Origin of the sequence: Kitasatospora sp. NPDC058965 (assembly GCF_042741245.1) — a bacterium.
GTDB lineage: Bacteria > Actinomycetota > Actinomycetes > Streptomycetales > Streptomycetaceae > Kitasatospora.
The window spans coordinates 1-47,805 of record NZ_JBHYKG010000022.1 but is presented as its reverse complement, the minus strand read 5'-3'; the positions used below and the strand labels follow the sequence as shown (position 1 = coordinate 47,805).

The 47,805-nt window shown below is 74.3% G+C and carries 49 protein-coding genes and 1 riboswitch; of the genes, 21 read left to right on the top strand and 28 right to left on the bottom strand.

Features of this window, described 5'->3' with window-relative positions:
- Window positions 1-99 precede the first annotated feature (99 nt).
- The 4 genes from fxsA to ACFW1A_RS06445 all read right to left on the bottom strand — a co-directional run bounded on the left by fxsA (window position 100) and on the right by ACFW1A_RS06445 (window position 4,655).
- On the bottom strand, window positions 100-702 hold the full coding sequence (gene fxsA / locus ACFW1A_RS06460) for an FxsA family membrane protein (RefSeq protein WP_380405134.1): 603 nt from the start codon (window positions 700-702) through the stop codon (window positions 100-102).
- 58 nt (window positions 703-760) lie between these two features.
- On the bottom strand, window positions 761-2,425 hold the full coding sequence (lnt, locus tag ACFW1A_RS06455; RefSeq protein WP_380405131.1) for an apolipoprotein N-acyltransferase: 1,665 nt from the start codon (window positions 2,423-2,425) through the stop codon (window positions 761-763).
- A 113-nt stretch (window positions 2,426-2,538) separates the two neighbouring features.
- Entirely contained in the window at window positions 2,539-4,140 is a 1,602-nt protein-coding gene (locus tag ACFW1A_RS06450) for an amidohydrolase (RefSeq protein ID WP_380405128.1), read from the bottom strand.
- Between the two features lie 74 nt (window positions 4,141-4,214).
- Window positions 4,215-4,655, bottom strand: a complete 441-nt coding sequence (locus tag ACFW1A_RS06445; RefSeq protein ID WP_380405125.1) for an Lrp/AsnC family transcriptional regulator — start codon at window positions 4,653-4,655, stop codon at window positions 4,215-4,217.
- 130 nt (window positions 4,656-4,785) lie between these two features.
- On the opposite strand from ACFW1A_RS06445, the gene ACFW1A_RS06440 reads away from it, so the two are divergent.
- From ACFW1A_RS06440 to ACFW1A_RS06430, 3 genes are all read left to right on the top strand, one after another.
- Window positions 4,786-5,313: a hypothetical protein gene (locus tag ACFW1A_RS06440; protein WP_380405122.1), complete on the top strand. Its 528-nt coding sequence runs from the start codon at window positions 4,786-4,788 to the stop codon at window positions 5,311-5,313.
- 94 nt (window positions 5,314-5,407) lie between these two features.
- A complete protein-coding gene (locus tag ACFW1A_RS06435) occupies window positions 5,408-6,073 on the top strand; it encodes a uridine kinase (RefSeq protein WP_380405119.1) in 666 nt (221 codons plus the stop codon).
- Window positions 6,074-6,419: 346 nt separating this feature from the next.
- Window positions 6,420-8,297 carry an AAA family ATPase gene (locus tag ACFW1A_RS06430; protein WP_380405140.1) on the top strand — a complete coding sequence of 626 codons (1,878 nt, stop codon included), beginning with the start codon at window positions 6,420-6,422 and terminating at the stop codon, window positions 8,295-8,297.
- Window positions 8,298-8,325: 28 nt separating this feature from the next.
- Here the strand turns inward: ACFW1A_RS06430 and ACFW1A_RS06425 are convergent, their stop codons facing one another.
- The 9 genes from ACFW1A_RS06425 to ACFW1A_RS06385 form a co-directional block, all read right to left on the bottom strand.
- Window positions 8,326-9,369 carry a hemolysin family protein gene (locus ACFW1A_RS06425; protein ID WP_380405116.1) on the bottom strand — a complete coding sequence of 348 codons (1,044 nt, stop codon included), beginning with the start codon at window positions 9,367-9,369 and terminating at the stop codon, window positions 8,326-8,328.
- The gene (locus ACFW1A_RS06420; RefSeq protein ID WP_380405113.1) at window positions 9,366-10,679 is read right to left on the bottom strand and encodes a hemolysin family protein; all 1,314 of its coding nucleotides are present in this window, start codon (window positions 10,677-10,679) and stop codon (window positions 9,366-9,368) included. The genes ACFW1A_RS06425 and ACFW1A_RS06420 overlap by 4 nt, the downstream gene beginning before the upstream one ends.
- 214 nt (window positions 10,680-10,893) lie before the next feature.
- Window positions 10,894-11,358: a PH domain-containing protein gene (locus ACFW1A_RS06415; protein WP_380405110.1), complete on the bottom strand. Its 465-nt coding sequence runs from the start codon at window positions 11,356-11,358 to the stop codon at window positions 10,894-10,896.
- 32 nt (window positions 11,359-11,390) lie between these two features.
- A complete protein-coding gene (hisG, locus tag ACFW1A_RS06410) occupies window positions 11,391-12,236 on the bottom strand; it encodes an ATP phosphoribosyltransferase (protein ID WP_380405107.1) in 846 nt (281 codons plus the stop codon).
- A gap of 42 nt (window positions 12,237-12,278) precedes the next feature.
- On the bottom strand, window positions 12,279-12,551 hold the full coding sequence (locus tag ACFW1A_RS06405; protein WP_380405104.1) for a phosphoribosyl-ATP diphosphatase: 273 nt from the start codon (window positions 12,549-12,551) through the stop codon (window positions 12,279-12,281).
- Between the two features lie 135 nt (window positions 12,552-12,686).
- A complete protein-coding gene (gene ribH / locus ACFW1A_RS06400) occupies window positions 12,687-13,172 on the bottom strand; it encodes a 6,7-dimethyl-8-ribityllumazine synthase (RefSeq protein ID WP_380405101.1) in 486 nt (161 codons plus the stop codon).
- A gap of 84 nt (window positions 13,173-13,256) precedes the next feature.
- The gene (locus ACFW1A_RS06395) at window positions 13,257-14,513 is read right to left on the bottom strand and encodes a bifunctional 3,4-dihydroxy-2-butanone-4-phosphate synthase/GTP cyclohydrolase II (RefSeq protein ID WP_380405098.1); all 1,257 of its coding nucleotides are present in this window, start codon (window positions 14,511-14,513) and stop codon (window positions 13,257-13,259) included.
- Window positions 14,510-15,151, bottom strand: coding sequence for a nicotinamide riboside transporter PnuC (locus tag ACFW1A_RS06390; protein WP_380405095.1), 642 nt, complete (start codon window positions 15,149-15,151; stop codon window positions 14,510-14,512). The genes ACFW1A_RS06395 and ACFW1A_RS06390 overlap by 4 nt, the downstream gene beginning before the upstream one ends.
- Window positions 15,148-15,807: a riboflavin synthase gene (locus tag ACFW1A_RS06385; RefSeq protein ID WP_380405092.1), complete on the bottom strand. Its 660-nt coding sequence runs from the start codon at window positions 15,805-15,807 to the stop codon at window positions 15,148-15,150. The genes ACFW1A_RS06390 and ACFW1A_RS06385 overlap by 4 nt, the downstream gene beginning before the upstream one ends.
- A gap of 180 nt (window positions 15,808-15,987) precedes the next feature.
- Window positions 15,988-16,115: riboswitch (FMN riboswitch) on the bottom strand.
- Window positions 16,116-16,297: 182 nt separating this feature from the next.
- Between ACFW1A_RS06385 and ACFW1A_RS06380 the strand changes: the two genes are divergently transcribed.
- On the top strand, window positions 16,298-16,897 hold the full coding sequence (locus ACFW1A_RS06380; protein WP_380405089.1) for a dihydrofolate reductase family protein: 600 nt from the start codon (window positions 16,298-16,300) through the stop codon (window positions 16,895-16,897).
- Here ACFW1A_RS06380 and ACFW1A_RS06375 read toward each other — a convergent pair.
- Window positions 16,846-18,150, bottom strand: coding sequence for a cytochrome P450 (locus ACFW1A_RS06375; protein WP_380405086.1), 1,305 nt, complete (start codon window positions 18,148-18,150; stop codon window positions 16,846-16,848). The two genes, ACFW1A_RS06380 and ACFW1A_RS06375, sit on opposite strands and share 52 nt — an antisense overlap.
- Window positions 18,151-18,440: 290 nt before the next feature.
- Between ACFW1A_RS06375 and ACFW1A_RS06370 the strand changes: the two genes are divergently transcribed.
- Complete coding sequence (locus tag ACFW1A_RS06370; RefSeq protein ID WP_380405083.1) at window positions 18,441-18,935, top strand: hypothetical protein; 495 nt, start codon at window positions 18,441-18,443, stop codon at window positions 18,933-18,935.
- On the opposite strand, the gene ACFW1A_RS06365 is transcribed toward ACFW1A_RS06370, so the two are convergent.
- Complete coding sequence (locus ACFW1A_RS06365) at window positions 18,922-19,728, bottom strand: MOSC domain-containing protein (protein WP_380405080.1); 807 nt, start codon at window positions 19,726-19,728, stop codon at window positions 18,922-18,924. The two genes, ACFW1A_RS06370 and ACFW1A_RS06365, sit on opposite strands and share 14 nt — an antisense overlap.
- A 147-nt stretch (window positions 19,729-19,875) precedes the next feature.
- On the opposite strand from ACFW1A_RS06365, the gene ACFW1A_RS06360 reads away from it, so the two are divergent.
- Window positions 19,876-20,295: a hypothetical protein gene (locus ACFW1A_RS06360; RefSeq protein ID WP_380405077.1), complete on the top strand. Its 420-nt coding sequence runs from the start codon at window positions 19,876-19,878 to the stop codon at window positions 20,293-20,295.
- Between the two features lie 38 nt (window positions 20,296-20,333).
- Here ACFW1A_RS06360 and ACFW1A_RS06355 read toward each other — a convergent pair whose 3' ends face one another.
- Window positions 20,334-20,996 (bottom strand): hypothetical protein, encoded by a 663-nt coding sequence (locus ACFW1A_RS06355; RefSeq protein ID WP_380405074.1) that lies wholly within the window; start codon window positions 20,994-20,996, stop codon window positions 20,334-20,336.
- Window positions 20,997-21,338: 342 nt separating this feature from the next.
- Here ACFW1A_RS06355 and ACFW1A_RS06350 point away from each other — a divergent pair, with 342 nt between their 5' ends.
- A complete protein-coding gene (locus ACFW1A_RS06350; protein ID WP_380405071.1) occupies window positions 21,339-21,698 on the top strand; it encodes an SH3 domain-containing protein in 360 nt (119 codons plus the stop codon).
- A 130-nt stretch (window positions 21,699-21,828) separates the two neighbouring features.
- On the top strand, window positions 21,829-22,047 hold the full coding sequence (locus tag ACFW1A_RS06345; RefSeq protein ID WP_380405068.1) for a helix-turn-helix domain-containing protein: 219 nt from the start codon (window positions 21,829-21,831) through the stop codon (window positions 22,045-22,047).
- Between the two features lie 79 nt (window positions 22,048-22,126).
- Here the strand turns inward: ACFW1A_RS06345 and ACFW1A_RS06340 are convergent, their stop codons facing one another.
- The gene (locus tag ACFW1A_RS06340; RefSeq protein ID WP_380405065.1) at window positions 22,127-22,798 is read right to left on the bottom strand and encodes a carbohydrate binding domain-containing protein; all 672 of its coding nucleotides are present in this window, start codon (window positions 22,796-22,798) and stop codon (window positions 22,127-22,129) included.
- Between the two features lie 202 nt (window positions 22,799-23,000).
- On the opposite strand from ACFW1A_RS06340, the gene ACFW1A_RS06335 reads away from it, so the two are divergent.
- Both ACFW1A_RS06335 and ACFW1A_RS06330 read left to right on the top strand, forming a co-directional pair.
- Window positions 23,001-23,612, top strand: coding sequence for a MarR family winged helix-turn-helix transcriptional regulator (locus ACFW1A_RS06335; protein WP_380405062.1), 612 nt, complete (start codon window positions 23,001-23,003; stop codon window positions 23,610-23,612).
- Window positions 23,613-23,782: 170 nt separating this feature from the next.
- Window positions 23,783-24,370: a protoglobin domain-containing protein gene (locus tag ACFW1A_RS06330; protein WP_380405059.1), complete on the top strand. Its 588-nt coding sequence runs from the start codon at window positions 23,783-23,785 to the stop codon at window positions 24,368-24,370.
- A gap of 78 nt (window positions 24,371-24,448) precedes the next feature.
- Here ACFW1A_RS06330 and ACFW1A_RS06325 read toward each other — a convergent pair whose 3' ends face one another.
- From ACFW1A_RS06325 to ACFW1A_RS06315, 3 genes are all read right to left on the bottom strand, one after another.
- On the bottom strand, window positions 24,449-25,621 hold the full coding sequence (locus ACFW1A_RS06325) for a DUF6777 domain-containing protein (protein WP_380405056.1): 1,173 nt from the start codon (window positions 25,619-25,621) through the stop codon (window positions 24,449-24,451).
- A gap of 610 nt (window positions 25,622-26,231) precedes the next feature.
- Window positions 26,232-26,912, bottom strand: a complete 681-nt coding sequence (locus ACFW1A_RS06320; RefSeq protein WP_380405053.1) for a hypothetical protein — start codon at window positions 26,910-26,912, stop codon at window positions 26,232-26,234.
- Window positions 26,909-27,415 carry a sigma factor-like helix-turn-helix DNA-binding protein gene (locus ACFW1A_RS06315; RefSeq protein WP_380405050.1) on the bottom strand — a complete coding sequence of 169 codons (507 nt, stop codon included), beginning with the start codon at window positions 27,413-27,415 and terminating at the stop codon, window positions 26,909-26,911. The genes ACFW1A_RS06320 and ACFW1A_RS06315 overlap by 4 nt, the downstream gene beginning before the upstream one ends.
- A gap of 79 nt (window positions 27,416-27,494) precedes the next feature.
- Between ACFW1A_RS06315 and ACFW1A_RS06310 the strand changes: the two genes are divergently transcribed.
- Genes ACFW1A_RS06310 through ACFW1A_RS06300 form a run of 3 tightly spaced genes read left to right on the top strand, consistent with a single transcriptional unit; the run spans window position 27,495 to window position 29,478 of the window.
- Window positions 27,495-28,166: an HAD-IA family hydrolase gene (locus ACFW1A_RS06310; RefSeq protein WP_380405047.1), complete on the top strand. Its 672-nt coding sequence runs from the start codon at window positions 27,495-27,497 to the stop codon at window positions 28,164-28,166.
- 52 nt (window positions 28,167-28,218) lie between these two features.
- Window positions 28,219-28,971 carry a DUF6215 domain-containing protein gene (locus tag ACFW1A_RS06305; protein WP_380405044.1) on the top strand — a complete coding sequence of 251 codons (753 nt, stop codon included), beginning with the start codon at window positions 28,219-28,221 and terminating at the stop codon, window positions 28,969-28,971.
- A 9-nt stretch (window positions 28,972-28,980) separates the two neighbouring features.
- The gene (locus ACFW1A_RS06300; RefSeq protein ID WP_380405041.1) at window positions 28,981-29,478 is read left to right on the top strand and encodes an AAA family ATPase; all 498 of its coding nucleotides are present in this window, start codon (window positions 28,981-28,983) and stop codon (window positions 29,476-29,478) included.
- Here the strand turns inward: ACFW1A_RS06300 and ACFW1A_RS06295 are convergent.
- Window positions 29,418-29,978 carry an ATP-binding protein gene (locus ACFW1A_RS06295; protein WP_380405038.1) on the bottom strand — a complete coding sequence of 187 codons (561 nt, stop codon included), beginning with the start codon at window positions 29,976-29,978 and terminating at the stop codon, window positions 29,418-29,420. The genes ACFW1A_RS06300 and ACFW1A_RS06295 overlap by 61 nt on opposite strands.
- A gap of 166 nt (window positions 29,979-30,144) precedes the next feature.
- On the opposite strand from ACFW1A_RS06295, the gene ACFW1A_RS06290 reads away from it, so the two are divergent.
- Window positions 30,145-30,978, top strand: a complete 834-nt coding sequence (locus ACFW1A_RS06290) for a Scr1 family TA system antitoxin-like transcriptional regulator (RefSeq protein ID WP_380405137.1) — start codon at window positions 30,145-30,147, stop codon at window positions 30,976-30,978.
- Window positions 30,975-31,160 (top strand): DUF397 domain-containing protein, encoded by a 186-nt coding sequence (locus ACFW1A_RS06285; protein WP_380405035.1) that lies wholly within the window; start codon window positions 30,975-30,977, stop codon window positions 31,158-31,160. The genes ACFW1A_RS06290 and ACFW1A_RS06285 overlap by 4 nt, the downstream gene beginning before the upstream one ends.
- 20 nt (window positions 31,161-31,180) lie before the next feature.
- Here the strand turns inward: ACFW1A_RS06285 and ACFW1A_RS06280 are convergent, their stop codons facing one another.
- Together ACFW1A_RS06280 and ACFW1A_RS06275 are read right to left on the bottom strand one after the other, a co-directional pair.
- Window positions 31,181-31,594 carry a hypothetical protein gene (locus tag ACFW1A_RS06280; RefSeq protein ID WP_380405032.1) on the bottom strand — a complete coding sequence of 138 codons (414 nt, stop codon included), beginning with the start codon at window positions 31,592-31,594 and terminating at the stop codon, window positions 31,181-31,183.
- A gap of 29 nt (window positions 31,595-31,623) precedes the next feature.
- On the bottom strand, window positions 31,624-32,643 hold the full coding sequence (locus ACFW1A_RS06275; RefSeq protein ID WP_380405029.1) for a helix-turn-helix domain-containing protein: 1,020 nt from the start codon (window positions 32,641-32,643) through the stop codon (window positions 31,624-31,626).
- Between the two features lie 315 nt (window positions 32,644-32,958).
- Between ACFW1A_RS06275 and ACFW1A_RS06270 the strand changes: the two genes are divergently transcribed.
- A complete protein-coding gene (locus ACFW1A_RS06270) occupies window positions 32,959-34,188 on the top strand; it encodes a DUF4185 domain-containing protein (RefSeq protein ID WP_380405026.1) in 1,230 nt (409 codons plus the stop codon).
- 52 nt (window positions 34,189-34,240) lie between these two features.
- Here the strand turns inward: ACFW1A_RS06270 and ACFW1A_RS06265 are convergent, their stop codons facing one another.
- Entirely contained in the window at window positions 34,241-35,371 is a 1,131-nt protein-coding gene (locus ACFW1A_RS06265) for a GNAT family N-acetyltransferase (protein ID WP_380405023.1), read from the bottom strand.
- A gap of 247 nt (window positions 35,372-35,618) precedes the next feature.
- Here ACFW1A_RS06265 and ACFW1A_RS06260 point away from each other — a divergent pair, with 247 nt between their 5' ends.
- Window positions 35,619-36,014, top strand: a complete 396-nt coding sequence (locus tag ACFW1A_RS06260) for a VOC family protein (RefSeq protein WP_380405020.1) — start codon at window positions 35,619-35,621, stop codon at window positions 36,012-36,014.
- Window positions 36,015-36,021: 7 nt separating this feature from the next.
- Here ACFW1A_RS06260 and ACFW1A_RS06255 read toward each other — a convergent pair whose 3' ends face one another.
- From ACFW1A_RS06255 to ACFW1A_RS06245, 3 genes are read right to left on the bottom strand one after another with little or no spacing between them, the layout of a single operon-like run.
- Window positions 36,022-36,945 (bottom strand): serine/threonine-protein kinase, encoded by a 924-nt coding sequence (locus tag ACFW1A_RS06255; protein ID WP_380405017.1) that lies wholly within the window; start codon window positions 36,943-36,945, stop codon window positions 36,022-36,024.
- Entirely contained in the window at window positions 36,945-37,439 is a 495-nt protein-coding gene (locus tag ACFW1A_RS06250) for a hypothetical protein (protein ID WP_380405014.1), read from the bottom strand. The genes ACFW1A_RS06255 and ACFW1A_RS06250 overlap by 1 nt, the downstream gene beginning before the upstream one ends.
- 55 nt (window positions 37,440-37,494) lie before the next feature.
- Window positions 37,495-39,894 carry an FHA domain-containing protein gene (locus ACFW1A_RS06245; RefSeq protein ID WP_380405011.1) on the bottom strand — a complete coding sequence of 800 codons (2,400 nt, stop codon included), beginning with the start codon at window positions 39,892-39,894 and terminating at the stop codon, window positions 37,495-37,497.
- A gap of 178 nt (window positions 39,895-40,072) precedes the next feature.
- Here ACFW1A_RS06245 and ACFW1A_RS06240 point away from each other — a divergent pair, with 178 nt between their 5' ends.
- The gene (locus ACFW1A_RS06240; protein WP_380405008.1) at window positions 40,073-41,638 is read left to right on the top strand and encodes a CoA transferase; all 1,566 of its coding nucleotides are present in this window, start codon (window positions 40,073-40,075) and stop codon (window positions 41,636-41,638) included.
- Complete coding sequence (locus tag ACFW1A_RS06235; protein ID WP_380405004.1) at window positions 41,635-43,254, top strand: class I adenylate-forming enzyme family protein; 1,620 nt, start codon at window positions 41,635-41,637, stop codon at window positions 43,252-43,254. Before ACFW1A_RS06240 ends, ACFW1A_RS06235 begins: the two co-directional genes overlap by 4 nt.
- Here the strand turns inward: ACFW1A_RS06235 and ACFW1A_RS06230 are convergent.
- Window positions 43,241-45,079, bottom strand: coding sequence for a DUF4157 domain-containing protein (locus ACFW1A_RS06230; RefSeq protein ID WP_380404999.1), 1,839 nt, complete (start codon window positions 45,077-45,079; stop codon window positions 43,241-43,243). The genes ACFW1A_RS06235 and ACFW1A_RS06230 overlap by 14 nt on opposite strands.
- Window positions 45,080-45,306: 227 nt before the next feature.
- Here ACFW1A_RS06230 and ACFW1A_RS06225 point away from each other — a divergent pair, with 227 nt between their 5' ends.
- Window positions 45,307-45,978: a DUF5995 family protein gene (locus tag ACFW1A_RS06225; protein ID WP_380404996.1), complete on the top strand. Its 672-nt coding sequence runs from the start codon at window positions 45,307-45,309 to the stop codon at window positions 45,976-45,978.
- Between the two features lie 154 nt (window positions 45,979-46,132).
- Window positions 46,133-47,779, top strand: coding sequence for a cellulose binding domain-containing protein (locus ACFW1A_RS06220; protein ID WP_380404993.1), 1,647 nt, complete (start codon window positions 46,133-46,135; stop codon window positions 47,777-47,779).
- Window positions 47,780-47,805 lie beyond the last annotated feature (26 nt).

Here is a 47,805-nt window from a genome sequence, read left to right as displayed (position 1 = left end):
GGGGGGCCCGCGGGCCCCGCTTGGGGGGGCCCCGGGGGGGGGGGGGGGGGGGGGCGGGCGCCCGGGGGTGGCGGGCCCGGGCCGCCCCCCCCCGACCGGTCACGGACGCGGCGGCTGCTCCGGGTCGACCACCTCGCCCTGGATCACCTTGCCGTCCGGCCGGTGGATCCGGATCTGCTCCTGCAACCGCATCGCGTCGGCGAGGGGGTCGCCCGCCGGGGCGGCGCGCAGCACGCGCTGCGCGACCCGGCGCCCGGCACTGCGCCAGACCGCCCTGGTCGGCGGCAGCAGCAGGGTCAGGCCGAGCAGGTCGGACAGGAAGCCGGGCACCATCAGCAGCACGCCGGCCAGCACCGTCAGGCTGGTGTTGGTCTCGGCCGCGCCGGAGGGCGGCATCTGCCCCTGCTCGAAGGAGGCGGACGCGTTGCGCAGCGCCCGCAGTCCGGCCCGCTTGATCAGCCGACCGCCCAGCACCACGCCGAGCAGCAGGAGCAGCAGCACCAGGAACCAGCCGATCACCGAGGCGAGCTCGATCACCAGCCAGAGCTCCAGCACCAGCCAGGCGGCCGCCGCCAGTGGCAGCCAGCGGCGCAGCGGACTGCGCCGCCGGCCCGGCCGACCGGTCTGGGCGCCCCCGCTCGGACCGCCGGGGCCGGCGGTGTAGGGCCCGGGAACACGGGTCGGGTCAGCGTGCTGGGTCACGGTGCGCATCCACTTCCTCGCGGCGCCGAGCGGCACCGTCCGGACTGGTCCCGCACGGTCAGGGCGCCACCTTGGACAACGGCTCGCCCGCCGCCGGTGTTCCGGGCGCCGGGCTCCGCCGCCGGCCGAGCAGCACCGCGGCGCCGCAGGCCAGCAGGCCGATCACGGCCACGGTCCACTCCGGGGCCGCGCCCAGCCGGTCGGCGAGCGTCTTCCCGTCGCGCAGCGGCACCGTGGCGCTCAGCTCGGCGGCGGTCAGCTCCTGGGTCCGGCTCTCGATGCTGCCGTCCGGGCGGATCACCGCGCTGATCCCGCTGGTGGCGGCGATCAGCACGGCCCGGCCGTGCTCGACGGCGCGCAGCCGGGACATCGCCAGCTGCTGGTCCGGCTGGCCGCTGCGGGCGTAGGTGGCGTTGTTCGTCTGCACCACCAGCACCCGGCCGCCGTCGTTGACGGTGTCCCGGACGATCTCGTCGTAGGCGACCTCGAAGCAGATCACGTCGCCGATCCGGGCCGGGCCCAGCTGCATGACGCCGGTGCCCTTGCCCGGGTAGAAGTCGCGCGCGACCCGCTGCAGCCGGGTGATCACCTTCATCAGCACCGAGCGGAACGGCACGTACTCGCCGAACGGCACCGGGTGCTGCTTGGTGTAGTGCGCGCCGGGGCCGGTGGCCGGGTCCCAGACGATGCCCTCGTTCTGCACGTGCTGGGCGTCGGGGCCGTCCACCAGCGCGCCCACCAGGGTGGGCACGCCGATCGAGCGGACCGCCTGGTCGATCCGCTGGTAGGCCAGCGGATCGCTGTACGGGTCCAGGTCGGAGGAGTTCTCCGGCCAGATCACGACGTCGGGGCGGGGCACCTGACCGGCCTTGATCTGCGCGGCGAGCTGCTCGGTGGCGGCCGCGTGGTTGTCCAGCACCTGCATCGGGCGGCCCAGGAAGTCCATCCCGGGGCGCGGCACGTTGCCCTGGACCAGGGCGACCTTGACCGAGTCGTCGCCCTTGGTCGGCACCGGCACCAGCATCCCGCCGGTGGCCGCCACCGCCGCGCAGAGCACGGCCGCGGTGGCGCGCACCGCGGTGCGCGGGCCGCCCGCCCGCGCACGGACGGCCAGCAGCACCAGCGAGGCGACCAGGGTGCCGGTCAGCGCGACGGCGAAGGTGACCAGCGGCGCACCGCCGAGCGCGGCCAGCGGGGTGTACGGGCTGGCGGTGTTGGCGAAGGCCAGCCGGCCCCACGGGAAGCCGCCCAGCGGCAGCCGGTCGCGCGCCCACTCCTGGGTCACCCAGAGGCAGGCGGCCCACAGCGGCCAGCCGCGCAGCCGCGAGGTGAGCGCGAGCGCGCCGCCCAGGGCGGTCACGAAGAGCGCCTCGGCCAGCGAGAGCCCGATCCAGGCGTCCGAGCCGATCACCCGGATCCACACCAGCAGCCAGAGGAAGAACGGCAGCCCGAAGGCGAACCCGGTCCACAGGCCCTGGCGCACGGTGCGGCCGAAGGTCAGCAGCGACAGCGCGGCCACCGCGAGGATCGACAGCGGCCACAGGTCGTAGGGCGGGAAGGCCGCGGCCAGCAGCAGACCGGCACCGGCCGCCAGCGCGCTGCGCCGCCAGCCGGCGCGCACCCGGGCGCGCAACCGGGTCCAGCGGACCGGGCGGGCCGGCCCGGTCGGACCCTGCGGGGTCGGGTCGACGGCCGTGGACTCCACGTCGACGGGCACTGCCACCTGGGTACCTGGCTTTCTGGGGCTCGGCCTCGGGGAGACCTGCGGGGGTGCTCACGAAGGTACCTGGTCACCCGGACCGGCGACCAGACCGGTCCGGATGAGAACCGCGCAGGTCAGCGCGAGTAGACCTCGGTGCCGCGGACCACGGTCCGCAGACAGGTCGGCAGCTTGGTGCCGGGGGTGAGGTCGGGCAGGCCCGGGGTGCCCGAGCGCGGGTCGGTGGACCAGCCCGCCACCCGGGAGTCCGGGGCCTGGACCACCAGCTCACCGGTCTCCCAGACCGCGTAGCTGGCCGGGGCGCCCGGCACCAGCACGCCCTCGGTGTCCCGGCCGATCGCCCGCCAGCCGCCGCGGGTGTGCGCGGCGAACGCGGCGCGCACCGAGATCCGGTGCTCGGGGGTCTGGTGGAAGGCGGCGGCGCGCACCGTGCCCCACGGGTCGAGCGCGGTGACCGGCGCGTCCGAGCCGAAGGCCAGCGGCACCCCGGCGCGCAGCAGGGCGGCGAACGGGTTGAGCGCGGCCGCCCGCTCGGCGCCCAGGCGCTGCACGTACATGCCCTCGGGCCCGCCCCAGGCGGCGTCGAACGCGGGCTGCACCGAGGCGACCAGGCCGAGCTCGGCGAAGGCGGTGACGGCGTCCCCGTCCAGGGCCTCGGCGTGCTCCACCCGGTGCCGCAGCGCCTTGACCGCGGGCAGTCCGCACCGCTCGGCGGCGGTGCGCACGCCGGCCAGCACGGCGGTCAGTGCGGCGTCGCCGATCGCGTGGAAGCCGGCCTGCAGGCCCGCCCCGGTGCAGGCGGTGACGTGGTCGGCGACCTGATCGGCCGTCAGGTAGGCGGTGCCGGTGTGCGCGGCGTCCTGGTAGGGCGCGTGCAGGCAGGCGGTGTGCGAGCCGAGCGCGCCGTCCACGAAGAGGTCGCCGCCGGCGCCGACCGCGCCGAGTCGGCGGGCGGTGTCGACGCCGCCGAGCTCGCCCCAGTAGCCGTAGACCTCCGGGCCCGGGGTCTCGGCGGCCAGCGCCAGCAGGGCGGCCAGGTCCTGCTCGGAGGAGATCTCGGGGCCGGCGCACTCGTGCAGCGCGGCGATGCCGAGCGAGGCGGCGTGGCGCAGCGTGGCCAGCTGCGCGGCGCGGCGCTGGGCCGGCGTCAGGGCGGCCAGCGCGGTGCGGCGCACCGCGTGGTGGGCGTCGCGGGTGAGCGGCTCGGTGGGGTGGTACCCGGGCAGGTCGGCCAGGCCGGGGGTGAGCTCGCGCAGCGCGGTGCCGGCCAGCGCGGAGTGCACGTCGGTGCGGGAGAGGTAGAGGGGGGTGCCGCCGGCCGCCAGGTCGAGCTCGGCGAGCGTGGGCGGGCGCTGCTCGGGCCAGCGGGTCTGGTCCCAGCCGTGGCCGATCAGCACGCCCGCGTCCGCGCCGGCCCGGGCGAACCCGGCGATCCGGTGCAGCGCCTCGGCCAGCGTCGGGCAGTCGGTCAGGTCCAGGCCGGTCAGCGCCAGGCCGGCCGAGGTGGCGTGCACGTGGGCGTCCACGAAGGCGGGGGTGACCAGCGCACCGTCCAGCTCGACCACCTGGTCCGCGACGGCGGCGTACGCGTCGGCGGCGCCCTCGCTGCCCACCCAGGCCACCTGTTCGCCCTCGATCAGCATCGCGGTGGCGAAGGGGTCGGCCGGGCTGTAGACGGTGCCGCCGCGCAGCAGCACGGTGCGGGAGGTGCGTTCCATGAGGGACAGTCTGCACCCGAGTTGTCCGGGTATCTGCACCGGCCCGGCGGTCGCGGCCCGAGCGGTCGGCGCGGTCAGAGCTTGGGCGGGCGCGCCTCGTACGGGGTGGAGAGCACCACCGTGGTGCGGGTGGAGACGCCGGCGGCGCTGCGGATCCGGGCCAGCAGGTCCTCCAGGTCGCTCGGGGCGCCGACCCGGACCTTGAGGATGTAGTTCTCGTCCCCGGCCACGCTGTGGCAGGCCTCGATCTCCGGCAGCGGGGCGAGGCGGTCCGCCACGTCGTCCGGGGCGCTGGGGTCGAACGGCTTGACCGAGATGAACGCGGTGAGCGCCAGGTTGACCGCGTCCGGGTCGATGATCGCGGAGTAGCCGCGGATCACCCCGCGCTGCTCCAGCCGGCGCACCCGCTGGTGCACCGCCGAGGTGGACAGGCCGGTGGCCTTGCCGAGGTCGGTGTAGCTCATCCGCCCGTCCTGGACGAGCAGCTGAACGATGCGCTGGTCGAGATCCTCCACCCGCCCAACCTACCGGACCGCGGCGCCGCCGGGCCCCGCCGCGGCCCGGTTCGTGCGCCGGTGGCACATGCCGGGGGAATGTGGCGAAGACCACACGCCAGTGCATCACCGTGCGTCCGGGTGCAGGGTTATGACGCCCCACCAGCGGGCATGGCTGGTGGTGGCCCCGGCCGAGTTGGCCCGGCCCGATCCAAGGGGGATCAACATGCCTGCTACCGAGCAGCGCGCCCTGCGCGCCGACTCCACCCTGACCTCGCACGACGAACCGGAGGGCGAGGAACGCTCCCCGGGCCTCGACCTCGTCACCGGCACCGACCCGGGCGAGGCCGAGACCTGGGAGATCGTCCGCGTCATCTGCCCGGAGTGCCAGCGCGCCATCGCCCTGGTGGGCGACGAGGAGCAGCTGCCGCAGCACGCGGTGCTGCGCACCGCCTGGCACCCGTTCTCGCCCGCGCTCTGCCCGGGCTCCGGCCTGCCGGCCGACGACCTGGACGAGCTGGAGCCCGAGGCCGGCGTCGACCAGGCCGGCACGCTGGCCAAGCTGCTCAGCCTGCCCGCCGAGCTGGACTGGCGCACCCAGCCCTTCTCGCACGCCGCCGGACCGGGCACCGCGGCGGCGGCCGCGCTGCGCCTGATCCCGCCGCAGCGGGCGGCCTGACGCACCGCTGAGCGAGCGCTCGGTCACGGGGAGAAGGGGAGGGGCGTCCACCCGGGCGAGCCCTCCCCGCACCGTCCGACCTAGGGTCGAGGACATGGAGCACTCCCCCGACCCCGTCCCGGACCTGGGCACCGCCCCCGACCTGGCCGCCCTGGCGGCCGAGCTGCGCGCCCTGCCCGCCTCGCTCGGGCCGGTGCGACTGGTCGCCGTGGACGGGCACGCCGGCTCCGGCAAGACGACCTTCGCCGGGCAGCTGGCCGCCGCCCTGGGCGGCGCTCCCGTGGTCCACCTGGACGACCTGGCGACCCATCAGGAGTTCTTCGCCTGGACCGGGCGGCTGCGCGACCGGGTGCTCACCCCGCTGGCGGCCGGCCGGACCGCGCGCTTCGAGCCTTACGACTGGGTTGCGCGTCGCTTTCGGGGGGCGCGCGAGATTCCGGCTGCGCCGGTGGTGCTCCTGGAGGGCGTGGGCGCCGGACGGCGGGCGCTGCGGCCGGAGTTGGCCGCGCTGCTCTGGATGGAACTGCCGGCCGCCGACGCCCGCGCGCGCGGGCTGCGCCGGGACGGTCCGGAGCTGGCCGACTTCTGGGCCGAGTGGACCCGCGCCGAAGTGGCGCATTTCACGGCGGACCCCAGCCGTCCGTTTGCCCAGCTCACGGTGGACGGTCGCACCAGCAGGCCACTCCAGCCCCACCTGGCTAAGCGGTCGCTTGACCGGGAAGCCGTGGAGGAACTAAGTTCTCTCTCGTTGCCGGAGTAGTTGAGCCCGCAACAAGATGCGGCACCTCCGGCTTGTTCCCCCGTGAGCCGGAGGTGCCGTTTCGTCTGCCCGGACACCGGCGCCGACCCACCGTCAGTACGCCAACGATCGACCCGTACCGGCGATTTGGCCTCGCACGACACGCTTCCGGATCAGCCTCACTTGGGTACGATCGCCCTGGGCGCACCCGCGCCCCGGGTGCACGGCGCCGGCTGCCGGAGCTGAGCTCCCAGCTGAGCCGTCGACCGGGCCTCGGTGCACATCACGGGGGGCGTGAGTGATCACTGGTGACAACACGGGCAGCAGCGCCCCGCACGGACCGGCCGACCGCGCCTGGCTGCGCGCGATGGACGCCTACACGGCCGGCGCCTACGCCCGCGCCGAGGAGGAGTTCCGCACCGCCGTCCGGCTCGACCCGGGGATGGCGGACGCCTGGCTGGGCCTGCACGCACTGCGCTGCGACACCTCCGGCGCCCTGCTGGCGATGTACCGGCACAAGAAACGTTTCGGCGAGCAGCGCACCCGCCACCAGCGGCCGCTCAGCTCCTGGTACTGGCTCGGCTGGTGGGTGCAGCCGGTGCTGGAGGACACCCGCGACCTGACCCTGGCGCACGCCTCGCACTGGCTGGACGGACGCCACCTGGCCGAGCTGGACCGCGCGCTGGCCCAGTGCCCGCCGGTGGAGCAGGACCCCTCGGTCCGCTTCCTGCACGCCTGCCGCGCCTACCTGCTCAAGGACTGGGAGCAGCTGATCCGCGACACCGACCAGTTACTGGACGACCCGCTGCTCGGCATCGAGTCCGGCCTGTTCGGCGGCATGGCCCGGGTCCGCCTGGACATGTGCCCGCAGGCCCAGGCGCCGCTGGCCGCCTCGCTGGCCCGCTGCCGCTCCGAGCAGCCGCAGCGCAAGGAGCTGCGCTACTGGCTGGCCCGGGCCTACGAGGGCGCCGGCCGCAGCGCCGCGGCGCTGCCGCTGTACAGATCGGTCAACCGCGCCGACCCCTCCTTCATGGACGCCGCCGCCCGGCTCGCCGCCATCGCGGCCGAGGACGGCCTGGGGCTGCTGGAGGAGCTGCCGGTCTTCGACCCCACGGACGCCCCCGGCGGCGGGCCGGACGGCTTCGACGAGACCTTCGACCTGGTGCCGGCCGAGAACCTGCCCGAACCCGCCCTGCCCCCCATCGACCAACTCCGCACCGACCCCCCGCTCGCGGAGCAGTCCCTCACCGACCAGCTCCCGGTCGCCGAGCGCTCCGCCGAGGGCACCCCCGAGCCGCTGCCGACCGCCGCGGCCGCCGCCGCGGTCCGGATCCAGCTGGACCCGGCGCCCGCGGAGGGTCGGCCCCCGTTGGTCGAGCACGCCGCACAGGCCCGGCTGGACGCCGCGCTCGCCGCGCTGGAGCAGATGGTCGGCCTGGACCCGGTCAAGCGCCAGGTCCGCGCGCTGTCCGCCCAGTTGCAGATGGCCGGGCTGCGCGCCGAGCAGGGCCTGCCGGTGCAGCCGCCCAAGCGCCACTTCGTCTTCTCCGGCCCGTCCGGCACCGGCAAGACCACGGTGGCCCGGATCCTCGGCCAGGTCTTCCACGCCCTCGGCCTGCTCTCCGGCGAGCACCTGGTGGAGGCCCAGCGGGCCGACCTGGTCGGCGAGTTCCTCGGCCAGACCGCGGTCAAGGCGAACGAGCTGATCGACTCCGCGCTGGACGGCGTGCTCTTCATCGACGAGGCCTACAGCCTCGCCAACTCCGGTTACAGCAAGGGCGACGCCTACGGCGACGAGGCGCTGCAGGTGCTGCTCAAGCGGGCCGAGGACAACCGGGACCGGCTGGTGGTGATCCTGGCCGGCTACCCCGAGGGGATGAACCGCCTGCTGGCCGCCAACCCGGGCCTCAACTCCCGGTTCACCTCCCGGGTGGACTTCCCGAGCTACCGGCCGGCCGAGCTGACCGCGATCGGCAGCGCGCTGGCCGCCCGCGACGGCGACCGCTGGGACGAGGACGCCGCCGACGAGCTGGCCAGCATCTGCGCCCACGTGGTCGGCGAGGGCTGGATCGACGAGCTCGGCAACGGACGGTTCATCAGGACCCTGTACGAGAAGTCCTGCGCCTACCGGGACCTGCGCCTGACCCAGGGCCGCGGCCGGCCGGGCCGCGAGGACCTGGCCACGCTGCGGCTGCCCGACCTGGTGCAGGCCTACGGCGAGCTGATCGACGGGCGGGGCGAGTAGGGCCCGGCCGGGCGGGGCCGGCCCGGGCTCAGGCCGCCGCGGCGGGCCGGTGGTCCGGGTCGTGCATCTCGCCGACCAGCTCCTCCAGCACGTCCTCCAGCGTGACCAGCCCCAGGGTGCGCCCGTCCGGCCCGGTCACCGCCGCCACGTGCGCGGCGGCCCGCCGCATCGCGGTCAGCGCGTCGTCCAGCGGCAGCCGGTCGGGCACCACCGTGACCGGGCGCCACAACCGCACCGGCAGCGGGGCGTCCGGGTCCTCGGCCTCCAGCACGTCCTTGACGTGCAGGTAGCCGAGCACCTGCCCGCCGGCGTCGATCACCGGGAAGCGGGAGAAGCCGGTGCTCACCGCCAGCTCCTCGATCCGGCGCGCGGTCACCTCGGTGTCCACGCCGACCAGCTGCGCCGTCGGCAGCAGCACCTCGCGCACCGGCCGCCGGCCCAGCTCCAGGGCGTCCTCCAGCCGCTCCTGCTCGGTGTCGGCGAGCAGGCCGGCGGCCCGCGACTCGGCCAGGATCCAGAGCAGCTGCTCGGCGCTGACCACCGACTCGACCTCGTCCTTGGGCGTCACCCGGAACAGCCGCAGCACCGCGTTGGCGGAGGCGTTCAGGAACCGGATCACCGGCGCCAGCCAGCCGGCCAGCCGGGCCAGCGGCGGGCCCAGCCAGAGCGCCGCCTTCTCCGGCGAGGTCAGCGCGATGTTCTTGGGCACCATCTCGCCGATCACCATGTGCAGGAAGACCACCAGCGCCAGCGCCACCGCGTAGGCCAGCGGGTGCACCACGGCCGCGGGCAGGCCGGCGGCCGCGGCCGGGCCCTCCAGCAGGTGCGCGATGGTCGGCTCGGCCAGCGCGCCCAGCAGCAGCGAGCAGACCGTGATGCCCAGCTGGGCGGCGGCCAGCAGGGCCGAGACGTTGGACAGCGCGTGCAGCACGGTGCGGGCCCGCCGGTGGCCGGCCTCGGCCAGCGGCTCGACCTGGCTGCGCCGCACCGAGATCACCGCGAACTCGGCCCCGACGAAGTAGGCGTTGCCGAGCAGCAGCAGCACCGCGGCGAGGAGTTGGAGGAAGGTCACCGCGCCTCCCCGGTCGCCACCAGCAGCACCTGGGTGGTGCGGTGCCGGTCCACGGCCCGCACCGTCAGCCGCCAGCCCGGCAGCTCGGCGCCCTCCCCCGGCTCGGGGATCTTGCCCAGCAGGTCGGCGAGCAGGCCGGCCAGCGTCTCGTACGGTCCGTGCGGGGCGTGCAGGCCGATCGCCTCCAACTGGTCCAGCCGGGCCCGGCCGTCGGCCAGCCAGGCCGCCCGGCCCTGCTGCGGCGGCAGCGCCAGCAGCTCCGGCACCGCACCGGGGTCGTGCTCGTCCTGCACCTCGCCGACGATCTCCTCGACGATGTCCTCCAGGGTCACCACGCCGGCCGTACCGCCGTACTCGTCGATCACGATGGCCATCGGCTGACGGCGCCTCAGCTGGTCCAGCAGCCGCTCGGCCGAGAGGGTCTCGGGGACCAGCAGCGGGGCGCCGGCCAGCTGGGCCACCGACACCTCGGCCCGGCGCTCCGGGCGCACCCCGAGCGCGTCCTTGAGCGTCACGGTGCCGGTGACCTCGTCCAGGCTGTCCCGGTAGACCGGGAAGCGGGAGAAGCCGGTGGCCCGGGTCAGGTTGACCACGTCGGCGGCGGTGGCGTCCTGCTGCAGCGCGCAGACCGCCACCCGCGGGGTCATCACGCTCTCCGCGGTCAGCCCGCCCAGGCCCAGGGTGCGCACGAACAGCTGCGCCGCGTCCTCGGCTATCGCGCCCGCCTCGGCCGAGTGGCGGGCCAGGAAGGCCAGCTCACCGGGGGTGCGGGCCTGGTCCAGCTCCTCGGCCGGCTCCATCCCCATGGCCCGGACCAGCCGGTTGGCGGCACCGTTGAGCACGGCGATCAGCGGGCGGCAGGCGGCCGAGAAGAGCCGCTGCGGCGCGACCACCGCGCGGGCCACCTGGAGCGGCCGGGCGATCGCCCAGTTCTTCGGGACCAGCTCGCCGATCACCATCTGCAGCACGGTGGCCAGCCCCAGGCCGACCAGCAGCGCCACACCGGTGGCGGCGGCAGCGGGCACCCCGAGGGCGGTGAACACCGGACTGAGCAGCGCCGAGAGCGCCGGCTCGGCGAGCATGCCGACCACCAGCGAGGTGACGGTGATGCCCAGTTGGGCGCCGGAGAGCTCGAACGAGAGGTGCCGCAGCGCGGCCCGCAGGCCCTGCGCCCGGCGGTCGCCGGCCTCGGCGGCCCGGTCCACCGTGCCGCGGTCCACGGTCACGAAGGAGAACTCGGCGGCGACGAAGAGGCCGTTGGCGAGGATGAGCAGCAGGGCGGCCGCCAGCAGCAGCCAGGCGGTGATCACAGCGCCGCCCGCTTCCCGCAGTCACGGCCGCGCACTGCGGCGCGGGGCGGGGGCCAGGCGGCGTCGGTACTACCGGACGGATCGTCCATCGAGGGGGAGAGTCACTCCTCAGGTCACGGGTGGTGCGGCCGGAGCACTTTGCTTCGGCTTTACCAGCCTAGCCGATCCCTGTTCGAGTGCTCGTACGGCGCACGCACATCGTGCGAACGCAGGCCTACCTGGTCGGGTCGGGCTCGTTGACGGCGCCGTGCGCCTCGGCCAGGTCGCGCAGCGCCCGGGCCGCCCGCACCGCCTGGTCCCGCCCGCCACTGGGCTGGATGCCCATCGCGGCCAACGAGGTGCCGTCCGCCAGGTCCAGGGTGGCCCACGGGTCGCCCTGACGCAGGTTCACCCGGACGATCTCGGCCCAGTGCAGGCGCCGGGTGCGCAGGTGGTTGATCACGGTGACGCCCTCGGCGTCCGCCAGGATCCTGGGCCGGGCCAGCATCAGGCCGACCGAGGAGAGCGCCAGCCCGAGGCAGGAGAGCATCACCCGGTCGTTCAGCCGCCAGCTCTCCGGCAGCACCAGCGCCATGGTCAGGAAGGTGGCCGCGAGCAGCCCACTCGCCGTCAGCAGCACCGCGCGGTTGCGGCGGGGCAGCCAGGTGACGGGCAGGGTGGGCAGCTCACTGGTCGACATGGTGCTGGTGCTTTCGGAACGGAGCGGGCGGGTCAGAGGCGGCAGGCGTGGATGTTGGTGACCAGGACGCCGCGGGCGCCGATGCTCCAGAGGTCGTCCATGATCCGCTGGGCCTCCTTGCGCAGCACCATCGAGCGGACCGCGACCCAGCCCTCGGTGTGCAGCGGGGAGACGGTCGGCGACTCCAGGCCGGGGGTCAGGGCGACCGCCTCGGAGACCTTCTCCGCGCGGATGTCGTAGTCCATCAGCACGTAGCGGCGGGCCACCAGCACGCCCTGCAGCCGGCGCATGAACTGCTCCACCGACGCGTCCTCGCCGGCGCCCTTGGGCCGGATCACCACCGCGTCGGAGACCAGGATCGGCTCGCCGAAGACCTCCAGGCCCGCGTTGCGCAGGCTGGTGCCGGTCTCCACCACGTCCGCGATCACGTCGGCCACGCCCAGCTGCACCGCGGTCTCCACCGCGCCGTCCAGCTTGGTCACGGTGGCCTGCACGCCGCGCTCGGCCAGGTGCTGCTCGACCAGGCCGGTGTAGGAGGTGGCGATCCGCAGGCCCTGCAGGCCCTGCACGTCCTTGGGCGACCCGGCCGGGCCGGCGAACCGGAAGGTGGAGCCGCCGAAGCCCAGCGCCAGCACCTCCTCGGCGCCCGCGGCGGAGTCCAGCAGCAGGTCGCGGCCGGTGATGCCGACGTCCAGCCGGCCGGAGCCGACGTAGACGGCGATGTCGCGCGGGCGCAGGAAGAAGAACTCGACCTGGTTCTCCGGGTCGACCAGCACCAGCTCCTTGGGGTCCTTGCGCTGGCGGTAGCCGGCCTCATGGAGCATCTCCGCCGCCGGACCCGAGAGCGAACCCTTGTTGGGGAGGGCGATGCGCAGCATGAGAGCGAGATCCTTCGTTAGGACGTACGGACGGGAGCGGGACTAGAGGTAGGCGTAGACGTCGTCGAGCGTCAGGCCGCGGGCGACCATCATCACCTGAAGGTGGTACAGCAGCTGCGAGATCTCCTCGGCGGTCTGCTCCTTGGTCTGGAACTCGGCCGCCATCCAGACCTCGGCGGCCTCCTCGACCACCTTCTTGCCGATCGCATGGACACCCTGCTGCACGAGCTGGGCGGTGCGGGAGGACGCGGGGTCGCCGGTGGCGGCCTTCTGCTGGAGCTCGGCGAAGAGCTCCTCGAATGTCTTCGAAGCCATGATGGGAATCACCATACGGGGTCTCGTGTCGCGGGTGGGAGGCGTCCCGGACGGTGGACACCGTTCTGGGACGCCTCCCACCCGTGGCTCAGTGCTCGGGACCGGCCGCGCCCGGCGCGGGCGCCCCGGCGGCGGTCAGCGCCAGGGCTCGGCGACGGCGCGCAGCGTGGCCGCGGTGGCCACCGCGGCGGTCACCGCCTCGTGGCCCTTGTCCTCGGCGGAGTCCGGCAGACCCGCCCGGTCCAGCGCCTGCTGCTCGTTGTCGCAGGTCAGCACGCCGAAGCCGACCGGGACGCCGGTGTTCACGCTGACCTGGGTCAGGCCCAGCGTGGCCGCCTCGCAGACGTAGTCGAAGTGCGGGGTGCCGCCGCGGATGACCACCCCGAGGGCGACCACCGCGTCGTAGCCGCGCTCGGCCAGGTGCTTCGCGGCCACCGGCAGTTCGAAGGTGCCGGGGACCCGCACCACGGTGGGCTCGTCGATCCCGAGCTCCTTGAGCGCGCGGTGCGCACCGGCCAGCAGGCCGTCCATCACCTGGGTGTGCCACTGCGCGGCAACCACCGCGACCCGCAGGTCCTGGGCGTTCTTGACGGTCAGCTCGGGGGCTCCGTGGCCAGCCACGTGACTTCTCCTTGGGGTTTCTCGGGCCGTGCGGTTTCGGTCGAACGGTGGAGCGGTGGAACGGTGGAGCAGCGGAACGGTGGTTCAGCCGACGAGCCACGGCAGGTCGTGGCCCATCCGGTCGCGCTTGGTCAGCAGGTAGGCCAGGTTGTGCTCGCCCGCCTGCACCGGGATCGGCTCGCGGCCCTTGACCTTGAGGCCGTGCTCGGTGAGCGCCGCGTGCTTGTCGGGGTTGTTGGTGAGCAGGGTCAGCGAGCGGACCCCGAGCTCGGTGAGCATCTGGGCGCCGATGCTGTAGTCGCGCGCGTCGGCGGGCAGCCCCAGCTCCAGATTGGCGTCCACGGTGTCACGGCCCTGCTCCTGCAGCTGGTAGGCGCGCAGCTTGTGGCCCAGGCCGATGCCGCGACCCTCGTGGCCGCGCAGGTAGAGCACCACGCCGTGGCCGGCCGCCGCCACCTGGGCCAGCGAGGCCTGCAGCTGCGGGCCGCAGTCGCAGCGCAGCGAGCCGAACACGTCGCCGGTCAGGCACTCGGAGTGGATCCGCACCAGCACGTCCTCGCCGTCCGCGAGCCGGCCCGCGCCGTCCAGGTCGCCGGCCACCAGCGCGACGTGCTCGACGCCGTCGATCGTGGAGCGGAAGCCGACCGCGGTGAACTCGCCGTGCTCGGTGGGCAGCTTGGTGACGGCGACCCGCTCCACGTGCTGCTCGGTGCGCCGGCGGTAGGCGATCAGGTCCTCGATCGAGATGATCGACAGGCCGTGCTCGCGGGCGAAGGCGACCAGCTCGGGCAGCCGGGCCATGGTGCCGTCGTCGTTGACCACCTCGCAGATCGCGGCCGCCGGCGGCAGGCCGGCCAGCCGGGCCAGGTCGACGCCGGCCTCGGTGTGGCCGGGGCGCACCAGCACCCCGCCGTCCACCGCGCGCAGCGGGAAGACGTGGCCGGGGCGGGTGAAGTCGCCGGCGGTGCTGGCGGGCTCGCCGAGCAGCCGGACGGTCAGCGCGCGGTCCACGGCCGAGATGCCGGTGGCCTCCACGTCCCGGGCGTCGACCGAGACCGTGTAGGCGGTGCCCTTGCGGTCCTCGTTGACCCGGGTCATCGGGGGCAGGCCGAGCCGGTCGGCGTCCGCGTGGGTGACCGGGACGCAGATCACCCCGGAGGTGTAGCGGATGGTGAAGGCGAGCAGTTCGGGGGTGGCCGCGGTGGCGGCGAAGATCAGGTCGCCCTCGTTCTCGCGGTCCTCGTCGTCCACCACGACGACGGCGCGGCCGGCCGCGATGTCGGCGATGGCCCGCTCCACCGGGTCGAGGGTCAGGTCCAGGTCGTCGTGCGTGCTGCTCATGCCGGGGCTCCCTGCAGGCTCGGGGTGGAGTTCTGGGGCAGTCGGCTGCGCAGCCACCAGGCGCGCAGGCCGGCCAGCACCAGGACGAAGTAGATGCTGTAGACCAGTCCGGAGAAGGGCAGGCCGCTGTTGAAGGCGAGCGGGACGCCGACCAGGTCGACGGCGATCCAGGCGATCCAGAACTCCACCCAGCCGCGGGCCTGGGCGACCATCGCCGCCAGCGTGCCGGTGAAGATGTAGGCGTCCGCCCACGGGGACCAGGACAGGTTCCAGTGCTGGAAGACCAGCGCGACCGCGACGGTGACCACGCCGGTGCCGAGCACCAGCAGCGCCCGCTCGGTCCAACTGGCGAACCGGATCCGGATGTCGCCGTGCTCGCGCCGACCGCGCTGCCACTGCGCCCAGCCCCAGACCGCGGTCACGATCACCACCAGCTGCTTGCCCACCCCGCCGGACAGGTGGGCGGACCAGTAGGCGCCCACCAGGACGACGCCGGAGAGCAGTTGGACCGGCCAGGAGACGATCGAGCGCCGCCAGCCGAGCGCCAGCGCGGCCAGGCCGAGCAGGTTGCCGATCGTGTCGTTCCACTTGAAGTGCTCGCCGAACAGGGTGAAGGCGACCGAGTTGAGCGCGTTCACGGCGCGACCTGCCCGCTGCCCGGGACGGTGCCGGCGGCCAGCAGGCGCTCGACGTACTTCGCCAGCACGTCGACCTCCAGGTTGACCGGCTCGCCGAGCTGCTTGGCACCCAGCGTGGTGAGCGCCAGGGTGGCCGGGATCAGGCTGACCGAGAAGCTGTCGGCGCCGGCCTCCACCACGGTCAGGCTGATGCCGTCCACCGTGATCGAGCCCTTGTCCACCAGGTAGCGGGCGATGCTCTGCGGCAGTGAGAAGCGCAGCACCTCCCAGCGCAGCCCGCCCTCGGCGTCCAGCTCGCCGGGCTCGCGGGAGAGCAGCTCGCCGGTGGCGTCCACGTGGCCCTGGACCAGGTGGCCGCCGAGCCGGGCGCCCAGCGCCATGGCCCGCTCCAGGTTGACCCGGGAGCCGGCCCCCAGGCTGCCCAGGCTCGACCTGACCAGCGTCTCCTTCATCACGTCCGCACTGAACTCGTCGCTCTGGGCGTCCAGTTCGTCGTTGGAGTCGAGGACGGTCAGACACACGCCGTTGACCGCGATGGAGTCGCCGTGCCGGGCACCGGCCCGCACCACGGGACCGCGCAGGCGGATGCGCGAGGAGTCGCCGAACTCCTCGATGGAGACGACCTCGCCGAGCTCTTCGATGATGCCGGTGAACACCCGGGTTCTCCTCGCGCTACTAGGGCGCGGACTCCGGGGCGGCACGTGGGAAGCTGACTACGGGTGCGTCCGTCGGCCAACGGCGGCGACCGCCCGCCCAGGGGACGGGAGTTGTGCCGTTGTTCAAGTGAGCACGGGACCCCCGGGAGGGACCTCGTGGTACTGCCGCGTCGAACCCGTCGCGCACGCCTCCCATCCGGACTTTAACCGTCGGTCCAGGAGTTTCACCTGGTCAACCGGCCGCTGGCTGCGGACGGGTCGCGGACTGTAACCGCCGGTTCGGATTTTCACCGACCCCGGAGTGCGCTGAACGTCACTGCTTACTGCATTGCCGTCATTCTGCCATGATCCGCAAGCCGCGCGGGAGGGGGCGTCGCTGTGCTCTGTTTCACTCACCGGGCGGGAATGGTTCCGCTCGGCGGCCGGGACCGCCGGAGTGTCGACCCCGGAACCGCGTCCGGCCGGCGGCGCCGGGTGCCAGGGTGGGCGCATGGCCAAGACCGTGTACTACACCGCGACCACGCTGGACGGCTTCCTCGCCGACCCGGAGAACTCGCTGCAGTGGCTGTTCGAGGTGGAGGAGGGGGAGGCCACCGGCGGCGCGCTGGACACGGCCGCCTTCCTGTCCACGATCGGCGCGATGGCGATGGGGGCGACCACCTACGCGTGGCTGCTGGCGCACGAGCAGCTGGCCGAGCACCCCGGCAAGTGGCGGGAGTGGTACGGCGAGCGGCCCTGCTTCGTGTTCAGCCACCGTGAGCTGCCGCTGCCGGCGGGCGCGCCGGTCCGCCTGGTCCGCGGGGACGTCCGGCCGCTGCACGCGGAGCTGGTGGCCGCGGCCGGCGGGCGCGACGTGTGGCTGATGGGGGGCGGCGAGCTGGTCGGCCAGTTCGCCGACCACGGGCTGCTGGACGAGATCGTGGCGACCGTCGCGCCGGTCACCCTGGGCGCCGGCGCCCCGCTGCTGCCCCGCCGGCTGTCCGCCGACCGGCTGCGGCTGCGCGCGCTGGGGCGGCTGGGCCAGTTCGCGCAGCTCGTCTACGACGTCCGGCCGCCGGCTGCCGGACCGGTGCCGCCGGCCGCGCAGTGAGCGGGCGGGACGACCGGGCAGTGGGCGGGCGGGACGACCGGGTCCCGGGCGTCCTGCTGCCCGCACACCAGCAGGCGCTCCGGGCCGTGCACCACCAGGTCCGGTGACCACCGCACCGGCTCGGGCACGTGCCGGGCGAGCGCGATCCGGGGCAGCCGGGCCAGCACGGCGGTCAGCCCGAGTTCGACCTCGGCGCGGGCCAGCGGGGCGCCGGCGCAGGAGTGGATGCCGCCGCCGAACCCGTGGTGCCGGTGGCTGTCCCGGAGCAGGTCCAGGCGGTCCGGGTCGCGGAACCGCGCCGGGTCCCGGTTGGCCGAGCCGAGCACCAGGGTCACCGCACTCCCCTCGGCCACCTCGCGCCCCTCGATCCGGTCCGCCCGGCCCGCGTACCGGGTGATCAGCTGCACCGGCGGGTCGTAGCGCAGCAGTTCCGCCACCGCCGGGCCCGCCAGCTGCGGCCGCGACCGCAGCAGCGCGAGCTCCTTGGGGTGCTCCAGCAGCGCCAGCAGCCCGTTGGCCAGCAGACCGGTGGTGGTCCCGTGCCCTGCCGTCAGCAGGTGCAGGCAGGTCGCCACCACGGTGTCCTCGGGCAGCTCCCCCGCGTGGCGCAGCATCGCGCCGAGCAGGTCGCCGCGCTCGCGGCACGCCCCGGAGCGGAGTTCGGCCCGGACGTACCCGTCCAGCTCCACCGCCGCCCGCTCGGCCCGCCGGTACCCGCCGGCGGTCGCGTCCACCGCCGGGCGGGCGCCGGTGGCCTGCCGCAGCTCGACGGCCCGGGCCCGGAACCAGGCCCGGTCGGTGCGCGGCACCCCCAGCAGCTCGCTGATCACCAGCACCGGCAGCGGTGCGGCGAACGCGCCGACGAAGTCGGCCTCGCCGCGCTCGGCCAGCTCGGCCGCCAACGCCTCCGCCAGCTCCTCGGCCAGCCGCCGGATCCGCGGCCGCAGCAGCTGCACCGTCCGCGGCGCGAGACTGCGCGCCACCAGGGCGCGCACCCTGGTGTGCTCGGGCGGAGCCAGGGAGACCGTCCACCGCGCCACCGTGCGGGCCAGGTGCGGGCAGTCCGGCGGGACCGGCACCGGGTGCGGGCCGCGCCGGTAGTCCGCCCGGCCGGACAGCACCCGGGCCACGGCCTGGTGGCCGAACAGGTACCAGCTCCCGTCCTCCGCCCGGTGCACCGGGTCGTGCTCCCGGTACCACCGGTAGAGCGGGTACGGGTTCGCCGGGTCCACCTCGTCGGGCCGGAAGCTCATCGGGCACCTCCGCGTACCGGGTCGGCGACCTCCACCGCTGTCACGGCCGGCCGGCGGGCACGGCGCATCGCGGGAACCTCCGGTCGCCCTGACGGACCGTCGTTGCGCCGGGCACCCGGGTCGGTGCGCGGCGGGACCAATGGCACTATGTCAACACGTCGACCCGAGAATTCCCGGCTCGACACGACCGCGCGGGCGCGGACACCCGGGGCGGACGGCCCGCGCCGCGCGCCCCGTGCCGGTGGGCCCGGTGCCCGGACGGCTGTGACCGGCATGGCATCCTGTGACCCGTGCTACTCGCCAGCCATGGGTCCAGCGTCGAGCTGCGGCCGCTGCGGTTCCAGTTCTCCCACCCGACGGGATCGTCCTGGGACGACAACTGGCTCGTCATCGAGGGCCGGGTGCGGACCCCGGCCGGCCACTGGTCCTTCCAGGAGCCGGTCCTGCTGGTCAGCGAGGCCCAGGACGTGGGCGGCTGGCTGCGCTCGGTCGTCCAGGGGCGGGTGGCGGTCACCGGTCCCGACGAGGACGGCGGGCTGAGCCCGAGCCTGGACTTCCTGGAGCCGAACGTGGCCTTCAGCCTGGCCGCCCGGTCGATCGGCCGGTCCGTGGTGCGGGTGCACCTGTCGCTGGAGTCCGCGCCGCCGTGGCTGGACCGGGACGACCTCGACCTCCACCAGTACGCCGTGGAACTCGAACTCGGCGACCGCGAGCTGCTGGCCGCCGCCGACACCTGGACCCAGGAACTCGCCCCGTTCCCGCCGCGCCGGCTCAGCCCCACCTGACCGCGTCGCCCGGCGCGATCCGCCCCGGCCGCTCCACCTTCGCGTAGACCCCGGCGCACGGCAGCGCCGCCATCCCCGGCAGCGGCTCGGCCCGGTTCTCCCGGGCGACCACCCGCAGCGCCTCGGGATCCGGGGGCAGCTCGCCGTGCGCCAGCGTCGGGACGGCGCAGCGCGGGGTCGACGCGATCACCCGCAGCCGCAGGTCCGGGCCGACCAGCAGCTCGCGCCCGACCCAGTCGTTCTCGGCGTAGGCGGCCGCTCCGTCCGTCCGGACCACCAGGTTGGGCCGGTACCGCTGCCACGCGGCCCCGGTGCGGGCCAGGGTGGCGGTGCCGATCAGGTGCACGGGTGCGAAGTCGAAGAACGTCCCGGCGGGCGCGCCGGTGCCGATCCGGCTCACCGTGAACGGTACTTCGGCCGCCGGCCCGACCGCGAGCACCTCTTCGGGGACCGCCCGGTCGAGCTCGCCCCCGGCGGGCGGCTCGGCGATCAGCGCGACCTCCCGCCCGAGCAGTCGGGACAGCGCCTCGGACGCTTTTGACGGGTCGTCAGCTCGCAGGTGCAGGCCGCCCGCCCCGCCGATCTCCACCCCGTCCGGCCCGAGGACCGCCGCCAACTGCAGCAACTCCCGCCACCGGCTCGGGTACTTGGCGCTGGCCACCTTCCCGGTCGCCACGTCCAGCAGCGCCAACCCCCGGTCCCCGGCCAGCCCCCGCTCGGTCACCTCGGCATGCGGCAGCACCTCGCCGAGCATGGACTTCACCGGGTAGCGGCACAGCAGTTCGATCTCCATCCGGCCCATCCTGCCCGACCCCTGCCGGAGGTCAACCCACTTGTTACGCAGGCCGCGACCGGCCTTCGGGCATTGGAGCCGGGTCCTGTCGGTCGCGGCGGATACCGTGCGACGCACCCGACGGACGGCGACGAGGAGGACTCCGCAGTGGGCGGCGATGGATGGGCGACGACCGATTCCTACCAGCAGGACCTGGCACTGGCGTTCCGGCAGGCCCAGGAACGCGAACTGGCCAGGGACGACCGCGGCTTCCCCGGAATGAGCATCGCCGAGTTGTGGCGGGACGAGTCCTGGCAGGAGTTCATCCTGACCGGCGGCACCGCCACGGTGCTCGACTTCTACGCGCTGATCGACGCCGGGGCGGCGGACGACACCGCCATGCTGCGCCCGTTGACCGAGGCCGAGGTCCGCACCTGGGCCCCCGAGGGCCGCCCGACCCGCGAACAGTGGGACGCCGCGCTCGACCACCTGCTGTCCGACGTCGGCCGTGGCAGCGGCCACTGCACGGTGCTGTACCTCGACGGTGAACCGGCCGAGATCGCCTACTGGGGCTGCACCGCCGACTGACCGCTCCGGCCGCCGGTGGGCGCGCCGGAGCAGGGGTCTCAGCGGCAGAGCAGGACGCCGACCTCGTTCCCCTCGGAGTCGAGGCAGGGCAGCAGTTGGTGACCGTCCGGGTCGACGAAGCACCCGAGCGCCACCACCTCCGACCGGCCGTCGGCGGAGAGCAGCCAGCCTTCTGCGTAGTCACCCGGCTCGGCGCCGTCGGAGGCGAGCGTGTCGGCATCGATGCCCGCTTCCGCGAGGCCCCGCTCCAGGTCCTCGGCGCGGTCCCAGCCACCGTCCTCGACCGGCGGCCGCCGCTTCAGCGCGGCCAGCGCCCGGGCGACCGCCGGAAGCACACCCTGCACGCCGGAGTCCAACTCTCCGCCGCGCACCACGAGGAACCCGGAGTTGGTCATCAGCCCGTCGCCCAAGTCACCCGCCTCCACGGGCAGGGCGTCGCCGGAGCGGACGAGCACGGCGGACACCTCGGGCACGAACTCGCCGTCGCCATCACCGTCGAGCAGCAGATACACCGCGTGCGGGCCCTCCCCCACCGGGACACCGAACGCGTCAGCGCTGAACGGATCCTCGAACCAGGCAGTGTCACCGCCGAAGTCCACCTCGACCCGGCGGTACCTGGCCGACTGCTCACCGGCATCCAGCGCGGGCAGTGCCGCGAAGAAGTCGGCCAGGTGGTCCTCGTCCTCGAACGCCCAGTCCATGCCCTGCTCTCCATTCCCGTCCGGTGATTTTCGGCCACGAGTTCGACGTGCCGTCAACGAGGCTGAGCGTAGCCCGCCGGTCGGACAGGGCGGTGAGGCAGTGTCCTGGCGATCAGCCAGGACACTGCCCAGTACGGCAACGGTGCCCACCGCCGGCGGCGCGGGGTGCGCGGCGCGGGGTGCGCGGAGCAACGGGCGCGAGGGCGGGCGGGCAGTGGGCCTGCCGAATCGGTGACGGACAGTCATCACCTGCCCGGAAAACGGATCTTGTCCCCGTCGTTGGTGGACGACTACCTTGACTGACGCCCTGTCATGATCTTGAAAGGAACACCGAAGGTGCGCATGTCCTGGAAGTCCGTTCTGGCCGTGACCGTGTCCGCCGTTGCCCTGAGCGGGGCCCTGGCGGTTCCCGCCGGCGCCGCGGTGACGACGGCGGCCGCTCCCGCCGCCGCGACCCAGAGCTGTTACGTCTTCAACGAGGCGGGCAGCGCGCTCAACGTGCGCAGCGGCCCGGGGACCGGCTACGCCGTGGTCGGCAGCATGGCCGCCGGCAGCCGGCTGCCCTGCGGGCCGCTGCAGGACAGCATGACGACCGGCGGCAGCTACTCCTCCTGCGGCGGCGGCAACACCTGGCTGCAGGTGACGCTCGGCGGCCGGACCGACTACGTGGCCGAGCGGTGCGTCTCCGTCGGCATGGCCTGACGGCAACGCGCGGCCCCCGGGTGCCGCGCGTCCCCTCCCCGACTCCGGGCAGACGCGGCACCCGGGGGGCCGGGATCGGCATGACAACCAGGGGTTGACAGTGACAACCAGAAGTTGTCACAGTGGGCGCATGGCGGACACGACTGACCTCTCCATGCACCGGTCGACCATCGAGCAGATCAAGGAGGCGCGCGAGCAGGCCATCCACCACACGCGCCTGGCCCGGCAGTTCGCCGTGGAGCGGCGCGAGTTGATGCAGGGCCTGCTCGACCAGGGCGTCTCGCAGTCGGACATCGCGCGCGAGCTCGGCGTGTCCCGCCAGGCCATCCAGAAGATGCTGGCCTGCTAGCGCGAGTCCTGCGCAGACCTCGCCGGGCGCGCGTCCTGCAGCAGGTCGCCGCGCCCGGCGAAGTGGTTCCGACGGACCGTCAGGTGTGGCTCGGGTAAGGGGTACTGGCGCAGGAGCTCGGGGACGGGCTCGGGGTGGCAGTGGCCGTGGCCGTGGCGGTCGCCGTGGGGCAGTCGGGTGGGGTCCCCGGGCCGATCAGCGAGAAGTCGGCGATCTGGTACGGGTCCTGGCCGTACCAGCCGTGGAAGTAGACGGTCAGCGACGAGGTTCCCGGGCCGGTGGTGACGGTCGCGGTCAGGGTGGTCCAGCCGGTGCTGCTGGACCAGTTGGACACGTCGGCGGTGCCCGAGCCGGTGACCCCGACGAACGCGTAGGAGCCGGCGACCACGGCCCGCAGGTGGTAGGTCGCGTTCGCCTCGACGGGGACCTGCTGGGTGCACCCCGCATAGCCGTTCGACCCGGGCCGCCCCTCCAGGCCGCGGCCGAGCGCGTCCCGGGAGAACGGCGCCACGCCCTCTTCGCAGTTCCAGAACACCATCAGGTTGCCCTGGTCGAACCCGCCGTTGCGGACCACCTCGACGTCCGGCGACACCGCGGTCGCCGGGCCGGCCGCACCGAACAGCGCACCGGCCACCGCCAGCGCCGCCGCGCCGGCCACCGCGACGCCGGACAGACCACTCCCGGCACTCCTGCGCCGGGGCCGGGGCCCGGGCCGGACGGGACGGATCGGGGAAGGTTCGACTGCACGCATGCCATCTCCTGCGGTGGGGAGTTGCGGACGGACTGCGGTGCAAGGGAGTGCCAGCCAAGGTGCTGGACGCGCGGTCCCCTGTCAAGCACCGGCCAACACCACCGCCCGGGAGCCGAGCGACCCTCCCCCGCCGCCTACACTGGACCGCCGCCGGATCCCTTCCCCGCCCCCGCCCGATCCGCGCCGGCCCGAGGAGGTTCAGGTGGCAGACAGCGACGGTCCCGACGTCCGGGCGACCGGTGGGCTCGACGCCCGCCTGGTCGACGCCGTCGAGCGGATCGGGGAGGCGAGCCGCGGGATGCTGCGCGATGCGGCGAAGCGCGAGGGGCTGTCGGTGACCCAGGCGCAGCTCCTGCTGCGGGTCACCAGCCCCACCGCCGGACCGCAGAGCACCGGGAGCTTCGCGCGCTGGCTGGAGGTGTCCGCGCCGACGATCAGCGACGCCGCGGGCGCGCTGGTGCGCAAGGGGCTGCTGCAGGCGGTGCCCGACGTGGCCGACAACCGGCGCTCGGCGTGGATCCCGACGGACCCCGGGCGGGCGGTGGCCGAGCGCCTGCACCACTGGCGGGACCCGCTGCTGTCCGGGCTCGGCGCGAGTTCGCCCGAGGAGCGGGCCACGGTGCTGCGCACCCTGCTGGAGACCGTCGCCTCGCTTAACCGGACGGGCCACCTGGCCGTCGCCCGCACCTGTCTGACCTGCCGGTTCTTCGGCGACGGCCGCCCGGCCGACCAACCGGGCGACTGGTGCGGCCTGCTCGAGGCGCCGCTCGCGCCGAGCGAGCTGCGGGTCGACTGCCCGGAGCACCAGCGGTAGCCGACCGGCGGGCCGGCCGGCCGGCCAACCCCACCCTGACCGCGCGTCAGTTGCCACACCCCGGAGGCCGACCCGCGCTTGCGCGGCACGGCGGGGCTCAGTAACGTCAGCAGTAGTTAGGACTCCTAATTCGAGTTCATCGAACTCAAGGACCCGAGGACTGCCCTGCCATGACGCATGCGCCCATTCCCGGCTACCACTACGACGACCCCGCGCTGCCCGCCTCCCCGGTGACCACCGAGGACTTCGAGCAGCTCGCCGCGGCCACGCTCTTCTCCGAGGCGGACATCACGGCCCTCAAGCAGGCGAGCGAGGTGCTGGCCGACCAGACCGAGCAGATCCTCGACGTCTGGTACGGCTTCGTCGGCTCCCACCCGCACCTGCTCGCCCACTTCGCCACGCCCGAGGGCGCGCCGATCACCGAGTACCTCGCCGCCGTGCGGCGGCGGTTCGGTCAGTGGATCACCGACACCTGCACCCGGCCGTACGACGCCCGGTGGCTCGCCCAGCAGGAGGAGATCGCGCTGCGCCACACCACCGCGAAGAAGAACACCACCGACGGCGCACGGTCGGTGCCCCACGTGCCGCTGCGGTACATGATCGCGTTCATCTACCCGATCACGGCGACCATGCGGCCCTTCCTCGCGGCCAAGGGGCACGCCGAGGACGAGGTCGAGGCGATGCACCAGGCGTGGTTCAAGGCCGTCACCCTGCAGGTCGCGCTCTGGTCGCGCCCGTACGCGGGTGGCGGCTGGTAGCCGCGGGGCGGGTGGCGGCTGGTAGCCGCGGGGCGGGCGGCGGGAGTCACGACCTCCGAGCGCCCCGGGCTGCCGGCGTCACTGGCCGGCCGCGCCGACCACGCCGCCCAGGGACGCGTGCGTGACTCCCGCGCTGCTCGCCGCTCCGTTGCCCGCGCTGCTGGAGTGACCGGCACCGGACGAGCCGCCGGAGCCGGCCGACCGGCCCGCACTGGCGGAGCCCCCGCCGGCCGGCGAACCGGCGGAGGACCCACTGCCGCCGGCGGGCGAACTGCCACCGGCCGAGTGGCTGGAACTCCCGGCGCTGCTCGCACCGCTGGCACCGCTGGCACCGCCGGCGGGCGGCGTGGTCGGGTGGTCCCCCGTGGCGCCGCCGCCACCGCCCACCGGACGGGTGAAGTACGTGCCCGAGCTCTGGTCCACCAGCACCAGCGTGCTGGCCGGCGCGGGCGCCGGACGGACCGTCACCACGTGCTCCGGCCGGAACCCCGGCCACGCCGAGCCCACGTAGGCCGGCGTGGCGGTGTCGGCCAGCGGCGGGGTGAGCGGGTTGCCGCAGGCGCAGCGGACCCGGGGCACCCCGTGGTTGTCCACCAGCACCGCGCTCCCCTCCTCCAGCACCGACTGGAAGCTGGTCGCCGCCCCGTTGGCGAACCCGTGGTTGGTGACCCGGGTGTCCACCCGCAGGACCGCCGAGCTGAGCGAGTGCAGGTAGTCCGGGATGGCGGTGGGGTCGATCCCCTCCACCCCCGCCCAGGCCTTGCCCTTGTCCGCGTGCGTGGCGAGGAAGCCGGTCAGCTGTGCCACGTCGCAGCTGCTGTTGTGCAGCGTCCCGCCGTACAGGCCGACCGCGGCGCCGTCGGCCGTGCCCCCGCCGGCGGGAACCGGCGGGGTCGCGGTCGCGGTGGCCGTCACGGTCGTCGCGGCGCCGCTCGCCGAGCCCGACGCCGACACGGAGCCCGTGTACGGGTCCTGTCCGGGTGCGGCGGCCGCTTGCAGGGTGACCTTCGGCGCACCGGTGGCGGCGGCCGTCGGGTGGTTGCCCTTCGGCTGACGCGCCACCAGCAGCACGGTCAGGCCCGCGACCAGCACCAGCCCGCCCCCGATCATCGCGAGCGTGCGCGGCCGCTGCCACCAGGGCTGTCCGCCGTCCCCGCCGCCCGGGGCACCGGCGAGGGTGCGCGAGGGCGGCCCGGGCGGACCCGGCGGCACCGGGGTCCCGGGCGGCTCGGCGGACGGCGTGGCCGCCACCTCGGTGGGCGTGCCCGCCGGGGGCGGCGGGACGACCGGGGGCGGCGTGTCCGCCTGCTGCGTCGGCGTGGGCTCGCTCGACGGGCCCGACGGCGGCTCACCCGGCGGCCGGCTCGGCGGACCTTCCGACGGCTCGCCCGACGACCCGCCCGAGGACCCGGAGGTCGGCCCGGACGGCGGACCACTGGCCGCGCCGCTGCCACCCGCACCGGAACCGGCACCAGGCCCGGACCCGGCACCGGAGGACCCGGGACCGGATCCGCCACCGGATCCGCCGCCGCCCGCCAACGGCCCGGACGGCGGCCCGGCCGGGGGCTCGGAGGGGCGCTCGGCAGGACGGTCTGACGGATTGTCGGAGCTCACTCCCCATTCTCCGCGCGCGAGCGCGCGCACCCGCAACCGGTGCTGCGGTGAACGGGTCGCGGGCCCTCGCCCCGGCCGGGCACCGGAGCCGCACCGCCACGCCCCCCCGCACGCGACGCCCGCACCCGGCCGGCGGCAGGGACGGCAGGCCCGCCCCTGCCGCCTCCGGGCCGAACCCGCCGGCCGCCCCTCCGACAACCGCCCTCCGAACGCCCGGGCCAGCGGCGCGCCGCCGGCCGAGGGCCCGTCAGTCGTGCGTCGGCGCCTGGGTGGTGCAGTCCAGGGCGACCCCCGTCGGGACCAGGCGCTCGACGGAGCCGGGCCGACCGCCGCTGACCACCAGCTGGGCGGCATCGAGGTAGCCGATGAAGAGCTGCTTGCCCGCGGGCATCGCCGCGGGGGTGAACACCAGGTCGACCCGCCCGTCGGCCTGCCGCTCGCCCCGCACGACCTGCGAGACCCCGGGGCCCGCGCCGTGGTCCAGGCTCGCGTCGTCGCCGGGGCCCACGCAGAACTCGCCGACCTTGACGATCACCGGGAGTCCGGCCTTGGCCAGCGCCGCCTGGAGGCCGGCGTGGTCGCTGAAGTACTTCTGCTTGTCCCAGCTGACGTGGACCGTGCCGTCCGTCTTGGTGTCCACGGTGAACGCGACGGTGTGGATGTGCACCGCCCCGCTCCCCGTGCTGTCCGCGGCCGTGGGCGGCGCGGTCGCCGGGTTGCCGTGGCTGTTGACGCCGAGCGCCAACCCGACCGCCGCCGCGGCGACGACCGAGACCTTGACGAGGCGCCGCCGCCGGGTGCGGGCCCGGCCCGCCGCGGCGATCCGCTCGACCGGGGCGTCCATGGTGACGCCGTCCATCGACTGCCGCAGGACACCGAGGACCTGCTCGTCGCCGACGGCCTCGCCGTTCGCGCTGTAAGGGATCATGACTTGACCTCCAGATTGTCCGTGCTCACGAAGTGGCCGCGCAGGGTTGCGACGGCCCGGGCCAGATGGGCAGTGACGGTTCCGGGCGCGATCCCCAGCGCCGTGGCCGTGGCTTTGGTGTCGAGGTCGAGGAAGACCCGGAACGCGATCACCTCGCGCTGCCGCTCCGGCAGGCCGCGCAGCGCGGCGAGCAGGTCGGGGTCCAGCCCCGGGTCCGGACCTCCGGCGCCGGGCACAACCTCCGGGGCGTCGGGGACGACGTCGACGGCGACCTCGCGCCGCCGTCTGCGCCACCACGACACCCGGGTGTTGAACGCGGTCCGGACCACCCAGGCGCGGGGCGCCGGGTGTCGGCGCACTGTGTGCCACGACGTCCACGCACGCGTGAACGCCTCGGCGACCAGGTCCTCGGCCAACTGCCGATCGCCCACCCCGGCCAGCACCGCCCGCAGGCAGACGTCGCGGTGGGCCTCGTAGAACTCGCTGAACTCCAGCTGCTTCACACTCCCAGAACGCTTCGCGGCCGCGATCCGCTTACCTGCCCCCGATCTCGTCCGGCGGCCGTCTGGCATGATCACCGCCGTGAGCAACGACACCTCCCACTCCACCCGGTCCGCCCAACCCGCCCGCACCAGGTACGTCCTGTTCGACGTCGACGGCACGTTGATCGATGCCGTCAGCAACCAGCGCCGGGTCTGGGCGACTTGGGCGCACCGGTACGAGCTGGACCCGGACGAGGTGTACCGGGTGGCGCTGCGGACCCGGCCGTTGGAGACCTTCGCCCAGGTCGCCCCGGACCAGGACCCGCACGCGTGCCTGGCGGCGCTGCACGAGTTGGAGGACGAGGACGTCCGCTCCGGCGTCTACGCGGCCTTCGACGGTGCGGCGGAGCTGCTGCACGGCCTGCCACCGGAGTCCTGGGCGCTGGTCACCTCGAACTACGAGCACCGGGTGCGCGGCCGCTTCCTGCGCACGGGCCTGCCGGTGCCGGGTCTGATCGTGGACGCGGCGGCCGTCGAGGAGGGCAAGCCCTCCCCGGTCCCGTACCTGCAGGCCGCCACCCGGCTCGGTGCGGACCCGGCCGACTGCCTGGTGGTCGAGGACGCCCCGTCAGGCGTGCTGTCCGGACTGCGCGCCGGGATGACGGTGTGGAACGTCAACACCGAGGTCGCGGTGGCGGGCGCGCACCGTCACTTCGCCGGCCTGCGCGAGGCGGTCGCGCACGTCCTGGACTTCGCGGCGGGCGGCAGCTGACGCTCCGGAAAACTCCTGCGCCCTCGAACGGATCATCGGATACCGTTCGCGGGTGATTGATCATCAGGGGGCGGAGCTGCCGGCGGAGCCCGGCGGCGAGCCGGGCGAGGAACCCGGCATGCGGGTGGGGCTCCAGGTGGTGGCCGCTCTGGCGCTGGGCGGGGTGGTGGCGGCGGGCCTGGTGCTGCTGCAGCAACAGCAGGCGGCCACCGGCAGGCCCGCCCGGGCGGCGTCCTGCAAGGCGGCGGAGCCGGACGACTCCCCCAGGTACCCCGCGCTCTGCGCCGCACTGAACCGCGCCGACCTGCCGGCGCTCGTCGGGGCTCCCACGGACCGGGTCACGGTGGCCGGTCCCGGGGTCGGGCACTGGACCGGTTCGGACGGCACCAAGCACGTCGTGCACAGCGCCGAGGTGCAGATCGGCCAGGTCTCCGTGCGCCTGACGGACGAGGACGAACTGGACGTGACCGACGCCGAGATCATCGGCTCCGCGCCGCACCACCGCACCCCGGTGCTGGGCCACCTCAGTACCACCTACGAGACGAAGACCATCGGCTTCACCCTCTCGCTCGGCGGCGGCAGGTCGGCGGCACCCGCGCCGGGCGGGGTGGCGCACAGCCTCGTGATCGGCAAGCACCCGGACGGACGGGGCGGTACCTACGAGTTCGCGATCTGGCGGCAGGACGACCTGCCCCCGGACGAGGCGACCCTGTACCGGATCGCCGAGGCGGTGCTGCCGACACTGCCGGGCTGGGTCGCGGGCAGCGCTGCCCCGAGCGCTCCGGCCGCCCCGGCGGACCAGTAACCTGCGGCCATGACGGAGCGGTTGAGCACGGTGGTCCTGATGTGCGGTCTCCCGGGGGCGGGCAAGAGCACGTACGCGCTGGAGCTGGAGCGGCGCGGCTTCGTCCGCCTGTCGATCGACGAGGTGGTCTGGCAGCGGCTCGGGCAGCGCGATGCCGGACTGGTGCTGGCCGAGGCGGAGTTCGACCGGCTCAAGGACCGGATCCGGCGCGAACAGCGGGCGGAACTGGTGGAGTTGATCCGGGCCGGGCGCGACGTGGTGGTGGACTACAGCTTCTGGAGCCGCGCCGCCCGCGACGACTACAAGGCGCTGGTGGAGAGCCACGGCGGCCGCTGGGAACTGGTCCACCTCAAGGCCGACCGGGCGACGCTCGAACGCCGCCTCGCGATCCGCAACGGCCGGCAGGACGCCAACGCCGTCACCGTGGACGAGGCCCTGTTCAGCCGCTACGTCGCCAACTTCGAGGAGCCGCACGGCGAGGGCGAGCAGGTCATCCCGCAGTCCTGAGGCCGGGGCCGGAGGACCGCCGACCCCGGTGGGCGCGGCCCCTCGTCGGCCAGTTCGGCCCAGAGCGTCTTGCCGGACGGCGGACGGGGCACCGTCCCCCAGGCATCGGCGAGCGCCTCCACCAGGAGCAGTCCGCGCCCGGACTCGGCCTCACCCGGTTGCGGAGGGAGCAGCGGGAGCCGGGGCAGCCGCTCACCCCGCGCGTCGGACACCTCGATCCGCAACTGGTTCGCGATCAGCCCGGGACAGGGCCCGAGCAGCAGGTGGACCTGGAAGTCCCGCCCCCGGACGTGACCGTGCGTCACCGCATTGGCGGCGAGCTCGGCGACGACCAGGATCGCGCGCTCGAACAGGTCGGTCCCCGGCTGCCACCCCCAGGAGGTCAACTGACGGGCAGTGGCGTGCCTGGCCTGCCGGGCCCCGCGCCGTGAGGACGGGAGCTGCCAGGCGGCGGTGAGCGCCACGACGGGGTGGATGTGGTGGGGAATTTCGGACTTCATGTCACCGAGCGTGCTGCACCGGGCGTACGCTGACCAGCGACGGAGCCGGTACAGAGGGTGCGCGTCCGAACACGGCACGCAGGGGTACTGGGTGGCGGACGCGATCGGGGCGGTGGGCGCGGTGGTGGAGCCGGTGCGGGACGAAGAGGGCTGGCGGTCGGAACCGATCGAGGATCCGGAGGAGCCGGATGACAGCGCGGCGTTCTTCCGTGCACTCGGAAAGCAGATCAAGCTCCTGCGGGAGCAACGGGGGCTGACACAGCGCCAGCTGGCCGACCGGATCGGCTACAGCGAGGACCTGGTCTCTTCGGTGGAACGCGGCCGACGCATTCCCCAACCCGAGTACCTGGCGACCGTGGACCGTGCGGTGGAGGCGGGCGGGCTCCTCTCGGTCACCACGGAGGAAGTCGCCAGGGCCAAGGCCAACGTCAAGCATCCTGCGTTCTTCCGCACCTACGCCAAGCTGGAGACCTGCGCCGTCGAGATGCACGAATTCAGCATCCAGAACATCCCGGGACTCCTGCAGACCGAGGAGCATGCCCGAGCGGTCTTCTCACTGCGCAGACCACTCCTCCCGGAGCAGATCATCGAGGAACGCGTGGTGGCGCGGATGGCCCGTCAGGAAGTCCTCGAGAAGTGGCCACCACCGGAAGCCACCTGGATCATCGAGGAGGCGGTGCTCCACCGCCCTGTCGGCGGACGCGAGATCCACGGCAGGCAGTTGGAGAAGCTGCTCCGCGTCGGCAGGAAGCGGAACGTCGAACTCCAAGTGATGCCCTTGGCCCGCACGGAACACGCGGGCTTGGGCGGGCCGTTCAACCTGCTCACGCCCAAGGGCAGACCGCAGATCGGCTACATCGAAGCGCAGAGCTTCAGCCATCTGATCAGGGACCCGGAAGTGGTCCGTATCCTGGCTGCGCAGTACGGCAGCCTCAGGGCTCAGGCACTCACACCTGCGGAGTCCCTGTCCCTGATCGAGAAGATGCTGGGGGACCTATGAACACTGCGGAACTCGCCTGGTTCAAGAGCAGTTACAGCAACAACGAGGGCGGCGCCTGCATCGAGATCGCCCCCACCCCCAGCACCGTCCACGTCCGCGACTCCAAGGACCAGGCCGGCCCCCACCTCACCGTCTCGCCGGCTTCCTGGACCGCGTTCCTCGCCCTCGCCGCCCGGCTCTGATCCGCCGGTCCGGGCGCGGTTCACCGCACCCGGGCCGCCAACTCCTCCAGGACCCGGTGCGCGTACGCGTTCTCCGGTGCCAGCTCCGCGACTGCCTGCCGGGCCTGCGCCAGGTGCCCCGCCTCGCCCAGCATCCGCAGCAGGCAGTACAGCGCGCTGCGGTCGCCGGCTGCCGCCCGCTCCCGCAACTCCGCGCCCAACCCGCGTTCCTGGTACGTCCGGTTGAGCCGGCGCCGGGCGTGGACATCGGTCCGGGCGAGTTCCGTGAGCTCCGCGAGCCGTCCCGCGTCGGCGAGCAGGCGCAGGTGCCACAGGTGGCTGTCGTGGGCCTGGTCGTCGACGGAGTAGCACTCCGCCCGCGCGCTCACCAACGCGATGGCCGCGTCCCAGTCCTGGCGGTCCTCCGCCGCGCGGGCCTGCTCGAACCACTCCATGCCACGAGTATCGCCCGGGGGCGGCGACCCTACCCCACCGGCCGGTACCCCGGCAGGGTCGCCCGCACCTGGTCCAGGTACGGCTGGATCGTCGCCAGCCTCGCCGCGTCGTGCGTGCGCACCACCCAGGTCGCGCTCTCGTACGACGCCGCCAGGTTGAGTTCCGGGTCCCCCGCCACCCCGCGCAGCTCGGGTGCGATGGCGCAGAGCATCCGGCCGACCGCGAGGATCGAGTCCTCGGCGGTGAACGGCGGTTCCGGCACGGCGCCCTGACGGTCGGCCGGCAGGTAGGAGCGCAGCACCCGCGGGGTCCAGCGGGCGATGCCGTACTCGTCCCTGGCCGGGTCGCTCAGGTTCGGGTCGAAGCCGCTCTCCGCCTTCAGGATCGCCGCGATCAACGCGGGGGTGACCTCGGGCTCGGGACAACTGGTGCCGGCCTCCACGATCAGGTCCCGGTACCGCGCGGGGATGTCGGTCCCCGGGCGCAGCCACCGCGCCGCACCCCGCAGCGGCGCCCGGTCGGCGGCGGTCACCGGGCGGGGCGCGGCGGTGTCCCCCGGCACACAGGCCTGGAACAGCAGCGCGAACACCACCACGGCCGCCGAGGCGAGCAGGCGCGGCAGCAGCGCGGGCCGCCGCGGCGGGCGCACCGGCTGCTGCACCCGCTGTCGCACCGGCTGTCGCACCGGCTGCACCGGCCCTTCGGCCGCTGCCGTCGGGGCCTGTGCCGCCCCGCTCCCCGCCACCGGGTCCGGCTCCGCCCGCGGGGCCACCGCCGGCGCGGTGATCGCCCGGTGGGTCTCGACCCGCCGCCGCTCCCACTCCTCCGGGTCCCCGCCGCAGGCCGTCACGAACGCGGCCAGCACCGCGTCGCTCGGCAGCCGCCGCCCGGCGGCGGCCTCGGCGAGCGTGGAGGCGGAATAGTTGGTGCTGGCGGCGAGCCGCAGGTACGGCGGGCTGCCGGCCCGGCGGCGCACCTCCCTCAGGTCGAGCGCGAAGAGCGCCAGCGGGCCGTCCCCGGCGTCGAGCGGCTGTTCCTGTCGTCCCACCTGCTTCTCCTCTCCCCGCCCCTGCGGGGCGCCCGGGCCGACCGTCGGCCGGCCCTTGTCCGACCTTTGTCCGGCGTTTGTCCGAGCAGGTCAGCGGTCCGTGACGAGCCGTCGGCAGCCGGGTTTGATGGGGCCCGGCCCCCGGTTCGCACGAGTCATGACAAGCATCCAACCCGGTCCGGGGAGCCGTGACCGCGCGTTCCACCGGATCTGCCGTGTGCGGTAGTTCACACACCGTCAGCAGCCGTTCACCGGTCCGACCGCACCGCCAACCCTCATGAACCACCTCATGAACCACCCTCAGGAGGACCCTCGATGTCCAACCCTTCCCAGCCCGACCGCGCAGAGCTCTCCCGCCGCTCGGTGCTCCGGGCGGGCGCCGGCCTGTCCCTGGGCGCGGGCCTGGTCGTCGCCACCGCCGGCTCGGCCGCCGCCGCGAGCGCCGTGCGGGGCACCGCCGCGCCGCGGGCCGTCACGCCGATGATCCAGACGGGCGCCGCGCTCTGCGACGGCCCGGGCGACTCGGCGAGTGCGCAGGGCCTGGGCTCCGGCGACCTCGGCATCCCCTACTTCCGCGCGCACGACAGCTCCTGGGGCTACGTCTTCGGCGACTCCTGGGCGCAGTCCGCCCAGCAGGGCCGTTACCTCGGCTCGCCGGTGATGCTGGCCCAGGCAAACTTCGACAGCTCCGGCGGCTCCCCGATCTCCTACAGCTGGGCGATGCCCACCGGCGGCCGGGCCGACCAGCTCTTCGACTACGCGCACCAGACCGACAACGGCTACGGCTGGGAGTTCAGCCGGATCCCCAACGACTGCATCGAGTTCGGCGGCCGCACCTACCTCCAGTACACCTCGGTGAACGACTGGAACCCGCCGGCCGGCCACGACGGTTCGCTGATGTCGGGCGTCGCGTACTCCGACGACTACGGCGTGACCTGGCAGGACTACCCCTACCACTGGGCCGGCGACCACCAGGGCGTCAACCAGTCCATGTACGGCATGTGGTCCTTCGCCGGGATCGATCCGGACGGCTGGCTCTACGTCTTCTCCAAGCGGTGGAACGGCACCCACCGCAACACCGGCGACGGCGGCGCGATCCAGCTGTTCCGGATCCGGCCGGACGACTTCCGGGCCGGCAACTTCGGTGCCCAGCAGAACTGGGCCTACCTCAACGGCTCCTGGCAGTGGACCACGGACGTCGGGCCCTCCGTCATCCTCTCGGGCAACGCCATCGGCGAGTTCTCGGTCAAGCGGATCAACGGCACGTACTGCATGAGCTACTTCGACGTGACCGACTACTCGATCTGCACCCGCACCGCGCCGCGGCCGGACGCCGTCTGGACCGCCCCGAAGGTGCAGATCGCGGGCAACGCCTCCTGGCCGCCCAGCCACTGGGGCCGGCCGCAGCTGCCCTTCCTGTACGGCGGCTACATCCACCCGGGCAGCGCGAGCGCCGGCTCGCTGACGCTGATCGTCTCGCAGTGGAACGGTCAGCAGGGGACCTCGCCGTACCGGGTGCTCCAGTACGACGGCATCAACCCGTGACCGCGGCCCGACCCACCTCCCGGAGCGCGCAGCTGCCCCGCCCGGGGCCGGGTCAGAGCTTGCGGTGCATGACGTGCAGGCCCACGTAGCCGTGCACCGGGTGGTGGAAGCCCTCCGGGAGGGTGCCCAGGACCTCGAAGCCGAGCGACTCGTAGAGGTGGACCGCCGCCCGGTTGCTCGCCACCACCGCGTTGAACTGCATCGCGCGGTAGCCGGCCGACCGGGCCCAGTCCAGGGTGTACCGGCACAGCGCGCGCCCCACGCCGCGGCCCGCACGGGCCGGGTCGACCATGTAACTGGCGCTGGCGACGTGCGAGCCGTTGCCCTGGTGGTTGCGGTTCATCTTCGCCGTGCCGAGCACCGTGCCGTCCTCGTCCACGGCGACCACCGTGCGGTTCGGCGCAGGCAGCATCCACCACTCGCGGCCCTGCTCCTCGGTGAGGTCGGTCGGGTAGGTGAAGGTTTCGCCCGCCGCGACGATCCGCTGGAAGAACGGCCAGACGGCGGGCCAGTCCTCGGCCCGGGCCTCCCTGATCACCACCCGACCGGGCACCCGTTCGTCACCGCCGGCCGGGCGGAGCCACTCCGCGAAGCCGCCCGCCAGCACCAGCTCCGCCAGCCGCGCGTACCCGGCCGCGCCCGGGTGCGCCCCGTCGGCGGCAGTGGCCTCGCCGACCCACACCTCGTCCTCGGCCAGCGCGCCCGTCACGTCCACGAACGGCACGCCCCGCTCGGCGCAGCGAGCCGCCAGCTCGGGGACCACCGCCACCAGCCGCTCCAGGTGCTCCGGTCCACCGCACACCACCGGCGGCGGCCCCACCACCAGGACGCGCAGGCCGAGTTCGAGCGCCCCGTCCAGCAGCTCCGTCACATTGCGCAGGAAGTCGACCCGGTCGACCCGGGGCGCGCCGTCCTCCCCCGGCATCGCGTCGTTGCTCCCGAGCGACACCACCAGGCGGTTGTCCGCCCCCGCCAGCAGCCGTGCCCCCACCTCGCCGCGCCAGCGCGCCAGCGCGTCGGCGGAGCTGTTGCGCCGGATGCCGAGGTTGAACACGCTGAGCTCGAACGGCTCGGCCACCCCGACCCGTTCCAGCACCCGCCCCACCCAGCCCCGGTACTCCGGGTCGCCGAGGCCCTGCACGAAGGAGTCGCCGAGGAAGGAGACCCTCAGATTGGTGATCATCGCGCCACGGTAACGGGCGGGCTGCCGGATGTCCCCCGGTTATCCCACGGCCGGCCGCCCCCGGGTCACAGCACGACGGCGAACGGTACCGCAGACGTGGTGCTCCTCATCCTCTGTGTAGGCAGTTCCGGAACGACACTCCGCGCAGCGCCACGGTTAGGATGCGGAGTACGGCATCGCGTGCCGGTCACCGACCGGGTGAGGCATGGAGGTGCCCGTGAGACTGCCTGACGGAGGCATTCCACAGATGTCCATAGAGCTGAACCACACCATCGTCTTCGCCCGGGACAACCGGAAGTCCGCCGAGTTCCTCGGGGACATCCTGGGTCTCGAAGTCGGCCGGGAGTGGGGGCCGTTCGTCCCGCTCACCACTGCCAACGGCGTGACCCTGGACTTCGCGAGCACGCCGGCCGAGCAGCCGATCGCCTCGCAGCACTACGCGTTCCTGGTCTCGGAGGAGGAGTTCGACGCCGCCTTCCGGCGGATCCAGGAGGCCGGAATCGCCTACTACGCCGACCCGTTCATGCAACAGCCGGGCCAGATCAACCACAACGACGGCGGCCGCGGGGTCTACTTCCACGACCCGGTCGGACACGGCATGGAGCTGATCACCCGCCCGTACGGCGGCTTCCCCGAGTCCTGACGGTCCGTCACTCGTGGTACACCGCCGCCGCCCACCGCGGTGGCGGCGGTGGCGGTGCGTCCCGCACCACCTGGGTGGGCGCGGGCGCGCCGACCGGGGCGACCCGCAGCGCGTGCACGAACTCCGCGCAGCTGGCGAACCGGTCGGCCGGGTCCTTGGCCAGCGCGCGCTCCAGCACCCCGTCCACCGCACCGCCCTGGCCGACGGCCGGCCGCGGCGGATCGTTCAGGTGGGCCCAGAGCAGCGCCATGTCGTCGTCCCGTTCGAACGGCGGGTGGCCGGTGAGCATCTCGTGCACCACGCAGGCCAACCCGTAGACGTCGCAGCGCCCGTCCACCGGTTTGCCCGCGATCTGCTCGGGGGCCACGTAGTCCAGCGTGCCGACGAACTGGCCGACCGTGGTGAAGCCGGTGAGCGAAAGCGACTTCTTGGTGAGCCCGAAGTCGGTCAGGTAGATGTGCTCGGGGTGCTCGCTGTCGGTGCCCTCGGCGACCAGGATGTTGCCGGGCTTGACGTCCCGGTGCACCAGGTCGTGCGCGTGGGCGGCGTCCAGCGCGGAGGCCACCTGGGCGGCGATCCGGGCGGTGCGCGGCACGGTCAGCGGACCCTCGCGGTCCAGCAGGGCCCGCAGGTCGCGCCCGACCACGAAGCGCATCGCGATGAACAGCACCCCCTCCGCCTCCCCGGCCTCGAAGACCGGCACGATGTGCGGGTGGTCGATCGAGGCGGCGATCCGCGACTCGTGCTCGAACCGCTTGCGGAACACGTCGTTGCGGGCCAGCTCGGGGGCGAGGATCTTGACCGCCACGGTCCGGCCGAGCCGCAGGTCGGCCGCGCGGTACACGCGGGCCATCCCGCCGCGGCCGATCTCGTGCTCCAGGCGGTAGCCGGCGATCCGACGGCCGATCAGGTCGGACGGGACCGTGGACACTACGGCTCACCGTCCGCCACGGCGAAGGTCCGCAACCGCTGCCCGTCGCAGTAGTACCAGCGCTTGGCGGCCGGGTCGAAGAGCCAGGCCTCGGCGCCGTCCACCACCGCACCGATCCGCAGGCCGCCCGCCCGGGAGGCGAACTCCTGGGTGGTGAGGCTCCCGTCGGCCAGCCGGTCGAGCAGCTCGCGGTAGCCGGTGAGCGCCGCCTGGAGCCTGGCCAGCAGCGGGCGCGGGTCCTCGCCCGGCCGCAGCTCGCCGTTGCCGGGCGGGTGCGGCAGGGTGAGCAGCAGCCGCCCGTCCACCCAGGTGTGCCAGCCGTTGGCGCACACCACCCGGGCCCAGTCGCCGCGCAGTTCGGCGAGCCGGACCGGCAGCAGCGGGTCCAGCCGGGGCGCCGTCCGGGCCGCGTCCGGCGCCTCCCAGCTGGGCAGCCCGCCGGGCGGGACCACGTGGGTGGGCGCGAACTCCGCCCCGGCCTGCGGCTCGCTCACGATCCCATCACCCACCGCATCAGCCGGCGCCGCATCCGCTGCAGGACCCGCCGGCTCACCGCCGCATCACCGCCGGCTCGTGCCGCCGCAGCAGGCGGGCCACCAGCAGCCCGTAGCCCACGCTCAGCACCACCAGCATCCCCATGTCGAGCAGCCAGGTCTTCGCGTCGTGCTTGAACAGCGGGTCGGCGGTCAGGGTCCCCGGCACGATGGCGTGCAGGTCCAGGGTGGAGGCCATCGCGGCCAGCGCCCAGCGCGAGGGCACCAGCCAGGAGAGCTGGTTGAGCACCGGCACTCCGTCGAGCCGCAGCAGTGCGCCGCAGAACACCACCTGGACGATGGCCAGCAGCACCAGCAGCGGCATGGTCACCTCCTCCTTGCCGACCAGCGCCGAGATGACCAGCCCGAGCATCATCGCGGTGAACGACAGCAGCGCGACCGCCAGCGTGATCTCGATCAGCGGCGGCATGAACACCCCGCTGCCGCCCTGTGGTTTGAGCTTCACACCGGCCAGCCCGACCATGGTCAGCACCACCGCCTGCACCACCGTGACGGTGCCCAGCACCACCACCTTGGAGCAGAGGTAGGCCGAGCGGGACAGTCCGACCGCGCGCTCGCGCTGGTAGATCACCCGCTCCTTGACCAGCTCGCGCACCGCGTTGGCCGCGCCGGTGAGCACGCCGCCGACGCAGAGCAGCAGCAGGGCGTTGAGCGCGGTGCTGTTGGTGAGCGCGCTGCCCGCCAACGCGTGCGCCATCGCGCCCATCACGAAGGGCAGCGCGATCATGATCGCCAGGAAGGTCCGGTCCGCGGTCAGCGCGGTGGCGTACCGGCGGACCAGGGTGCCGAGTTGGCGGTGCCAGCGCTGCGGGGCGGGCGGCGGTTCGGGGGCCTTCTGGGCCGCGGCGGGCTCGGGCGTCCGCGGGTGCGGCGCGGTCTCGGTGAGCGGGGCCACGTACCGCTGGTATTCGGGCGAGGAGCGGAACTGCCCGGACCAGTCGCGTTCCTGCTGGCTCTCGAAGGCCTCGAAGGCCTCCGGCCAGTGCTCGAAGCCGAAGTACCCGAGGCTCTCGTCCGGCGGGCCGTAGTAGGCGGTGCGCCCGCCGGGGGCGAGCAGCAGCAGCCGGTCGCACAGGTCCAGGCTGAGCACGCTGTGGGTGACCACCACCACGGTGCGCCCGTCGTCGGCCAGTGCCCGCAGCATCTGCATCACCGAGCGGTCCATCCCCGGGTCCAGACCGGAGGTGGGCTCGTCCAGGAAGAGCAGCGAGGGCTTGGTGAGCAGTTCCAGCGCCACGCTGACCCGCTTGCGCTGGCCGCCGGACAGGCTGGAGATCACCAGGTCGGCCCGCCGCTCCAGGCCCAGCTCGCCGATCACCTCGGTGACCCGGGCCTCCCGCTCGGCGGCCGCGGTGTCGTCGGGGAAACGTAGTTCGGCGGCGTAGCCGAGCGCGCGGCGCACCGTGAGCTGGGTGTGCAGGATGTCGTCCTGCGGCACCAGGCCGATCCGGCGGCGCAGTTCGGCGTAGTCGCGGTAGAGGTCGCGCCCGTCGTAGCGGACCGTGCCCTGGTCGGCCGGGCGCAGGCCGGTGAGCGCGCCGAGCAGGGTGGACTTGCCCGAACCGCTCGGTCCGGCCACCGCCAGCAGGGACTTCTGGCCGACCGGGAAGCTGATCGAGTCCAGCAGTCGGCGCCCGTCGGCCACCGTGACCACCAGGCCCTCGACGTCCAGGGTGACCTCGCCGGTGTCGGCGTACCGCTGCAGCTCGCCGCCGACCAGGCAGAAGACCGAGTGCCCGATGCCGACCAGGTCGGTGGGCCCGACCGGGGCCTGGATCACCGGCTGGCCGTTCAGGTAGGTGCCGTTGTGGCTGCCCAGGTCGGTGATCTGGTAGCGGCCGTCCGAGGTGGCGCCGAGTTCGGCGTGGTGGCGGGAGACCTGGAGGTCGTCGGCGAGCACCAGGTCGTTGTCGTGCGAGCGGCCGATCCGCACGGTGCGGGCGCCGGCCAGCGCGTGGACGCTGGTGGGCGGGCGGAACGAGCCGGTGATCGCGGTCAGCGCGGTCGGGCGGGGCTGGGCGGCGGGGCCGGGCGGGGCGGTGATCCGGGTGGGCGGCGGGGCCGGGCGCTGCAGGGTCAGCCCGAGCTCGGGCCCGTCGCCGGCACTGCCCAGGCGCAGGTGGTGGTCGGGGTGGTCGAGGTCGAGGCTCAGGTGCGCGATCCGGTGGCCGTCCTCGAAGGTCCCGTTGGTGCTGTCCAGGTCGTCGAGTTCCCAGTGCCCGTCCTCGGCGTGCAGCAGCGCGTGGTGCCAACTCACCCGGGGGTCGCTGAGGGCGATCTCGCTGACCGGGTCGCGACCGACGTGGTACGCGCGACTCGGGCTCAGTACCCGCGAGTCGCCGGCGGTCTGCAGGACCAGTTGCGGCGCGGTGGGCGCGGACGATCGCTCTCCCATGGTTCGACCATAGCCCCGGGGGGTGGGGGCAGCGATCGGTGGCAGCGGGCGGGCTGCGGCCCCTGCCCGACCTGGGCCAACTACGAGGCGTGATACTCTCGTCACGCAGAGCGCAGGAGACGGCTGCCGTCCCGTGCGCCACAACGTCCCCAGCAGATCCCCGGCTCGGCGAGGGTTGATGTCCACACGTGTCCACGCGTCCCCGCTCGCCGCACCGGTGCTGGCCGGGGCGCGGCTGACGGTCGCCGGGGGCGGTACCGCGGTGGAGCTGGCGGCCCGTCAGCTCGAGCTGCTGGGCTGCGCGGTGGAGCGCGTCGGCGGCTCGGCGGGGGCCGGGCGGCTCGGGTTGGACGGGGAGGTCGACTGCCGGATCGACTGGGCCGGTCCCGTCGCGCTGGCGCTGGCGAGCGAGGCGGACGTGCAGGCGGCCTGCGGGCTGGCCGCGGTGCACGGGCGGCGGTACGGACGGGCGACGGCGCTCGGGATCGAGTACGCGGGGGCGGTGGCCGGACTGCTCGCGGTCCAGGGCCTGCTGGCGGCGCGGCTCGGCGGGCGGCGCCGGGTGCGGACCTCGGTCGCGCAGGGCGCGCTGCTGGCGGTCGGGCAGTACCTGGCCTCCGGCGAACCGGCGGCGGCGGTGTCGGCGCAGGCGCCGCCGTTCGCCAGCGCGGACGGGGTCCGGTTCGAACTGGAGGCGCTGGAGCCGGAGCAGTGGCTGCGGTTCTGGACCGGCCTGGGCATGGGGCTGCGGACGGCGGGGCGGGGCTGGTCGGCGTTCCAGTTGCGGTACACCACGGGCACCTGCCTGCTGCCGGCGGAGTTCGGCACACTGACCGGCGCCCTGGCGTTCCGTCGGCTGCACGACCTGGCCGAGGCCGCGGGGGCGGCCGTGGTGCCGGTGCGGGCGGCCCGGTCGACGGGCGTGTCGGAACCGCCCTGGCGGATCACGGCCGCCGACGGCCCCGCGGCCGGGCCGCTGCCGCTGGCCGCCGGCCGGCTGCCGCTGCACGGTCTGACCGTGGTGGAGATGGCCCGCCGGCTGCAGGGGCCGCTGGCCGGGCAGGTGCTCGGGCTGCTCGGCGCCCGGGTGGTCCGGGTCGAGCCGCCGGGCGGCGACCCGCTGCGCGGCGTCCCGCCGATGGCGGGCCCGGTCTCCGCCCGGTTCCACGCGCTGAACCGGGGCAAGGAGGTGGTCGAGGCGGATCCGCGGTCGGCCGCCGGGCAGCGGACGATCCGCGAACTGATCGGCGCCGCCGACGTGTTCCTGCACAACCTGGCCCCCGGCAAGGCCGAGGTGTTCGGGCTGGGCGCCGCGGGCCTGCTCGCCGACCGCCCGGGCCTGGTGCACGCCTACGCCTCGGGCTGGGGCGAACTCTTCGGCGAGCACGCCCCGTTCGGCACCGACTACCTGGTGCAGGCGCAGAGCGGGCTGGCCGCGCTGCTCACCCCGCCGGGTCGGCCGCCGACCCCGAGCCTGCTCACGGTGACCGACGTCTTCGGCGGCCTGACCAGCGCCGTCGGCGTGCTGGCGGCCCTGCTCTCGCGGGCCGCGACCGGCCACGGACAGCGGGTGGAGTCCTCGCTCTGGTCGGCGGCCTGCTCGCTGCTGGCCACGGCTGCCGCGCCGGGGCGCACCGAGTTCGCGGCGCTCACGCCGGCCGAGCTGGCCGACGATCCGCGCTTCGCCGCGGCCGTGCACCGGGACGGCTGCGCACTGCCCCGCCCGCCCTGGGAGTTCCGATGACCGTCTGGACCACGCCGCAGGGCCTGGCACTGCCCGACCTGGTCCCCGCCGCGGTGCGCCGCGGCTGGGCGGCGGCCGGCCACTACCCGGACGCCGACCTGTACCGGCTGTTCCGCGAGCGGGTCCGGCGGCATCCGGCGCGGGCGGCGGTGATCACCACCGCCGCGCAGGCGTCGGAGCGGCTGAGCTACCGCGAACTGGACCTGATGGTGCGCCAGTTCTGCACCCTGCTGACCGACCGCGGCCAGGTCGCGCCGGGCGAGGTGGTGGCGGTCCGACTGCCGAACGGGGCCGCCGCCGTGGCCGCCGAGCTCGCCGCGGCCGCGCTCGGCGCGATCGCCCTCACCTTCCCCGACGGCCCCGGCAGCAGTGAGGCCCTGGCCCTGTTGCGCCGCTCCCGGGCCACGGCGCTGGTCGCCACCCGGGCGACGCACGAGCTGCTGATGAACCGTCAGCTCGCGGACCTGCGGGCGGTCTGCACCCCCGAGCAGGCCGGCTCGGCCGCTGCGGACGGCCCGCTCGCACCGTACCCCGCCCCCGACTCCCCCGCCCGGATCCTGGTCTCCTCCGGCTCCGAGGCCGAGCCCAAGATGATCGCCTACTCGCACAACGCGATGGCCGGCGGCCGGGGCAACTACCTGCGCTCCGTCTATGCGGGCACCCCGGCACCGCGCGCCCTGGTCCTGGTCCCGCTCGCCGCCTCGTACGGCTCGCTCGGCGTGGTCTCGCTGCTGCGCCACGGGGCCACGCTGGTGCTGCAGGACCGGTTCGACGCGGCCGGCGCGCTGCGCGCGGTCACCGAGCACCGGCCGACCCACCTGTTCGGCGTGGCCACCATGCTGCGCCGGATGACCGCCCTGCCGCCGGCCCCGGGCGAGGACCTCTCCTCGCTGCGGGCGGTGGTGGCCAGTTGCGACGGGCTGCCGCCCGAGCTGCTCGCCGCCTGCCTGGACCGGTTCGGCTGCCCGGTGAGCAACCTGTACGGCTCCTCGGACGGCGTCAACTGCCTTGCGGAGTACGGTGATCCGGCGGCGGACACGATGCTGCTGGGCCGTCCCGACCCGGCCGTCTGCGAGTTCGCCACGCCCGGTGCCGCCCCCGGCGAGCCGGGCGAGCTGTGGGCCCGCGGCCCGATGACCCCGCTCTGCCACGTCGGCGCACCCGAGCTCGACGCCGCCCGCCGCGACCCGGACGGCTGGGTCCGCACCGGCGACCACGGCCTGCTCACCGCCGACGGGCGGCTGCGACTGCTGCGCCGCAACAGCCAGTTGATCAAGCGGGGCGGCTACTCGATCAGCCCGGTGGAGGTCGAGCGGCACGCCGGCGCCCACCCGGCGCTGGCGGAGGCGGTCTGCGTCGCGGTGCCCGATCCGGACCTGGGCGAGCGGCTGTGCGTCTGCGTGGTGCCGCGCCAGGGCCACCCGGCGCCCAGCCTGCCCGAGTTGAACCGGTTCCTGGAGGGCGAGCGCGGCCTGGAGCGCCGCAAGCTGCCGGAGCAACTGCTCGCGCTGACCGCCCTGCCGCTGGCGGCCACGGGCAAGCTGGCCCGCCCCGCACTGGCCGCGCTGGCCCGGGCGGCCCGGACGGACCGCCCGGTGCCGGTCACGGCAGGGTGATCTCCACCCAGGGGCTGAGCAGGATCCCGGAGCCGCCGCGGGGGTGCTGGGCCAGCGCACCCTGGGCGTCCGTCAGCTTCTGGCTGGAGCTCTGGAAGAACTCCCACGCCCCGCCGCCCGCGCCCGGGATCAGTCCCCAGTACTGGTAGTGGGTCACCGTGAGGTAGACCCGCTTGTTGATGTAGTCCAGCACCACCTTGGTGTTGTGCTCCCAGTTGCTGCCGGTGGCGGTGTACTCGGCGAGGCCGCGCGGACCGGTGGCCGCGTTCTGGGTCGAGGAGCCGGCACCGCTCTGCGAGGTGGCGGTGTAGTGCTGGTGCAGCGCGTCGCCGTGGTCCGGCACCGTCCCGGCGAACCCGGTGTCGGGCAGCCGACCGTAGTCGTCCTGGTGCCAACTACGGAGCGTGCCGGGCTCGTTGGGGCTCTTCACCTGGCGGGCCTGCTCGTCGGGCGTGCGCTCGTCGATGACCACGGGCGACCCGGCCGGGGCTTCGAGCTGGAACCGCACGTCGAACAGCAGGTTGAGCAGCGGGCGGGGCAGCATCGTGGTGGCCTGCGGCCAGGTCAGCTTGGTCAGCGGCAGGTTGGCGCCGCCCCTGGGGTGGCTCGCCAGCCGCGGGTCCGACTGCGGGTGCCCCTCCTCCGAGACCACCGGACCGAGCGACTGGGCCACCGAGGCCCGCATGCCCTCGTCGTCGCCCCAGCGCGGCTCCTCCGGCTGCTGGGGCAGCGGGGTGTGCTCGTACCCCGTCTCCATCGCCGGCGTGGTCGCGTAGCGGGTCTGCGCGTTCGGGCGGGGAATGGAGGCGTCCCGGCCCTCCGGGCGGCCGGCGGGGTAGTAGTCCGTCGTGTAGACCAGGTTCTCGTCGGCCCGGAGGAAGGCGTTCACGTCGGTCACCAGCGCCGTCACCAGGGTGTAGGCGTCGGCCACCTGGTTGTCCCGCACGTGCGTGCGGACCTGCTTCAGACGTGCCGCGAACTTGTGGCGGGCCTGGTCGTAGCTGGGCAGGCCGACCGCCATCTTCACCTCGTCCTGCACGACCATCAGGACGTACTGGAGCATCTGCCGCTGGGTCATGGTCTGGGCGGTCGCCCCGATCCCCTGCGCGTACATGCCCGGGGTGACCTTGATGACCCGCTGCACCGCCACCGGCCCGGCGGCCCCCGGGTCGACCGCGCGCTGCACGGGGGCCTGCTCCGCCGCGGCCGAGGTCGGCAGCGCCATCGCCCGGGTGGCGTTGGCCTCGGCCGCCCGCTCGAACCGGTCGCCGGGGTCGCTGACGCTCAGCCCGTCGGCCGTCGGGGTGCCCGCCACCGGGCCCTGGCGCTGCTGGATCACGTGGGTGAGCTCGTGCGCCAGCGTGTGCTTGTCGGCGCCGCCCTCGCCGATGACGATCCGGTTGCCGGCGGTGTACGCCCGGGCACCGATCTCGGCCGCGGAGCGCTGCGCGGTGGTGCCCGTGTGCACCCGCACGTCGGAGAAGTCCGCCCCCAGCCGCGACTCCATCTCCTGCCGCACCGGCTGGTCCAGCGGGCGGCCCGCCCCGCTCAGCACCTCGTGCACCGCGGAGCGCTGGACCGGCGCGGATTCCTGCTGCGGGTGCCCGCAGTCGGCGCCGTGCTCGTGCCGGGCCCGCTGGACCAGGTCGGCCACGGCGGCGTTCCCCACCGCCCGCTGCAGCGCGAGCAGCGCGGCCGCGGACAGCGGTCCGCCGCCCGCGATCGCGGAGCTCACCGCCTCGCCCCCGACCGCCTTCGGCGCGAGCTGCTCCCCCGCACGGGGCCGGGTGCCGGCCGCCTGCCGGTCGGGGTCCTGGGCGTGCATGTTCTGGCTCCCTCTGCCACGGACGGTCGACGCTCCCTCATGCCTACCGCCCGCGCGACCGGCCCGCCAGGCCCCGAGGGACCGTCGCGGGGGCAGTGCTGATGCCCGTTCAGGCAGTCCGGACCGCTGCGCGGATGCCTCCCGACAGCCGAACCGGCCCCCCGTACTCGCGCTCGACCTGAGAGCCTGTATCGAACGGCTCGCCGACTCTCGCGCGCGGAGGACCCATGACCAACCCGGCCCCGACCGTCGACCAGGTCCTCGCGCGGATGCGGGAGCTCGCGCCGACCTTCCCGCCCGGGGACGGGGTGGGCGTGTTCCACGGGGTGTACCTCACCGTGACCGAGCTGATCGCCGCCCGGCTCGCCGACGGGTTCTTCGCCGCCCCGGCCGCGCTGGCCCTGCTCGACGGGCTGTTCGCCGGGCGGTACCTGGCCGCGGTGGACGCGGCGGCCGCCGGGCAGCAGCCGGTCGCCTGCTGGCGGCCGCTGTTCGAGCTGCGGGCGCGGGCCGGGATCCATCCGCTGCAGTTCGCGCTGGCCGGGATGAACGCCCACATCGAGCACGACCTGCCGCTCGCCGTGCTGGACGCGGCCCGGTCGCTGGGGCGGGATCCGGAGTCCTTCGACACCGACTTCCACCGGGTCAACGACCTGCTCGCCCAGGTGGAGGCGCAGGTCCGGCAGGAGCTGCTGCCCGACCCGACCCGGGCCGCCGAACCGCTGCTGCACGTGCTCGGCGTGTGGAGCATCGACCGGGCCCGGGACGCGGCCTGGGCGAGCGTGCTGGCGCTGCGCGGACTGCGCCCGCTGCCCCCGGCGTACCAGGCCTACGGCGCCGCGCTGGACGCCTCGGTCGGGATGGTGAGCCGGGCCCTGCTCACCCCGGTCGAGGCCTGAGGACCGCTCCGACCCTTGCCCGACCCTTGCCCTGAGGGGAAATCAGCTCCGCTTAAGGATCGGCGTATTGACGCACCACATTGGTCTCTACCAATGTGGAGAGCGCCGCGGCATGCCCCCACACCGTTCCCCCACGCCCGAGGAGGGCTCGCCCATGAGGCGCGTCACCCTGCCCACCGTCGTCGCCACCGCCCTGCTCGCCGGGGCGGCGCTGCCGCTGGCGCTCCCCGCCGCCGCGACGGCGGCCGCCACGGCCACCCCCGCCGATGCCGGCATCTCCGGCCTGGTCGCCACCCTGACCGAGCCGCAGAGCTGGTCCACCGGCTTCGAGGCCGACTACACCATCACCAACCACACCAACACCACGGTCAACTCCTGGACGCTGAGCTTCGACCTGCCCGCCGGGGAGACCGTCAGCGGCGCCTGGAACGGCACCCTGACCAGCAGCGGCACCCACTACACCATCAGCTCGCCCAGCTGGGCCTCGCCGCTGGCCCCGGGGGCCAGCGCACCCGTGGTCGGGATGGACGTCTCCGCCGCCGGCACCCAGGTGCTGCCGGGCAACTGCCTGATCAACAACCAGCCCTGCGCCGGCCAGCCCGCCGACAACACGCCGCCCACCGTGCCCGCGGGCCTGCGGGTGGCCGGCACCGGTCCGGACGCCGTCACGCTCGGCTGGAACGCCGCCACCGACAACGTCGGGGTGGCCGGCTACCGGGTCTACGAGGGCAGCGCCATGGTGGCCTCCACCACCACCGGCACCACCGCCACCGTCTACGGCCTGCTGGCCGGCAGCAGCCACACCTTCACCGTCACCGCCTACGACGCGGCGGGCAACGAGTCCGCCAAGTCCGCCGCGGTGACCGGGGTGGCCGGCAGCGGCAGCAGCGCCGGGGTGGCCGCACCCTTCGTGGACCTGGGCGCCTACCCGACCCCGAACCTGCCGCAGATCATCGCCGCCACCGGGCTCAAGCAGCTCTCGCTCGGCTTCATCGTCAACGGCACCTCGGCCTGCACCGCCAGCTGGTTCAACGCCTACGACCCGGGCACCGGCTGGGACAAGGCGGACTTCGACGCCGTGCGGGCGGTCGGCGGGGACGTCCGGCCCTCCTTCGGCGGCGCGAACGGCACCGAGCTGGCCCAGTCCTGCACCGACGTGCCGAGCCTGACCGCCCAGTACCAGAAGGTGGTCGACGCCTACGGGCTGGACCGGATCGACTTCGACATCGAGGGCTCGGCGGTCTCCGACCGCGCCTCCGTGGACCGCCGCTCGGCCGCCGTCGCCGCCGTCCAGGCCGCCCAGCGGGCCAAGGGCCGCGACCTCAAGGTCACCCTGACCCTGCCGGTGCTGCCCAGCGGCCTGACCGCCGACGGTGTGTACATCCTGCAGTCCGCCAAGGCCGCCGGGGTGGCCGTGGACACGGTGAACGTGATGGCGATGGACTTCGGCGACACCGAGGCCCCCAACCCGTCCGGGCAGATGGGCGCCTACGCGATCAAGTCGGCCCAGTCCACCCGGGCCCAGGTGGCCTCGGTGTGGACCAACCTGACCACCGCGCAGACCTGGGCGATGATCGGGGTCACCCCGATGCTGGGCCAGAACGACAACCAGAGCGAGGTCTTCGGCATCTCGGACGCCCAGCAGCTGCTCGCCTTCGCCCAGCAGAACCACCTCGGCGAGCTCGCCTTCTGGGAGGTCACCCGGGACGCCAACGCCTGCACCGGCGCCCTGTTCAAGTGCACCAACATCCAGCAGACGCCGTACCAGTTCTCCAAGATGTGGGCCGGCTACACCGGCTGAGCCCCGACCAGGGAACGGCACCGGGC

Bases quoted from the DNA above. Each gene is read 5' to 3' on its own strand.
- ACFW1A_RS06450 (WP_380405128.1), bottom strand. From the start codon at position 4,140: ATGGAACGCACCTCCCGCACCGTGCTGCTGCGCGGCGGCACCGTCTAC.
- ACFW1A_RS06440 (WP_380405122.1), top strand. From the start codon at position 4,786: ATGACGCCCCACCAGCGGGCATGGCTGGTGGTGGCCCCGGCCGAGTTG.
- ACFW1A_RS06435 (WP_380405119.1), top strand. From the start codon at position 5,408: ATGGAGCACTCCCCCGACCCCGTCCCGGACCTGGGCACCGCCCCCGAC.
- ACFW1A_RS06430 (WP_380405140.1), top strand. From the start codon at position 6,420: ATGGACGCCTACACGGCCGGCGCCTACGCCCGCGCCGAGGAGGAGTTC.
- ACFW1A_RS06415 (WP_380405110.1), bottom strand. From the start codon at position 11,358: ATGTCGACCAGTGAGCTGCCCACCCTGCCCGTCACCTGGCTGCCCCGC.
- hisG (WP_380405107.1), bottom strand. From the start codon at position 12,236: ATGCTGCGCATCGCCCTCCCCAACAAGGGTTCGCTCTCGGGTCCGGCG.
- ACFW1A_RS06405 (WP_380405104.1), bottom strand. From the start codon at position 12,551: ATGGCTTCGAAGACATTCGAGGAGCTCTTCGCCGAGCTCCAGCAGAAG.
- ACFW1A_RS06395 (WP_380405098.1), bottom strand. From the start codon at position 14,513: ATGAGCAGCACGCACGACGACCTGGACCTGACCCTCGACCCGGTGGAG.
- ACFW1A_RS06380 (WP_380405089.1), top strand. From the start codon at position 16,298: ATGGCCAAGACCGTGTACTACACCGCGACCACGCTGGACGGCTTCCTC.
- ACFW1A_RS06375 (WP_380405086.1), bottom strand. From the start codon at position 18,150: ATGAGCTTCCGGCCCGACGAGGTGGACCCGGCGAACCCGTACCCGCTC.
- ACFW1A_RS06365 (WP_380405080.1), bottom strand. From the start codon at position 19,728: ATGGAGATCGAACTGCTGTGCCGCTACCCGGTGAAGTCCATGCTCGGC.
- ACFW1A_RS06355 (WP_380405074.1), bottom strand. From the start codon at position 20,996: ATGGACTGGGCGTTCGAGGACGAGGACCACCTGGCCGACTTCTTCGCG.
- ACFW1A_RS06350 (WP_380405071.1), top strand. From the start codon at position 21,339: ATGTCCTGGAAGTCCGTTCTGGCCGTGACCGTGTCCGCCGTTGCCCTG.
- ACFW1A_RS06345 (WP_380405068.1), top strand. From the start codon at position 21,829: ATGGCGGACACGACTGACCTCTCCATGCACCGGTCGACCATCGAGCAG.
- ACFW1A_RS06340 (WP_380405065.1), bottom strand. From the start codon at position 22,798: ATGCGTGCAGTCGAACCTTCCCCGATCCGTCCCGTCCGGCCCGGGCCC.
- ACFW1A_RS06330 (WP_380405059.1), top strand. From the start codon at position 23,783: ATGACGCATGCGCCCATTCCCGGCTACCACTACGACGACCCCGCGCTG.
- ACFW1A_RS06320 (WP_380405053.1), bottom strand. From the start codon at position 26,912: ATGATCCCTTACAGCGCGAACGGCGAGGCCGTCGGCGACGAGCAGGTC.
- ACFW1A_RS06300 (WP_380405041.1), top strand. From the start codon at position 28,981: ATGACGGAGCGGTTGAGCACGGTGGTCCTGATGTGCGGTCTCCCGGGG.
- ACFW1A_RS06295 (WP_380405038.1), bottom strand. From the start codon at position 29,978: ATGAAGTCCGAAATTCCCCACCACATCCACCCCGTCGTGGCGCTCACC.
- ACFW1A_RS06285 (WP_380405035.1), top strand. From the start codon at position 30,975: ATGAACACTGCGGAACTCGCCTGGTTCAAGAGCAGTTACAGCAACAAC.
- ACFW1A_RS06280 (WP_380405032.1), bottom strand. From the start codon at position 31,594: ATGGAGTGGTTCGAGCAGGCCCGCGCGGCGGAGGACCGCCAGGACTGG.
- ACFW1A_RS06270 (WP_380405026.1), top strand. From the start codon at position 32,959: ATGTCCAACCCTTCCCAGCCCGACCGCGCAGAGCTCTCCCGCCGCTCG.
- ACFW1A_RS06265 (WP_380405023.1), bottom strand. From the start codon at position 35,371: ATGATCACCAATCTGAGGGTCTCCTTCCTCGGCGACTCCTTCGTGCAG.
- ACFW1A_RS06260 (WP_380405020.1), top strand. From the start codon at position 35,619: ATGTCCATAGAGCTGAACCACACCATCGTCTTCGCCCGGGACAACCGG.
- ACFW1A_RS06245 (WP_380405011.1), bottom strand. From the start codon at position 39,894: ATGGGAGAGCGATCGTCCGCGCCCACCGCGCCGCAACTGGTCCTGCAG.
- ACFW1A_RS06240 (WP_380405008.1), top strand. From the start codon at position 40,073: ATGTCCACACGTGTCCACGCGTCCCCGCTCGCCGCACCGGTGCTGGCC.
- ACFW1A_RS06235 (WP_380405004.1), top strand. From the start codon at position 41,635: ATGACCGTCTGGACCACGCCGCAGGGCCTGGCACTGCCCGACCTGGTC.
- ACFW1A_RS06230 (WP_380404999.1), bottom strand. From the start codon at position 45,079: ATGCACGCCCAGGACCCCGACCGGCAGGCGGCCGGCACCCGGCCCCGT.
- ACFW1A_RS06225 (WP_380404996.1), top strand. From the start codon at position 45,307: ATGACCAACCCGGCCCCGACCGTCGACCAGGTCCTCGCGCGGATGCGG.
- ACFW1A_RS06220 (WP_380404993.1), top strand. From the start codon at position 46,133: ATGAGGCGCGTCACCCTGCCCACCGTCGTCGCCACCGCCCTGCTCGCC.